This window comes from Aeromicrobium sp. SORGH_AS_0981, from assembly GCF_031453195.1.
GTDB lineage: Bacteria > Actinomycetota > Actinomycetes > Propionibacteriales > Nocardioidaceae > Aeromicrobium.
Genome location: NZ_JAVIZD010000001.1, coordinates 3,621,789 through 3,670,284 on the forward strand (window position 1 = coordinate 3,621,789; position 48,496 = coordinate 3,670,284).

Below are 48,496 nucleotides of genomic sequence, written 5' to 3' on the forward strand. Positions count from 1 at the left end.
GCGTGCCCCAGGTGCGTCCGTACGGCTCGTTCCCGCAGTCGTTCGTCGACTTCCAGCGCAAGACCGGCACCGCTGCCTACTGGTACAGCAGCGGCGGCTCGGCCGACCCCTACAAGAAGGCGTCGCCCATGACGGTCTCCTGGGCCGGCGCCGACGTCACGCCGCCGCCGGCGCCCGGTCCGGCGCCGCTCGACCCCATCGAGAACCCGGTCGTCCAGCCACCCCGGCCGTCCGCCACCACCCCCACGACGTCGTCCGCAGGACGACGGTCCGGTGTGGCCGCCCCCGGCGCGCCCGCCGCGAACCTGGCCCCACCGACCGACGCGGCCCGGGCGGCCGCCCGTGGCGAGCTGGTCCAGACCAGACCGGTCTCCACCCTGCTGCCGCTGCCGGCCGCCCCGTCCGAGCGCACCGGGGACGCGCTCTGGTGGTGGCTCGCCGCCGCGCTGACGGGCCTCGCCGCGCTCGTCGTCACCGGCAGCAGCGTCGCGGCCTCCCGCACGTCCCGCCCCTCCCCCGAAGCAGCCCCCCGGCGGGGCTGACCACCTCCGAAAGGAACACCATGTCCACCACCCCCACCCGCCGCAGGACGCGACTCGTGTCGCTCCTCGGCGCCGGCGCCCTCGCGGCGGCGACCCTCGCGGTCGTCACGCCGTCGGCCGGAGCGGCACCGACCGCGTCGGACACCGTCAGCGAGGCCACCTTCACCTGGGGCCTGAGCGGCTACGCGCAGGACGGCATCTTCGGCCCCTGGACGTTCAAGGACCCGACCGGCGACGCCCGCTACCTCGCCGGCGACGTCAGCACCGTGCCGAACACGTCCCCGCAGCAGGTCTACCGCGTCGACCCCGTCCCCACGACGTCGTTCCCGACGTCGAAGGCGGGCAAGGCCCCGAACGTCGTGCAGTTCACCGGCGGTGACGGCACCGTCGACCGCACCACGGGCGCGGCGGAGCTGAGCTGGAGCGGCAGCTACACCGTCAACGCCTACCCCGCGCAGTACGGCGCCCCCGACGAGATCTACGCCGACCCGCAGCTCGACGTGGAGCCCGACGGCTCCGGCACGCTGACGATGCGCTTCACCATCGGTGCCGGTCAGTCGATGACCGGCGAGGCCTTCCCCGCGAAGGACTTCGGCCGTCTCACGATCGCGACGTTCGACGCCGGCTCCCTGAGCGCCCAGACGTCCACCGGGTACCGGGTGACCCCCGACTACCAGGGCGTCACGTGGGACGCCCCGTCGGGCGCCACCGCCCAAACCCGGACGTGCTCGGCGCAGGACGGCGCCACCGGCTGGTGGGGCGCGTGGCCGACGGACTTCCTCGACGCCCTCGCCACCCACGAGGCGGGCACGTCCGTCCTCGCGCACTTCTACTCCACCGGCTGCGCCGGCAAGCAGGACAACAAGCCGCAGCTCCCCTTCGACGTGACCTTCGCGCAGACCCCGACGGTCACCGTCTCCGACACCCAGGTCACCCGTGGCGCCACCACCTCAATCACGGTCGAGGGTCGCGGCTTCGACCCGTCCCTCGCGACGGGCACGCGGCCTCCGTTCGCCGGCCAGAAGTCCGGCGTGTACGTCGCGTTCGGCCGCTACGCCGACGTCTGGCGTCCGTCGCAGGGCGCGCCGTCGTCGGCGCGGGCCAACGCGGACAGCGGCGACACCTCCGCGCCGGCCGTGAAGTGGGCCGTCCCGCGTGCGTCCTTCGCCGCGAGCAGCCCGGCACAGGACCCGGAGGCGCCGAACTACACCGAGCTGCGCTCCGACGGCACGTTCACCGCGACGATCCCGGTCAACGAGGACTGGCTGAAGGACCGCACCGGCACCTACGGCATCTACACCTACGCCGGCGGCGGCGCGACCGTCGCCGCGTACGAGACCGCGACGCCCCTGACCTTCGTCGACCCGGCACCCGAGCCCCTCACCCCGACGCTCTCGCGCGGCTCGGAGGTCAAGCCGACCCGCACGACGACGGGCTCGACCCGCGTCACCGTGGCGAGCCCCGACGACTCGGTGCCGACGGGCACCGTCCACACGACCCTGGTCAACGGCAGCACCACCCTCACCGGGCCGAAGGCGACGTTGAAGGACGGCGTGGCCACCGTCAAGGTGCCGAAGGCGACCCGCCTCGGGCGCTGGACGTCGACCGTCCACTACTCCGGTGACACGACGCACGCCGCCGCCACGGGCGCGACGACGACGATCGAGGTGACGCGATACGCCGCTACGGTGCGTCGTCCGTCGACCACGCGCCCGACCAAGCGCAAGACCGGTCGAGCGACGGTGGTCGTCACGTCCGGCAGCCCCGCCCAGGCGACGGGCACGGTGCGCGCGGTCCTGAAGAAGGGCCGCACGGTGCGGTACAGCCGACCCGTCACGCTGAGGAACGGCCGCGCCGTCGTCGGCATCCCGGCGGCGGGCTCCACCGGCACGTGGACGTACTTCATCCGCTACTCCGGCGACGCCAACCACCCGGCCAAGGACGGCACCCGCACGGCCCTGCGCATCACGCGCTGACGCCACGCGACGGACGGCCCGGCACCTGCAGGTATCGGGCCGTCCGTCGTCCGTGGCTCAGGCCGTGAGGGTCTCGACGACCGTGGCCACCCACTGCAGCAGCTCACGACCACGCAGCGGCCGCCCGCCGACGGGTGCCGTCTTGGGCGCGGGCACGAGCGCGACGTGCGTCGCCGGCTTGTACAGGCTCTTCGGGTAGACCCGCCGCAGCCGCATCTGGGCCGACTCCGGGAGGTCGACGCCGCCGAAGCGGACCTGCGATCCGGCCGACGTGACCTCCGTCAGGCCGGCGGTACGGACCGCGACGCGCAGACGTGCGACGTCGAGCAGCACCTCCGTGACCTCCGGCGGCTCGCCGTACCGGTCGACCAGCTCCGCGCGCAGCTCCTCGACGTCGGCGTCGGAGCGGACGTCGGCGAGCCGCTTGTACATCTCCAGGCGCAGCCGCTCGCTCGGCACGTAGTCGTGCGGGAGGTGGGCCTCGACGGGGAGCTCGAGCTTCACCTCGCGACCTCCGGGCAGGCCGTCCTCGCCGCCGTCGCCGCGGAACTCCGCCACGGCCTCGCCCACGAGCCGCACGTACAGGTCGAAGCCGACGTCGGCGATGTGACCCGACTGCTCGCCACCCAGCAGGTTGCCCGCGCCGCGGATCTCGAGGTCCTTCATGGCGACCTGCATGCCGCCACCCAGCTCCGAGTGCTGCGCGATGGTCGCGAGCCGGTCGTGGGCGGTCTCGGTGAGCGGCTTGTCGGGCGGGTACAGGAAGTAGGCGTAGGCCCGCTCGCGACCTCGCCCGACCCGGCCGCGCAGCTGGTGCAGCTGCGAGAGGCCGAGGGTGTCGGCCCGCTCGATGATCATCGTGTTGGCGTTGGACACGTCGAGGCCCGACTCGACGATCGTCGTGCAGACGAGCACGTCGTAGCGCTTCTCCCAGAAGTCGACCATGACCTTCTCGAGCGCCTGCTCGCCCATCTGGCCGTGGGCGGCTGCCACGCGCGCCTCGGGGACGAGCTCTCCCAGCCGCTTCACGACCTTGTCGATCGACTGCACGCGGTTGTGGATGAAGAACGCCTGTCCCTCGCGCAGCAGCTCACGGCGGATCGCAGCCGCCACCTGCTTGTCGTCGTACGCGCCGATGAAGGACAGCACCGGGTGGCGCTCCTCCGGCGGCGTCGCGATGGTCGACATCTCACGGATGCCGGTGACCGCCATCTCGAGGGTGCGAGGGATCGGTGTCGCCGACATCGCCAGGACGTCGACCGCGGCCCGCAGGTGCTTCAGCGCCTCCTTGTGCTCGACGCCGAAGCGCTGCTCCTCGTCGACGATCACGAGACCGAGGTCCTTGATCTGGACGCCGGGCTGCAGCAGCCGGTGCGTGCCGACCACGAGGTCGACGCTGCCGTCGGCGAGACCGGCGAGCGTCTCCTGCGACTCCTTCTCGGTCTGGAACCGCGACAGCGGCCGGATGGTGACCGGGAACTGCCCGAAGCGCTCCGCGAACGTCGCGTAGTGCTGCTGGACGAGCAGGGTCGTCGGCACCAGCAGGATGACCTGCTTGCCGTCCTGGATGGCCTTGAAGGCGGCCCGCACCGCGATCTCGGTCTTGCCGTAGCCGACGTCGCCGCAGACCAGGCGGTCCATCGGCACCGACCGCTCCATGTCGCGCTTGACCTCGTCGATGGTCACGAGCTGGTCCGGCGTCTCGACGAAGGCGAACGCGTCCTCGAGCTCGGCCTGCCAGGGGGTGTCGGGACCGAACGCGTGCCCCTTCGTCGACTGACGGGCGGCGTAGAGCTTGATCAGCTCGCCCGCGATCTGTCGGACGGCCTTGCGCGCCTTGTTCTTGCGCGCGGTCCAGTCGGCGCCGCCCAGCTTGTCGAGGCTCGGGCTCTCGCCGCCCACGTAGCGGCTGACCTGGTCGAGCTGGTCCATGGGGACGAACAGCCGGTCGCCGGGCTGCCCGCGCTTGCTCGGCGCGTACTCGATCACGAGGTACTCGCGGGCCGCGCCCTGCACGGTGCGGTTGACGAGCTCGACGTAGCGCCCGACGCCGTGCTGCTCGTGCACGACGTGGTCGCCGGCCTTCAGCTCGAGCGGGTCGACCTGCTTGCGCCGGCGCGCAGGCATGCTGGCGCGGTCCGGACGCTCGGCGGCGCGCTGGCCGACGAGGTCGTCGTGGGTCAGCAGGACGGCACGCGGCGCGACGAGGCCGTGGCTCAGGTCGGCGACGACGACGGCGACCACGCCGCTGCCGGCCGCCGGCACCCCACCGTCGGCCCCTGCTTCACCGGCAGCGTCGACGATCGTCGCGGGCACGTCGTGCTCGGCCAGCCACTCCACCGTGCGCTGGGCCTGGCCGGCCGCGGGCGTCGCGAGCACGACGAGGCGTCCTTCACCGAGCCAGGCGCGGACGTCGGCCACAGCGGCCTCGGTGTCACCGCGGTAGAGGGGGGCCGCCTCGGCCGTGGCGGCGACGGTCTCCTCGTCGTCGAGGCCGAACGGCGACACGCTCCACCAGGACGCCCCTCGGGCGAGCGCGACGTCGCGGACGTCGTCGAGCTCGCGGAAGGCTGCGGAGCCGAGGTCGATCGGCGCCTCGGCACCGGTCGCGGCTGCCGCCCACGACGCCTGCAGGAACTCCTCGTTCGTCGCGTTGAGGTCGGCGGCGCGCGCCTTGACCTTCTCCGGCTCGTGGACCACCACGACGGCGTCGTCCGGGAGCAGCTCGACGAGGAGCTCCATCTCGTCGACCAGGATCGGCGAGAGCGACTCCATGCCCTCGACGGCGTGCCCCTCGGCCAGCTTGCCGAACAGCTCGCCCAGCGACGGGTGCTCGACGGCGAGCGCCCGGGCCCGCTCGCGGACGTCGTCGTTCAGGAGCAGCTCGCGGCACGGGGGTGCCCACAGCCGCTCCACGGGATCGGTCGTGCGCTGGTCGGCGACGGAGAACGAGCGGATCTCCTCCACCTCGTCGCCCCAGAAGTCGACCCGCACGGGGTGCGCCTCGGTCGGCGGGAAGACGTCGACGATGCCGCCGCGCACCGCGAACTCGCCGCGACGCTCGACCAGGTCGACGCGCACGTAGGCGGCGGCTGCCAGGTCGCGGACGACCTCGTCGAGCGGCGCCTGCTGGCCGACCACCAGCTCGACGGGACGCAGGTCGGCGAGGCCCTCGACCTGCGGCTGCAGCACCGAGCGCACGGGCGCCACCACGACCCGCACCGGCGGCGCACCCGGTCCCGGGTGCACGAGACGGCGCAGGACCGCCAGGCGACGACCGACGGTGTCCGAGCGCGGGGAGAGCCGCTCGTGCGGCAGCGTCTCCCAGGCCGGGTACACGGCGACCGCATCGTCACCGAGGAGCACGGCGACGTCGGCCGCGAGCTCGTCGGCCTCGCGCGCGGTGGAGGTGACGGCCAGCACGGTGGAGGCGTCGGCCAGCGCGCGGGTCACGAACGGCTGCACCGCGGCGGGGCCCTGCACCGAGAGAGTGCGCGGACGCTCGGCGAGCGCCTCGACCAGGGGGCCGTTCAGGTGGGGCGAGAGGAGGGCGTGGAGGTCCATCTACCGGTTGAACGCGCTCTGCGTCTCGGATAGTCCGCGGGTGACGAGGCTCTCGATCGCGTCGGCGGCCTCCTCCAGGTACACGGGGAGGTCCTTGCGCTCGGTCGAGGAGTACGGCTTCAGCACGAAGTCGTGCACGCTCTGACGTCCCGGGGGTCGACCGATGCCGACGCGCACCCGGTGGAAGTCGCCGGTGCCGATGGACTGGCGGATCGACTTCAGCCCGTTGTGGCCGTTGTCGCCGCCGCCGAGCTTCAGCCGCAGGGCACCGAAGTCGATGTCGAGCTCGTCGTGGACGACCACCAGGTGCTCGGCGTCGACGTCGAAGTACTTCATGAGCGTCGAGACCGGGCCTCCGCTCTCGTTCATGTACGAGCGCGGACGGCCGAGGACGGCACGCTCACCCGCGAGCCGGCCCTCGACGACCTCGGCGCGCCCGGAGGCGTGCGCCTTGAAGCGGCCGCCCATGCGGTCCGCGAGCACGTCGGCGACCATGTACCCGACGTTGTGCCGGGTGGCGGCGTACGTGGGGCCCGGGTTGCCGAGCCCCACGACCAGCCAGGTCACGACTCGGTGTCGCCCTCGGCGTCAGCCTCGGACTCGCCCTCGGTGCTCTCGCCCTCGGCGTCCTCGGGCTCGTCACGCTCGATGCCGGCCTCGGCCTCGGCCTCCTCGAGCTCGGCCTCGATGTCGGCGGCCGTCGGGGCGGCGGTGACGTTGACGACCAGCAGGTCCTCCTCGACTGCGAGCGCGGCGCCGGAGGGCAGGGCCAGGTCGGAGGCGAGCACCTGGGCGCCGACCTCGAGGCCCTCGATCGAGACCTCGACGGCCTCGGGGATGTGCGTGGCCTCGACCTCGAGCGACACGGTGGCGTTCTCCAGCACGACCAGCGTCTCGGGCTGCGCCTCGCCCTCGAGCTGGACGGCGACGTCGACGACGACCTTCTCGCCGCGCTTGACGATGAGGAGGTCGGCGTGCTCGATGAAGCCCTTCAGCGGGTCGCGCTGGACCTGCTTGGGGATGGCCAGGTGCGACTCGGAGCCGACCTCGATCGAGAGCAGCGCGTTGCTGTTCTTGAGGGCGAGCATGAGCGCGTGGCCCGGCAGCGTCACGTGCACGGGGTCGGTGCCGTGGCCGTAGAGGACGGCGGGGACCTGGTCGGCGCGACGGATGCGGCGGGCAGCGCCCTTGCCGAACTCGGTACGGGGCTCGGCGGGGATGGTGATCTCGGCCACGGGGAAACTCCTGGAGGTGTGGTGCGGGCGAACGAGGTGGGGCGGCCGTGGACCCGGCCGGACGTCGCCCCAGCAGGTCGGACACGACACTCCGCGGAGCGCCCTGTCGATCACGGTCGGACCTGCCGACCCTCGCCGAGGCAACTGCGTCAGCGTACAGGAGCCCTCCGCCGCCAGCGAAATCGGCCACCGCCGAGGGTGCCTGATTGCTAGGGTCGGCTCATGCGGACGCCGACTTCCCCGGGCGGTCCCGGGGACGTCCCCGCGACCCCGGGCGACGGCGTGCCCCGCACGCGCACCCCGGTGGTGCCCAGCGAGGTGTTCGCGGCCCAGTTCCTCTTCCTCACCGGGCTCGCCCTGCCGGTCGTCTCCTCCCTCGTCACCTCGCTGCCCGTCCACCACGGGGCGTTCACCGCGGGCGTCGTGGTCGCGGGCGTGACGGCCCTGCTGACCGCGATGCTCGGGTCGCTCGGCATCGACCGCGCCGGCTCGACCGTGGTGGCGGCCACCCTCATCGCCGTGCTCGACGTGGTTGTGTGCGGCCTGCTCTACTACGCCACCCCCGGGGCGGGGTTCGCCGTGCTCGCCGTCCTCCCCGTCGCGTGGACGTCGATCCAGCTCCCTGCGCTCTCCCGGGCCTGCGTGCTGGGCACGGCGCTCGCCGCGGTCGTCGTCGTGGTGACCGTGCGTGACCTGACCGGCGAGCAGTCGTGGACCACCGCCGTGACCACCCTCCTGAACCTCGCCCTGCTGTTCGCGCTGACGTCGTGGGCGGGCTCGCGCTGGACGGCGCGGAACCGCTCGCAGCGACGGCTGCTGGAGTCCCAGACCCGGCTCGTCGGCTCCGCGCTCGACTCCGCCCGCACGCAGGAGCGCACCCTCGCGGAGGTCCTCGACGTCGTCGACTTCGCCGTCGTCACGCTGGACGCGGACGGGGCGGTGACCGCCAACCGGGCCGCCGAGGCCCTCGCGCGTCTGGTCGGCGCCGCCGACGCGACGGAGGCCGTGCTGCACGCGCCGTTGTACCGGGCCGACGGCACCACGCCGCTCGCGGCGAGCGAGAAGCCGCTCGCCCTCGTCCGGTCGGGCCAGGACGTCGAGGGGCTGCTGGTCCGGCTGGGACCACCGGGCCCGGCCCAGGTGCCGCTCAGCGTCAGCATCCGCCGCGTCACCGGCCCCCGTTCGGACCGCTACGTGTTCGTCGCGCGCGACGTCAGCAAGGAGCTCGCGGACGCCCAGGCCCGCGACGACGCCGTCGCCGCCGTCTCCCACGAGATCAAGACACCCCTGACCGCGGCCCTCGGCTACCTCGAGCTGGCCCTCGCGGAGCCCGACCTGGGCGACGACGCCCGTGAGCTGGTGGAGGTCGCCCTCGACAACACCGAGCGGATGCTGGCGCTGTCGCGCGACTTCCTCTCCGCGCGCAGCCGCACACCCGGGGTGCCCCTGCAGCTCCTCATGGAGCCGTGCCGTCCGAGCGAGCTGGCCCGCAGCGCGGTCGAGGGCGTGCGGCCGCTGGCGACCGAACGGCTCATCACGGTGCGGCTCGACAGCCGCACGGACTCGACCATCCCCGCGGACCCGCTGCGGCTGCGGCAGGTGCTCGACAACCTGCTCACCAACGCCGTCAAGTACAACCGCTACGACGGCACCATCGACGTCGTGGTCCAGGACGCCCACCGCTCCACCGAGGCGGTCGACGTGCCTGCGGAGCGCGGGCCCGTCGCGGTCCCCGGCGTCGAGATCGTCGTCCACGACACCGGCCGCGGCATGACCGAGGACGAGCTGGCCTCGCTGTTCACCCGCTTCTACCGCACCGACCGCGCCCGCAGCTCCGGCGTGCAGGGCACGGGCCTGGGGCTGAGCATCACCCAGGACATCGTCCGCGCCCACGGCGGCTCCGTCGACATCACGAGCCGGCTCGAGGAGGGCACCACGGTCACCGTGTGGCTCCCGGCCGCGGCCGACGAGAGCGTCGCACGGGACGTGGCTTGATGTCCGACCTCGACCTCGTGCTCCTGGGCACGCTCCTGCCCTACCTCGCCGTGGCCGTCACCTTCTCCGTCACCACGGCCATGCGGCACAACGACCCCGCCAACCGGCTCTGGGCGGGCGGCCTCGTCGCCGCCGCCGGCGCGGCACTCGCGAGCCTGCTCTCCGGCGACACCGTCCTGACCTTCGAGACCGACACCGCCGGCTCGGCCTGCGGGGTCGTGGCGATCGGTCTGGTCTGGTCGGGCCTGCGCTGCTTCCGCGGCGCGATCGCCCTGCCGGTCGCCCCGCTCGTCGTCGCCGTCGGCGTGGTCCTGCTGCGCAGCGGGCTCGAGGCGGTCGGCTCGCCGGTCCTGCCCGACGGCTACCTCGCGGCGGCGGGCTTCGCCGTGGCCGGCGTCCTCGAGCTGCGCCGCAGCAGCATGCGCATGAACGTCAACGTCACCCTGCTGCAGGTCGCGCTCGGCGTCTTCGCCGCTGCCGTCGTGGTGAACGTGCTCCTCGGCCGGGTCTACCGCGGGTCGGACCACCTGCCCGCCGTGTTCCTGCTGGTCACCATGCTCGTCCTGCTGCAGCTGCTCGTCGCCATGCGCGCCGAGCGCGAGGGCGCCTGGTGGTCCGAGGACCACGGCACCGGGCGCGTCTTCGGGGTGCACAGCCGGGGCCAGTTCGTCGAGGCCGCCGCCGACCGGCTCAGCCGCATCCAGCTGCGCGGCGGGCACGCCGGCCTGGTCCTCGCCGAGATCACCGACCTCGTCGAGCTCAACGAGGCCTTCGGCCGCCGCGGCGGCGACCTCGCCCTCGCGACCGTGGCCGACACGCTGCGCCGCCACGTGCCCGCCTGGTCCGTCCTCGGCTACCTCGGCGTGGGCCGCTTCGCCGTCCTCGCGCCGGCGGAGACCCCTGAGCGCACGGCCGAGATCGCGGCCGCGGTCGAGCGCGCGGTGTACACCCGCTCGAACGAGGCGCTCGGCGAGCAGGACGTGCCGGTCCCCGTGCTGTTCAGCACCTCCGACACCTTCACGACCGCGCCCGACCTCGATGCCCTGCTCGCCGAGGCCGGCTACGTCCCGCGCGCTTGAGCAGATCTTGAGCAGACCTTGAGGCCGGACCACGGCGTTTCCTGAGGTCGGCACCCCAGGATGGGGTGACGCCCACCGTGCAGGAGCCCCCGTGTCCCACGACGCCCTCGGTCCCATGGACCGACACCCCACCGCCTTCGACCTCAGCGACGAGGCGCTGCACCGCGCCCTCGGCACCGCCGTCGAGGAGGTCGCGGGCAGCATCAAGCCGCGCGCGACGGTCGCGTGCGTCGTGCCGTCGTACAACGAGGCCGAGACCATCGCGTCCGTGCTCGACGCGCTCCTGGTGCAGACCCGGCTGCCGGACGTCATCCACGTCGTGGTCAACAACACCACCGACGAGACCGTCGAGATCGCCAGCCACTACGCCGGCCAGCACCTCATGGAGCGTCCCGAGGGCACCCAGCTGGTCGAGATCTTCGTGCACGACATCGGCGAGAACCCCGACAAGAAGGTCGGCGCCCTGAACTACGGCTTCTTCCTGGCGGAGGGCTGCGACTACATCATCGGCGTCGACGGCGACACCACCCCCGAGCCGACGGCCGTCAAGGACCTGGTCGACGAGATCACCAGCGACGACCGCATCGGCGGCATCTCGGCGATCTACAGCATCGACGACAGCGCCCTGCCGACGACGATGGCGAAGTTCCTGACGGCCGGCCAGCGCGCCCAGTTCGCCGCCTTCAACATGCAGAACCTGCTGCGCGGCCGGAACATGGCCGTCCTCGGCGGCCAGTTCTCGATCTTCGCCACGCAGGCGCTCCGCGACGTCATGACGCAGACGCACCAGCGGGCCCCGTGGGTCAAGGACAGCGAGGTCGAGGACTCGCTGCTGTCGCTGCAGATCAAGAGCGCCGGCTACCTGACGAAGATCAGCGCGACCGCCCGCGCGCACGTGGGCGGCATGAACACGCTGCGCTCCCTCGACGCCCAGCAGGTGAAGTGGAACTTCGGCGCCATCGAGCTCATGTGGCCCGGCCAGCGCGGCGACACGAAGGGCCAGCCCTTCCACCCCAACCTGCGCCTGCGCTGGTTCGAGCACATGTCGATGGTGCTCAACATCATCACGCGGCTCATGTTCTTCAGCCTGCTGCTCGCCTCGCTCTCGATCCACGCCTTCGTCTTCAGCCCCTGGTGGCTCGTGCCGCCGGTCGTGGCGATCCTGCTGAACTACCGGGTCGCGCGGTCGATGCACTACGGGCACCGTCGCGACATCCTGTTCGCGGTGCTGCTCCTCCCGGCCGAGATCTACATGTGGATCCGCATCGGCCACTTCCTCCGCGCCTGGACGAAGTTCGCGAGCCGCAAGCAGACCGACAACTGGGCCGCCCAGGCCAAGGCCGAGCGCGGCTCGGGCAACAGCTACCTCTACCCCTTCGCGATCGCCCTGCTGGGCTTCGTCGCGGCCGCCGCCGTCTGGTTCCAGGTCCCGATCGACCTGCAGTCCTCCATCCTGGCCGTCGGCTGGCCCATCCTCGGTGTCATCACCGTCGCCCAGACCTTCTGGATGGGCATCAAGATCCTGCGCAACTACCGTGGCTACACGGTCTGAGCGCCTCCTCCATCCCCCTCGTCCTCTCGAAGGAAGCACACCCGTGACCAGCGCACCCCGCCGCCCCCTGCCCGTCGCCCGCGTGACGTCGGCCGTCGTCCTCGCCCTCGTGGCGTCGCTGGTCCTCGGCGCGTGCGGCCTCGTCGACCGCGAGCCGGCACCGGCCGCCACCCCGAGCGCCACCGCCTCGCCCACGCCCGCGTTCAACTCCCAGTTCACGCGGGACGGCACGTTCCAGTCGCACGTGAAGGTCGGCACCCTCGACTTCGTCTACACGATCTGGCCGACGAAGTCGACGCCCCGCACGAACGAGTGGTACCCCCTCGGCGACAAGTACTTCTCCTTCACGCTGCAGGCCTACGACCTCTCGCGCAAGCTGCGCGACCCGTTCCGCACGAAGCGACGCGTCTACCTCGGCCGGATCCAGGTCTCGTCGGCCACGACGACGTCCTCGGGCGACGTCGAGAACCCGTACACGCTCGACGCGGACGCGCGACGCATCACCTTCGACCCGGAGCCGGTCGCGTCGCGCTACGGCATGCTCATCACGTCGCCGAAGGGCGCCTTCGAGCTGCGCAACCAGAAGATCGGGCCGCTCGCCATGGACACCAAGGGCGTGACGCTGACCTTCAAGGCGACCGTGTGGATCCAGCGCCGCGCGGGAAGCCGCCAGTACGTGCCCGAGCTGGTGACGCAGGAGGTGCCGATCGCGATCTTCGCCTCGAAGACCCCCACCGAGGCGCAGAAGATCCCGATCAACGCCAACTGACGCCGCACCCCCGGGTGCCGGGCGGTGAGGCCGGACGAGGACGCCGGGCGGGCTCGACCGCTCAGGCGTCCTCGGCCATGCGGTACCCGACGCCGCGGACCGTCTCGATCCACCGCGGCGTGGTGCTGGAGTCGCCGAGCTTGCGCCGCACGTTCGCCATGTGCACCTCGACGGCGCGCTTGTCGGCCTCGTTCACGAAGTAGGTCGTGACGTAGTTCTGCCCCCGCAGCGTCAGGACGAGGTCGGCCTTGCTGCGCACCCGACGACCGGTCGCCATCAGCGAGGCGACGAGGTCGAACTCGGTCCGGGTCAGGTCGACGGTGCGACCGTCGACCGTGACCGTGCGGGTGTCGACGTTGACCGCGAGCCCGTTGCAGCGCATCCAGGCGTCGTTGCCGGTCTGGGCCGGCGGCGGCGCACCGGCGTGGACGGCCGGCGCGTGGCTGACCGCGTGACCGCCCGCCTGGTGGGTCGGGTAGGCCGGACCAGGGTCGACCGGCGGGGCCACGGGCTGGGGCGCGGCCTGGTAGCGCGGACCGGGGTCGGCGTAGGGCGCCTGCTGCTGCGGGACGTCGCCGTAGCGAGCGTCGGGGTACCCCGGCGCGGGAGGCTGCCGCTCGGCGTAGGTCGGCTCGGGATAGCCCGGCTCGGGATAGGCGGGCTCGGGGCGGGCGGGCTGCACGGGGTACGAGGCCGGCGCCTGGTGCCGGGCCACGTCCTGGTGGGGCCGCTCGTACGGCGGTGCCTCGACCGGCGGCGGCACCGGACGTCCCTGCACCTGCTGCGGGAGGTCCTGCGTCGCCGACGGCGGCGTCGACGCGACACCGTTCGGCGAGGGCTCGAAGCCTTCGACGTCGACGTGGTGACGCGGTCGGCGCATGACCGACTCGATCCGCGCTCGCAGCTCGCGGGGCCGGAACGGCTTCACGAGGTAGTCGTCGGCACCGGAGTCCAGACCCTGCACGACGTCGATCTCGTCGTCGAGTCCGGTGAGCATGATGATGTAGGTGGCGCTGAACTCGCGGATCAGCTTGGCGGCGGCGAACCCGTCCATGCCGGGCATGTTCACGTCGAGCGTCGTGAGCACGGGGTCGTACGCCCGCACCGCCTCGACACCCTCTGGACCGTCCTTCGTCAGGACGACCTCGAAACCGCTCCGGACGAGGATCGTCCGGAGCAGATGCCGGACGTCCGCGTCATCCTCGATGACGACGGCGATCGGCGCGCCACTCTCTCCCATGCGGCGAGCGTAGCAACGACCAGGGCCGCCGCAGACCGAACTGTCCCTCGTGCGGGCGAAGTCACCACCCGGCGGCGCGCGCCAGGTCGAGCGCGCGCTCGGCCCACCACTGCCCGGCGGGGGGCCCGCCGTTGCACGATCCGTCGCTCTCGCCGGGCGGCTTGATCCACAGGACGGCGTCGAGCGACCCGTCCCCGGCTGCCGGCGTCCGACCCAGCGCGCGACCCGGCGGGTTGCACCACTCGCCGTCCGAGCCGTTGCCGTTGCGGCCCGTGTCGATCACGTAGTGGCTGCCGCCCAGCGCCTGCGAGACGGCCTCCGCGTAGGCGCGCTCCCGGGCGTCGTCGGCGTAGAAGGAGACGTTGGTCGCGAACCCGCGCGCGTCGCCGACGCCCGCGCGCTCGAGCCGTGAGGCCATCTCCTGGGGGTCCACCCAGTCCGAGTGGCCGCCGTCGACGTAGGTCGTGACGTGCGCGTCGGCGAGCGTGTCGACCGCGTCGTGCAGCAGCGCGAGCCGGCTGTCGGCGTCGGCGCACTGGCCTGCGTCGGCGACGGCGTCGGGCTCGAGCACCGCGACCGTCGTGCCGATGCCCCGCGCACCGTCCGCGACCGCTCCGACCCAGTCGCGGTACGCGTCGGGCGGCAGCCCGCCCGCCGACTCACCGCCCTGGCAGTCGCGGTCGGCGATGCCGTAGACGACGAGCAGGGCCACCCGGTCGGCGTCGCGCGCCGCGGTCGCGATGCGCCGCACGTGCGCCTCCACCTGCTGCTGCGGCCACGCCTCGGGCGTCAGCCAGATCGCCGTAGGCGTGTCGGCCACGCGGCGCAGCACCGTCGCGTCGTCGCCGGACGCGGCGTCGGCCGCCTGGCGCGCCTGCGAGTGCGGGTCGACGTAGACGCGGCCGGAGGAGAACGGGTTCGAGCTCTGCGCCCCTGCCGGCCAGAACGGCAGGGAGACCCCGAGCAGGTGCAGCACGACCGAGACCGCCACGGCGGCAGCGACCACCCCGGCGGCCAGCTCCCAGCGACGCGTGTGCGACGACTGCACCTCGACCCTCCCTCTCGGACCGGCACCCGGTCACGGGCTGAGGATACTGGCCGGTTCCTCATCGCGCGGGCCGACGGTCCCGGCAGATCCAGGACCTTCGGCCCCTGCGAAACCGGGGATCCCGGCGGAGCACCCGCACTAGAATCGCGGTGGGAGACACGAGAGCCGTCCGCCGGCTCCGGAGGGAGATCGTCATGTCCGACGTACGCACGCGGGTGCCCGCACCCCGGCTGCTGCTCGGCATCCTCGCCGTCGTCGCCCTGCTCCTCGGTCTGGTCGCCCCCGTCCAGGCCGACGAGACCGGTCGCGTCCGCGGCGCCATCACCGAGGCGGGTACCGGTCGTCCGGTCAGGGACGTCACCGTCACCGTGTTCGACGCGTCGTGGCGCCAGAAGACGTCGTTCCGCACGAGCGGCGGCTACGCCACCCCGTGGCTGGCTCCCGGCACCTACCACCTGCGCGTGAGCGACCGCCGCCCCCGTTGGGACGTCAACGCCCGCGTCTCCCGCGACGTGAAGGTCGTCGTGCGCGGCGGCAGCACGACCATCGCGAACATCAGCATGGCCCGCGGCGCGAGCATCACTGGTCGCGTCTCGAAGGGCCCGGCCCGGGGTCGGGTCCTGGCCGCCGGAGCCCGCGTCACCGCGGTCACCCGCGACGGCACCGCCTACACCGTCACGGCCGACCGTCGCGGCGGGTTCGCGATCGGGGGCCTGCCGGCCGGCAACTACTCGGTGTTCGTCTGGGACGCCCGCCAGAGGTGGGTGGGCCGCAGCCTCTGGGTCAGCGGGCTGCGCCAGGGCCGCAACCGCGACGTCCGCGTGGCCCTCGGCACGCGCGCCGGCACCATGGTCGGCGACCTCTACGCCGGCCAGTCGGGCGTGCGGTCGGCGGTCACCCTGACCCTCGTCAACCGCACGACCGGACAGTGGTGGGTCGTGCGCGCCCGCGGCGGCGCCTTCACCGCGAAGGGCCTCGCGCCAGGCCGGTACGACGCGATCATCCCCGGCGTGCAGGGCTACGCCGGGGCGCGCGTCCACCTTGCGGGCAGCGTCCGCTCGGGCAGCACCACCGCCACGTCCGCCCGCCTCACCCGGGTCGGCGGACGGCTCGTCGGTCAGGTCAAGGACGCCACGTCGAACGAGCCGCTCGCCGGGGTCAAGGCCCTGCTCTTCGACGACAACGGCACGCGCGTCGGTTCGGCGACCAGCGAGGCCGACGGGGTGTTCCGGCTCGGCGGCACCCTGCCCACGAAGAGCTGCTGGCTGACGCTCGTGCTGCAGGTCGAGCAGCCCATCCACGGCCAGAAGTACCACAAGCTCACCGTCTCCGGCCTCGGCTCGAAGATCGGCACCGTCGTCTCGGCCGCCCAGCCCACGGTGGACGGCGGACCGTGCCGCAGCGTGAACGCACCGTCCGGCGGGGCCTTCGGCCTGGTCCGCGACGGGGCGCCCGTCCCGACGCCGACCCCGACGCCCACGGCGTCGCCGAGCCCGACCGCCACGCCGACGCCGACGCCGACCGCCTCGCCGACCCCGACGGCCTCCCCCACCCCGACCGTCACGCCGACCGCCGGCTGACCCCAGAACGACGACGCAGCACGACGACGCAGCACGACGACGAGGGGCCCCGGCACGTGTGCCGGGGCCCCTCGTCGTGGTGCGGTGGTCAGCTGAACAGGCTGGTGACCGAGCCGTCCTCGAACACGGCGGCGGTGGCCTGGGCCAGCAGCGGCGCGATGGAGAGCACGGTCAGCGAGTCGAAGCGCTGCTCGTCGGAGAGGGGCAGCGTGTTGGTGACGACGACCTCGCGCGCGACCGAGTTCTTCAGCCGGTCGACGGCCGGCCCGGAGAACACGGCATGCGTCGCGGCGATCACCACGTCGGCCGCGCCGTCGGCCTTCAGCGCCTCGGCGGCCTGGACGATGGTGCCGCCGGTGTCGATGAGGTCGTCGACGAGGATGCAGGTGCGACCCTCGACCTCGCCGACCACGCGGTTGGCCTTGGACTCGTTGGGGCGACGCGGGTCGCGGGTCTTGTGGATGAACGCCAGCGGCGCACCGCCGAGGGCGTTGGCCCACGACTCCGCCACCTTGATGCGGCCTGCGTCGGGCGAGACGACCGCGAGCGGCTGGTCGCCGTAGTTGTTCTTGACGTAGCGGGTGAGGATCGGCATGGCCAGCAGGTGGTCGACGGGGCCGTCGAAGTAGCCCTGGATCTGGGCCGTGTGCAGGTCGACGGTCATCAGCCGGTCGGCTCCGGCAGCGGTGAAGAGGTCGGCCATGAGGCGCGCCGAGATCGGCTCGCGACCGAGGTGCTTCTTGTCCTGGCGGGCGTAGCCGTAGAACGGCAGGATCACCGTGATGCGCTTGGCCGACGCACGCTTCAGGGCGTCGATCATGATGAGCTGCTCCATGATCGCCTCGTTGATCGGCGCGGAGTGGCTCTGGATGACGAAGGCGTCGCTGCCGCGGACCGACTCGTCGAAGCGGACGTAGATCTCGCCGTTGGCGAAGTCGTACGCCGTCGTGGGCACCAGCGGCACCTCGAGCAGGTTCGCGACCTCCTCGGCGAGCACGGGGTGAGCACGACCCGAGAAGAGCATGATCTTCTTGGTCGGCGTCTTCTTGAGCAGGTCACTCACCGGCGGTCTCCTCGGCGGGGTCGTCGACAGGGGCAGCGGCGTCGGCGGAGGGGGTGCCCGGCCGCTTGCGCTGCACCCACCCGTCTATGGTCCTCTGTGACCCGGAGCTCACGGCCAGCGCCCCCGGCGGGACGTCCTCGCGGACGATCGTCCCGGCCCCGGTGAAGGCTCCGTCGCCGATCGTCACGGGCGCCACGAAGACGTTGTCCGAGCCGGTCCGGGCGTGCCTGCCGACGACCGTGCGGTGCTTGTGCACGCCGTCGTAGTTCGCCGTGATCGTGCCGGCGCCGATGTTCGTGCCCTCGCCGATCTCCGCGTCGCCGACGTAGCTCAGGTGCGGGACCTTGGCACCCTCGCCGAGGGTCGCGTTCTTGACCTCGACGAACGTGCCGATCTTGCCGCGCGCGCCGAGCTCGGCACCGGGACGCAGGTAGGCGAACGGTCCGACGCTCGCCCCCGCCCCGACGACCGCGTCGGACCCGTGGGTGCGGACGACGCTGGCGCCGTCGCCCACCTCGACGTTGCGCAGGGTGGTGTCGGGCCCGATCGTGGCCCCCTCCCCCACGGTCGTCGCGCCGAGCAGCTGGGTCCCCGGGTGCAGGACGGTGTCGGCGCCGAGGGTCACGTCGGAGTCGATCCAGGTCGTGGCGGGGTCGACGATCGTCACCCCCTGGCGCATCCAGTGCTCCGTGGTGCGCCGGTTGAGCTCGGCGGCCAGCTCGGCCAGCTGCACGCGGTCGTTGACGCCCTTCGTCTGCCAGACGTCCTCCAGCACGTGCGCGCCGACAGGCTGGCACTCGTGGACGGCGCGGTCGACGATGTCGGTGAGATAGAGCTCGCCCTGGGCGTTGTCGGTGTCGAGCGTGCTGGTGGCGTGGTCGAGGAACACGGCGTCGACCACCATGATCCCGCTGTTCACCTCTCGCACCTCACGCTCGGTGTCCGAAGCATCCTTGTGCTCGCGGATCGCGACGACCGCCCCGTCCGCGTCGCGCAGGATCCGGCCGTAGCCGGTGGGATCGTCGATGATCGACGTCAGAACCGTGACACGGCTGCCCGAGCGCTGGTGTCCTTCGAGAAGCTCCACCAGGGTGTCGGGAGACAACAGAGGGACGTCGCCGTAGGTGATGAGCACCGTGTCGTCGAAGTCCTCGAACGAGATGCCCTCGGCCTTCAGCTGCGACGCGAGGGTGTCGAGCGCGACCCGTACGGCGTGGCCCGTGCCGCGCTGCTCCTCCTGGACCGCCTGCACGACGCCCGCGTCGTGCGCGGTGACGGCCGCGGACACCTGCTCGCGGTCGTGGCCGACGACGGCGACGACCCGCGCCGCGCCGACCTGCCGGACGGCCTCCAGCGCGTGGACGAGCATGCTCCGGCCGCCCAGCTCGTGCAGCACCTTGGCGGTGCGCGACTTCATCCGCGTCCCCGCCCCGGCGGCGAGGACGATCGCGGTCACGGGCGACGAGGAGGTCTCAGGCACGCCCGCCAGTGTACGGAGCCACCCGGCCCACCCGCCCCCGTCCACCACCCCGCCCTTGAACGGCAGGACCTGCTGGTCGAGGAGCGCGAGATACCGCTGGTCGAGTAGTCAGGACGAGCTTGCGAAGTCCTGACGTATCGAGACCACCCGGCAACGGCTCAGCGCGAGCCACCCCGCAGCGACAGCTTGGAGTGGTCTCGATACGTCGGACCCAGGCTCGTACCTCGCCAGGCCCGACTACTCGACCAGCGAATCGTTCCGCTGGTCGAGTAGGCCGACCGGCGACGAAGGAGCCCGGTCGGACGTATCGAGACCACCCGGCAACAGCCCCGCGCGAGCCACCCCGCAGCGACAGCTTGGAGTGGTCTCGATACGTCGGCCCCAGGCTCGTACCTCGCCAGGCCCGACTACTCGACCAGCGAATCGTTCCGCTGGTCGAGTAGTCAGGACGGCGAGCGCCAGCGAGCTCGTCCTGACGTATCGAGACCACCCGGCAACGGCCCAGCGCGAACCAGCAGAAACTCCACTGTCCACAGGAGTTTTCCGGGCTGGAGGGGGGTGTCGGAGGGGGTGCCTAGGTTGGAGACATGAGCCCCACCGACACCCTCCTGGCTGACGCGGCGACCGCGTCGCGTCGGGTGTGGGCGGGTGAGGCGGAGCAGGCTCGGGCGGTGCTGCGGTTCGTGGAGACCCGCCGCACCGACGCCCTCGCCCAAGGCCTGTCGGCTCGTCAGGTCGAGGACGCCCGGCAGGTCGCGATCCTGGAGGCCGCCCTCGAGCTGCACGTCGCGCAGGGGTTCGTGGCGAACCTGGTCTCGGCCACCCGCACCCTGGTGGTGGACCTGCCCACCGTGTGGGCTGGCCACCTGCGCGGTGAGGTCGATCGGGCCAAGGCCCGCGAGATCGCCTCGACCGCCTGGAAGCTGCATGCGCCGGAGAACGTGACCCGGTTGGACGAGACCGTGCTCGCCTACGCCACCAGCCACACGTTGGGTCAGCTGAAGGGGTGGCTGCGTCGGTTCCTCGTCCGGGTCGAGCCCGACCAGGCGATCGAGCGCCGCCAGGCCGCCCAACAGGACCGCAACGTCACGATCACGGCCCTGGATGACGGGATGAGTCTGCTGCAGGCCCTCATCCCCACGGCTGACGCGGTGTTGATCGACCGGGACCTGACCCTGGCCGCGAAGGCGTCCCGCAGCCAGAGCGCCGACGATGAGCGGACCCTGGCCCAGGCCCGCGCCGACGCCCTCGTCGACACCCCCCTCCAGAAGGGCGAGACCGACACCGCTGGCCGCACGCCGGTCGGCACGTCAGGGCGTGGCCGGTTCCACGTCGGGATCACCGTCTCCCTGGCCACCCTGCTCGGCCTCTCCAGCGAGCCGGGCGTCTCTGCCGACGGGCAGCACGTCCTCGACCCCGCCCTGCTCGCCGAGCTCGCCACCGCCGAAGGCACGTTGTTCTCGCGGTTGTTGACCGACGAGAACAGCGGGATCCTCGACGTGACCGAGCTGGGCCGCTTCCCGACCCAGCCCCTGCGTCGCGCGTTGGACCTCATCGACGGGACCTGTGACGTTCCCGGCTGCACCCGACCCGCCACCGGCTGCGACGTCGACCACCAGATCCCCCACGACCCCGACCCACCACCCGACGGACGACAACCCGGCCAGCAGCGCGGACCCACCACCGCAAGCAACCTGCACCACCGGTGCCCACCCCACCACGGCCTCAAGACCCGAGGAGCCCTCACCGTCACCCACGACGAGGACGGCAACGCCCGCTGGCACCTACCCACCCGCACCATCGAGGCCGAGACCGCGTTCACCCGCGCCTGGACCCGACGCCCCCGCACCATCCAGTTCGTCGAGATCCACCACACCCACCCCGACCACATCCAGTACCGACCCCGATGAGACGGGGCGCGCTCACCCAGCGCGACGCCCGGGTCCGCGTCACCATGGACGTATGAGCGACCCCATCGAGGAGACCACCGACGTGCGGACGCAGGAGGCTCTGCGTTCCCTGGAGAAGGCCCTGGAAGATCCCGAGATCGCGGACGCCTTCCGCGGCGTGCAGGAGCACCTCGGATCCTTCACCTTCGACCCGGTCGGCACCCTCGACGAGGACTGACCGTACGGCTCCCCGGGTAGGAGTCGAACCTACGTCGCTTGTCCTGATTCAAAGTCAGGCGGGCCCTGCCGGCAGACCAACCGGGGATCGTCGCGACGCAGAGCCACGACGGCCGTCCCAGGCTACCCGAGCGGACGGACGGCGACCGCGAACGTCCGACGGAACGGGAGCACCGTCCCGTACGGCCGACGCGGGTACGCCTCGCGCAGCTCCGCCTTGTAGTCCGCCACGAACCGCTCCCGCAGGTCGTCCGGCAGGGCATGCAGGACCGGGCGCGCTCCCGTGCCCTTGACCCACTCGAAGACCGGGTCGTCGCCTGGCAGCACGTGCAGGTACGTCGTCTCCCAGGCGTCGCACGACCAGCCCAGCGACGCGAACAGGTCGAGGTACGTCTGCGGACCGGTGCCACGCACCGAGAGCACCCCCGCCGTGTGGTCCGCGTAGGCGGGACGGTCCGCGACCTCCCGCATCAGTGCATGGCTCGGTGCGTCGGCGTTGTTCGGCACCTGCACGGCGATCGCGCCACCCGGCGTCACGTGCTTCGCCAGACGCCGCAGGACCTCCTCCTGCTCGGGCACCCACTGGAACATCGCGTTCGACGTGATCACGTCCACCGGTCCGTCGGGCGCCCACGTCGTCACGTCCGAGACGACGTACGACGCCTCGGGATCCTCGTTCGTCGCCGTCGCGCGCGCGACCATCTCGGGCGACGAGTCGACGCCCAGCACGCGGGCACCGGGCCAGCGGCCACGCAGCACGGTCGTGAGGTTGCCGGCTCCGCAGCCGAGGTCGACCACGACGCCGGCGTCCGACGGCACCCGGGCGACCAGGTCGATGAACGGACGCCCCCGGTCGTCGGCGAAGCGTAGGTACTGCTCCGGGTCCCACCTCATGCGGGACCTCGCAGCGCTGCCTCGACCTGGGACGCCACCGACATCAGGAGCGGGTCCTGCTCGCGACGTGCGACGAGCTGGACGGCCAACGGGAGCCCCCGCTTGCGCGACCGGCCGACTGGCAGGGAGACGGCCGGCAGCCCGGCGTGGTTCCACTGCGCCGTGTACGGGTAGAACGCGTTCATGCCGAGCACCGTGCGCAGACCGCCCTTGCCGGCGAAGTGCCCGACGGGCAGCGCGGGACCGCTCATCACGGGTGACAGGAGCACGTCGACGCCGAGCCGGTCGAGCACCGTCGAGCCGAACCGGTGCCCGGCGCGCTGCGCCCACGCCACCGCCGACGGGCCGAAGGGGCGGCCGAGGCGCACCACCTGACGGGTGCGCGGCTCGAGCAGCGACGGGTCGTCGACGCGCGACGCCGACTCGGCGATGCCGGCGAGGTAGCGCACGGTGAGCGCCTTCGCGTCGAGACCGTACGGCACCTTGACGGTCGTGACCTCGTGCCCGAGCCCGTCGAGCAGGCCCGCCACGTGGTCGACGGCCGACTTCACGTCGCGGTGCAGCGGCTCGGGACGCCCCGCGGCGGCGGCGCTCGTCGTCACACCGATCCTGAGCGTCCGTGGAGCCGTGTCAGCCGCGTGCGCGAGCGCGCCGGGAGCACCGTGCCCCACCGCGTCGAGGTAGACGGCGGTGTCGCGCACCGTCGGGGTCACGCAGCCCTGCGTCGAGAGACCGTGCCAGCCCCCCGAGCCGGGCACGAACCCGTGGGTCGTCTTGAACCCGACGAGACCACAGCTCGCCGCGGGGATGCGGATCGAGCCGGCACCGTCGGAGGCCGTCGCCACCCCGACCGCGCCCGCGGCGACGAGCGCGGCCGACCCCCCGGACGACCCACCGGGCGTGCGGTCGAGGTCGTGCGGGTTGCGCGTCACGCCCCGGGCCGCCGACTCGGTGAACCCGTAGATCGCGAGCTCGGGGAGCGTCGTCGTGGCCACGGGCACGGCACCCGCCGCGAGCAGCGCCTCGACGAGCGGGCCGTCCTGGCGCGCCACCTGGGAGACAGCCCGCGACCCGAGCCCGGTCACCCGGCCGGCGAGGTCGGCGTCGTTCTTGATGGCGACGGGCACGCCGAGCAGCGGCCCGGTCTCGCCGCGGGCGATCCTCGCGTCCGCCTCCGTCGAGGCGTCGAACGCCTCGTCGGCGAGCAGCTCGACGACGGCGTTCACGCGGGCGTCCTCACGCTCGATCGCGTCGAGCGTGGCGATGGTCAGCTCGCGCGCGGACACCGTGCGGTCGCGCAGCAACGGAACGAGGGTGGCCGGGCCACGGCCCACGAGGTCGTCGACGTCCATGGGCGACACCGTAGGCCCCCACCGGCTCGACAACAATCTCGACATCAAGATTCTTGACGAACTACAGTGTCGCCATGGGTGCCGACGAGCTCGACGAGGTCGACGAGGTCGACGGCATCGTCGCGGCCTGGCAGCGCGAGCGCCCCGACCTCGACACCCGCCCCATGCAGGTGCTCAGCCGGGTCACGCGCCTCGCCCGTCACCTCGACCGCGCGCGCCGGGCGGCGTTCGCGGCCCACGCGCTCGAGCCGTGGGAGTTCGACGTGCTGTCCGCCCTGCGGCGGTCGGGTCCGCCCTACCAGCTCTCCCCCGGCCGGCTCGTCACCGAGACCATGGTCACGAGCGGCACGATGACGAACCGCGTCGACCGGCTCGCGGGACGCGGCCTCGTCGCCCGCGAGGCCGACCCGGGCGACCGCCGCGGCGTGCTCGTCACCCTCACGGCCGCGGGTCGCGCGGCCGTCGACGCCGCCCTCGACGAGCTCCTCGAGCAGGAGAGGTCGCTGCTGTCCAGCCTCGACCCGGACGACGCCGAGACGCTGGCCGCGTCGTTGCGCACGCTGGCCCGCCACGTCTGACCCGACGTCGGGTCAGTCGGCCACCTCGAGCCACCGCTCCTCCAGGCGCTCGCGCTCGGCCACGACCTCCGCGTGCTCCGCGGAGAGCGGCACGAGCCGGGCCGGCTCCGTGGCCGCCTCCACCATCCGACGCTCGAGGTCGGCCTCCTGCGCGCTGAGCCGCTCGATCTGCCGCTCCAGGCGGGCCGCCTCCTTCCGCGCCTGACGGTCCTGGGCCGAGCCGCTGCCGGGCGACCCTGCCGGAACGGCGGGCGACGCGGCCGCCGCGGGAGCGGGGACGTCGGGCCCGGCGGGGTCCGCGGACCGGCGCAGCCGCAGGTACTCGTCGACCCCGCCCGGCAGGTGCCGCAGCCGGCCGTCCAGCACGGCGTACTGGTGGTCGGTCACGCGCTCCAGCAGGTAGCGGTCGTGGCTGACGACGAGCAGCGTGCCCGGCCACGTGTCGAGGAGGTCCTCGATCGCCGCCAGCATGTCGGTGTCCATGTCGTTGGTCGGCTCGTCGAGGATCAGCACGTTCGGCTCGTCGAGCAGGGTGAGCAGCAGCTGCAGGCGACGACGCTGACCGCCCGACAGGTCCTTGACCCGGTTCGACAGCTGGGCGCTGGAGAACCCGAGCCGCTCGAGCATCTGCGACGGGGTCACCTCCGCCCCGTCGGCCTGGTAGCTGGCGCGGCGCGCCGCCACGACGTCGCGGACCCGGTCGTCGGCGATCGCGTCGAGCTCCGTCAGCGCCTGTGTCAGGGTCGCCACCCGGACCGTGGTGCCGCGCTTGACCCGGCCCCGCGTCGGCTGCAGCCGACCGGCGACGAGCGAGAGCAGCGTGCTCTTGCCGGCGCCGTTGGGGCCCAGGATGCCGGTCCGCTCGCCCGGCGCGATCCGCCACTCGACGTGGGAGAGCACCTCGCGGTCGCCGAAGGAGACCGACACGTCGAGCAGGTCGACGACGTCCTTGCCGAGCCGCGCCGTCGCGACCCGTCTCAGCTCGACGCTGTCGCGCACGGGCGGCTCGCGCTCGATCAGCTCGTTGGCCGCGTCGATGCGGAACTTCGGCTTCGACGTGCGGGCCGGCGCGCCCCGCCGCAGCCACGCCAGCTCCTTGCGCAGGAGGTTCTGTCGGCGCGACTCGGCCGCAGCAGCCTGGCGGTCCCGCTCGACGCGCTGCAGGACGTAGGCGGCGTACCCGCCCTCGAACGGCTCCACGACCGCGTCGTGGACCTCCCAGGTGTCGGTGCACACCTCGTCGAGGAACCAGCGGTCGTGCGTGACCACCACGAAGGCGCCCTGGCCCGACGCGAAGCGCGCGTTCAGGTGGGCGGCCAACCAGGTGACCCCCTCGACGTCGAGGTGGTTGGTGGGCTCGTCGAGGAACAGCACGTCGTGCTCGCCGACGAGGACGGCCGCGAGCGACACGCGACGACGCTGGCCGCCGCTGAGGCCGGCGACGGGACCGTCCCAGTCGACGTCGGCGAGCAGCCCGGCGACGACGTCGCGCACCCGCGGGTCCCCCGCCCACACGTGCTCGGCGGTGTCGCCGACGACGGTCTGCGCGACCGTGAGCCCGGGGTCGAGCCTGTCGGACTGGTCGACGTAGCCGACGCGCAGGTCGCGGCGCCAGGTGACCCGGCCCTCGTCAGGCTCGAGCCGACGCGCCAGCACCCGCATCAACGTCGACTTGCCGTCGCCGTTGCGGCCGACGATGCCGACCCGCTGCCCCTCGGCCAGGCCGAGGGTGACGTCGTCGAGGACGTCCTTCGTCGGGAACGACAGCTGCAGCCCCTCGCCGCCGATGAGCGGGGTGCGACGGCCGGCCGGTGCGGCCACCTCAGACCACCCGCACGCCGGGCACGGGCCCGATCGACTGGACGACGTCGGCGCAACGCCCCGTGCCGGCGAGCGCGATCGCGATGTCGAGGCTCTGCTGCTCGTCGGCGGCGAGGAACACGCACGTGGGGCCGGAGCCGGAGACCAGCGCACCGAGCGCTCCGGCCTCCACCCCCACCTCGAGGGTCTGGGCCAGGTCGGGCCGCAGCGAGAGCGCGGCCTCCGTGAGGTCGTTGGAGAGCGCGGCCCCGAGCGCGACGGCGTCGCCCGAACGCAGGGCCGCGAGCAGCGCGTCGGGGACCTCGGGCGTCGCCAGCTCCCGGTCGGCGTTCAGCCGGTCGAACTCGGCGTACACCGACGCCGTCGACAGTCCGATGCCGGACACCGCGACGACCCAGTGGTAGGAGCCACGCGCCAGGACCGGGCTGACCAGCTCGCCGCGTCCACCGCCGATCGCGTTGCCGCCGTGCAGGAGGAACGGCACGTCGCTGCCGAGACCGGCCGCGACCGGCTCGAGCTCGTGCCGCGACCACCCGAGCCCCCACACGTCGTTGCACGCGACGAGGGTCGCCGCGGCGTCGGCCGAGCCGCCGGCCATGCCGCCGGCCACCGGGATCGCCTTGCGGATCACGAGATCCACACCGGCCTCGACGCCTGTCTGCTCACGCAGCGCGAGCGCGGCGCGCACGGCGAGGTTGTCCCGACCGCGCGGAACCAGGGACGCCTCGGTCTCGGCGCCCGGGACGTCGCTGGTCGTCTCGACCGTCACCTCGCCGGTCTCGTTCGCGGTGGCTCGGACCTCGTCGTACAGGTCGACGGCCTGGTAGACCGTCGCGAGCGGGTGGAAGCCGTCCTCACGGACGCCGCCGACGCCGAGGGCCAGGTTGATCTTGGCTGGCACGCGCACGCTGACGGTTCTCACCGCACCAACCTACCGATCCGCTCAGCCGAGGGCAGCGGCGATGCGCGCGAACGCCACGACGTCGAGCTGCTCACCCCTGGCCTGCGGGTCGACGTCGGCCGCGCGCAGAGCCGTCTCGGCCGCCGCGCCGGAGCCCGCGAGGCCCGAGAGCGCGGCCCTCAGCGTCTTGCGACGCTGCGCGAAGGCGGCGTCGACGACGCGGAAGGTGGCCCGACGCAGGTCGTCGTCGCCGGGCGTGCCACGTCGACGCAGCGACACGAGCGCGGAGTCGACGTTCGGCACGGGCCAGAACACCTGCCGTCCGACCGTGCCCGCGAGGGCGACGTCGCAGTACCAGGCCGCCTTCACGCTCGGGACGCCGTAGGTGCGGGAGCCGGGCGGCGCCGCGAGCCGGTGGGCGACCTCGGCCTGCACCATGACGAGCACCGACGCGAGCGTCCCGAAGCGCTCCAGCAGGTGCAGCAGCACCGGGACGGACACGTTGTAGGGCAGGTTGGCGACCAGCGCGGTGGGCGTGGGCCCGGGCAGCTCCTCGACGCGCATCGCGTCGGCCAGGACGAGGTCGAGACGCTCGACGTGGCCCGGCGCCTGCTCGGCGACGGTCGTCGGCAGACGCTGGGCGAGGACCGGGTCGACCTCGACGGCCACGACGTGGCGGGCGACCTCGAGCAGCGCCAGGGTCAGGGAACCGAGACCGGGACCGACCTCGACGACGACGTCGTCGGGGCCGATCCCGGAGTCGCGGACGATACGGCGCACGGTGTTGCCGTCGACCACGAAGTTCTGGCCACGCTGCTTGGTGGGCCGCAGTCCGATCGCGTCAGCGATGCGTCGGACGTCGGCCGCACCCAGCAGCGAGACCGGGGTGGGCGGGGTGCCGCTCAGTGCACACCGACCTTCGCGGCGCAGGACCACTGGCCCCAGCCGGAGCGCTGCTGCAGGATCTTGGCGTACTTGATCTGCACCTCGCGGCTGTTCTCGTGCGGGAGACCGGGGCCGCCGACGCTGTGCCACGTGGCGGCGCTGAACTGCAGGCCGCCGTAGTAGCCGTTGCCGGTGTTGATGCTCCAGTTGCCGCCGGACTCGCACTGCGCGATGCGGTCCCAGACGCTGTCGTCGCCGACCGCGGGGGCCGACTCGGTGGCCGGGGCCGCCAGCGTCGTCTCCTCCGGCTCGGGCTCCTTCGTGCCGCGGAGCACGACGCGCTTGCTGCCCCGGTCGGTGACCTTCTCGGTCAGCACGAGGGTCGAGCGGACCTTGCCGTTGGCCCGGGTGACGAGCACCTTCTGCTGCACGACGCGCGGCGCGCCGGCGCGCAGCACCTTCTCCGTGCCCTTCTCGAGGGTGTCGTCCTCGCGGACCTCCGTCTGCGGGGCGGTGCGCAGCGTGCGGGCCGTGTCGACCATGCGCACCCGCACGACCTCGACGCGCTCGCCCGGCTTGACCAGGGCGGCCTCGCCGAGGGCGTCGCCGGCGCGGACCTCGTCGGCGGCACCGAGCCGCACGCCGGCCTCCTCGAGCACCTCGCCCGCGGTGGGGGCAGCGCTCGTGACGGTCTTCTTGCGGCCGTCGGCGCGGACGGTGAGCTTCTTGGGGTTGGAGACGACGACCGTGGAGGCGGTGTCGTCCAGGCGCGTGTCCTTCGCCGCGTTCACCTCGGCGCCCTTGCGGGGCGAGACGTCGAGCTCGTCGAGGACGTCGCCGACGGTGGCGGCGTGCAGCCGCTCACGACGCACGGTGCCGTCGACGGCGACCGTGACGTCCTTGGCGTAGCGGACCTTGATCGTGTCGCCGTCGGAGACCGACGCGGTCGGCTCGGCGTCGACGGCGGCGTCCTTCGTGCGGACGTCGTGGCTCTTCAGCAGCGACCCGACGGACGTGCCGAAGGTGCGGACGGTGTCCTTGCGGCCGTCGACGTCGAGGGTCACGGTCTTGGAGAGCGTGCCGTAGGCGGCGACGCCGGCTCCGAGGACGAGGAGGACGGCCAGGTTGAGGGCGATGACGACGCGCTTCGTGGTCTGGCGGTGGCGGCGCCGAGCGGCGTCCGCGGGGTCCTGAGGGGTGGTCTGGGGGGTGTTCTGTCGAGGGTGGTGCACTGCTTTCCTCTGGTCGGGGACAAGGTCAGCTGGAGATGGGCAGCCCGTCCACCCTGCGCGAGGACGGCGCTGACGTCAAACAGCCGGGGTGTGCCGAGGCCAGGAGCCGCCGAACGCGCGGTCGGTGTTCTCGTCGATCGCCCGGCACAGGTCGTCGACGGATCGGCCCAGGAACTCGGCCATGAACCGCACCGTGTGGGGCACGAGGAACGAGGCGTTCGGCCGTCCGCGGTGCGGCGTCGGTGTGAGGAAGGGCGCATCGGTCTCGACGAGGATCCGGTCGGTCGGCGTGACGGCCAGCGCCTCCCGCAGCGGCTCGGCGTTCTTGAACGTGACCGTCCCGGAGAACGAGAGGTAGGCGCCGCGGTCGAGGCAGCGTCGGGCGACGTCGGCGTCGCCGGAGAAGCAGTGCATGACGGTGCGCTCGGGGACGCCCTGGTCGTCGAGGATCGCCAGGACGTCGTCGTGCGCGTCGCGGTCGTGGATGACGAGGGTGCGGTCGTGACGTCGGGCGACGTCGATGTGCGCCCGGAAGGAGCGGTGCTGCGCCGCGCGTCCGTCGACCCCGGTGCGGAAGTAGTCGAGACCGGTCTCCCCCACCGCGCGGACCGCGGGGTCCTGCGCGAGCGCCTCGATCTCGGCGAGCGCGGCGTCGAGCGTGCCGGCCTCCTCCAGGAGCGGCGCCTCGTTGGGGTGCAGCGCGACGGCGGCGACGATCGCCTCGTGCTGCCGTGCCGTCTCGACCGCCCAGCGCGACCCTTCGAGGTCGCAGCCGACCTGCACGATCCGGTCGACGTTGACGGCCGCGGCCCGGTCGAGGGCGTCCTCGACGTCGATCAGCAGTCCGCCCTTGATCCGGTGGTCGAGGTGGCAGTGGTTGTCGACGACGGGCGACGGGAGCGGCTCGGGTGCGTCGGGCCAGGGCCAGTCGGCGTCGCTCACGCGTCGTCCTCGAGGCGCGGGAACAGGCTGGGCACCTTCGTGACGACCGAGCCCTCCGGCAGACGCCCCCACTGCGCGACGGTCCCGATCGGCTGGTCGGCGAGCGCGCCGAGCGCCGGCTCGGCGCCCAACGACTCCCACAGCGACGCGGTGGCGCGCGGCATGACCGGGTGCAGCAGCACCGCGAGCACGCGCAGTCCTTCGGCCGCGGTCACGAGGATGGTGGCGAGACGCTCCCGCTGTGCCGCATCGTCCGCCTGCTTCGCCACCTGCCAGGGCGCCTGCTCGGTGAGGTAGCCGTTCAGCGCCTCGACGATCCGCCAGACCTGCGCCAGCGCGTCCTGCGGCGCGATCCGGTCGATGGCCCGGTCGGCCTCGACCGAGGCCTCCGCGACGAGCGCGACGAGCGCCTCCTCGGCGGCGGTGTGCTCGCCTGCGGCCGGCAGCGTGCCGTCGAAGTACTTGCCGATCATGGCCGCCACCCGCGACGCCAGGTTTCCGAACCCGTTGGCGAGCTCGGCGTGGTAGCGGGCGCGCATGTCCTCCCACGAGATCGAGCCGTCGGAGCCGAACGTGAGCGCGCGCGAGAAGTAGTAGCGGTAGGCGTCGGAGCCGAACACCTCGACGATCTCGTCGGGGCGGATGCCGTTGGCCTTGCTCTTGCTCATCTTCTGCCCGCCCACCAGCAGCCAGCCGTGCGCGAACACGCGGTGCGGCACGGGGCGTCCGGCGGCCATCAGCATCGCCGGCCAGATGACGGCGTGGAAGCGGGCGATGTCCTTGCCGACGAGGTGCACGTCGGCGGGCCACAGCTCGCCGAAGCGCTCGTCGTCGACGCCGTAGCCGGCAGCGGTGACGTAGTTGAGCAGCGCCTCGATCCACACGTACATGACGTGCGAGGGGTCCCACGGGACCTGGATGCCCCAGTCGAACGTGGAACGGCTGATCGAGAGGTCCTTCAGACCGCGCCGCACGAACGAGACGACCTCGTTGCGCGCCGACTCGGGCTGGATGAAGTCGGGGTTGTCCTCGTAGAGCTCGAGCAGCCGGTCGGCGTACTTGCTGAGCGGGAAGAAGTAGTTCTCCTCCGTCACGTGCTCCACGCGCGACCCGTCGAGCGCGGAGACCTTGTGGCCCTCGTCGTCGCCCTCGCCGTCGACGACGTCGTCCTCGGCCACGAACTCCTCCGAGCCGACCGAGTACCAGCCGCTGAACTCGCCCTTGTAGACCTCGCCGCGGTCGTACAGGTCCTGCCAGAACGCCTGGGCGCTCTTCTCGTGACGCTCCTCGCTGGTGCGGATGAAGTCGTCGTTGGCGATGTCGAGCAGCTCCAGCAGCGGCTTCCACTCCGTCTCGACCAGCCGGTCGGTCCACTCCTGCGGCGTGACGCCGTTCTGCTGCGCCTTGCGCAGCACCTTCAAGCCGTGCTCGTCGGTGCCCGTGAGGTACCAGACGTCCTCGCCGCGCTGACGGTGCCAGCGGGTCAGGACGTCGCCGATGACCGTCGTGTAGCCGTGGCCGATGTGCGGGGCGTCGTTGACGTAGTAGATCGGCGTGGTGACGTAGTAGGACACACCACGATCCTAGTGACCCGGTGGGACGCCCTCAGCGGGCGTGCGCGGCGTCGTAGACGACCCGCTTGCGCACGCCGGTGTCGGCGACGACCTTCGCGACCGCGTCCTTGCGGCTGAGTCCGGTCGCCTCGGCGTCGGCCACGAGGTCGCGGAGCGCGTCGGCGTCGAGGTCGGCGACGACGGGGACGTGGCCGGCGACGACCAGGGTCACCTCGCCGCGCACCCCGTGCTCCTGCGCGTCGGCCCAGGCGACGAGCTCGGCGAGGCTGCCACGCGCGACCTCCTCGTACGTCTTCGTCAGCTCGCGGCACACGGCGGCGGCACGGTCGGCCCCGAGCGCGTCGGCGAGCGCGGCGAGGGTCGCGCGGGTGCGGTGCGGCGACTCGAAGAAGACCATCGTGCGCTGTTCCGTGGCGAGCGCCGCGAACGCCCGGTCGCGTTCGCCGGCCTTGCGGGCCGGGAAGCCCTCGAAGCAGAAGCGGTCGACCGGCAGCCCGCTGACGGCGAGCGCCGTCAGGACGGCCGACGGGCCGGGGATGGCGCGCACGTGGACGTCGGCCTCGAGCGCCGCGGCCACGAGCCGGTAGCCGGGGTCGGACACGCTCGGCATCCCGGCGTCGGTGACGAGCAGGACGTCGAGCCCGGCGAGGAGGTGCTCGACGAGCTCGGGCGTCCGCTCCCGCTCGTTGCCCTCGAAGTAGGACACGACGCGTCCGCCCACCTGCGCGCCCAGGTCGCCCGCGAGCCGCCGCAGCCGGCGTGTGTCCTCCGCGGCCACCACGTCGGCCGCCCCGAGCGCCGCCACCAGCCTCGGCGACGCGTCGTCGGGCCGGCCGATGGGCGTCGCAGCGAGGATCAGCACCCACCCATCCTCCCACCCGCACCGATCGCCCTCCGAGCGGTGGATCCTCCACCGAATGCGCAGGAGAGGCGCCGGCGGTGGATCGTCCACCTTCTCGACCCTCACAGGGGGGAGGATCCACCGCTGAGCGGGTGTCCACAGCCCGTCGCCGGACGGCGGCGACGTCGTCCACAGGCTCGAGGCGACAGGTCCCACGACACGCGCCGAGCGAGTCGGATGGCTCCATGCGCCGTCCCACCCCTCTCCCGTCCGTGCTCGCCGGTCGGGCGTTCCACCGCTCGGAGGCGATCGCCGCCGGGATCAGCCCCAGGATGCTCGAGCACCCCCGGTTCGTCCAGGTCTTCCCCCGCGTATATCGCTCCCACGACACGCACCTCACCGCGCTCGAGCTGGTCGAGGCAGCGCGCCTGGCGCTGCCGCCCGACGCCCAGCTCAGCCACCTCACGAGGCTGCTCCCCTTGGGCCTCGACTTCGGCCCGCTCCTGCCGCTGCGATTCACCCTTCCCCGCGACCACCACCTCGCCTTCGACCGGATCTTCGTGCACAGGACGGTCGCGATGCCCCCGCACCGAGAGGGCTCCGTCGACGTCGAGGGCGCGTTCGTCATGGCCGCCGCCGAGCTCCTGCCGATCGAGGTGGTGATGGTCGGCGACTGGCTCCTGCACCGCGGGCACCTCCGCCTCGACCGCCTGCAACGTCTTTTGGACGACCAGCCCTGGCGGGTCGCCGCCCCGCTCGTGCGGCGCATGCTCCCTTGGATGGACCCGGCGGCAGCGAGCCTGCAGGAGAGTCGGCTCCGCTGCCTGGTCGTCGCCTCGGGGCTGCCCCGGCCCGCCGTCAACGTCGACCTCCACGACAGGGCGGGGCGGTTCCTCGCTCGCGGCGACCTCGTCTACGTGGTGTGGCGGCTCCTCCTCGAGTTCGAGGGCCGTCAGCATGCACTCGACGTCCGCCAGTTCCAGCACGACGTCCACCGCTACGGACGATTGCGCGAGGAGGCGTGGGCGTACGTCCAGGTGACGTCGGAGATGCTCGCCCACCCGCGGACCACGGTGCTGGAGGTCCACCGAGCACTCGTGCGCGCCGGCTACGACGGACCGGCACCACACTTCGGCCGGACGTGGCACGCCCTCCTGGCTGCTCCCCTGGTCAGCGCCCCCGGATCCGGCGGTGCTCTCGCCACCTTCTGAGGCCTGTTCGGGTGGTCGATCCACCGCTCGGCACGAGGACACACCATTCGGTGGAGGAGTCACCGCTCGGGTGGATGACAGGATGTGCCCGTGGAGGCACGCGATCGGGTGGTGGGCTGGTTGGGGCCGGCGGCAGTGGCGCTGCTGGCGCTCGGGCTGCGGGTGTGGCACCTGGGCCGGCCGAACCTGCTCGTCTTCGACGAGACGTACTACGCCAAGGACGCCTACTCCCTGCTGCAGCACGGCTACGTCCAGGACTTCGTGTCCGACGCGAACGAGAAGATCGTCGACGGCGTCCTGACCGGACTGACGAACGGCCAGCCGGCCTACATCGCGCACCCGGACGGCGGGAAGTGGCTGATCGCCGTCGGCGAGGCGATCTTCGGGATGAACTCCTTCGGCTGGCGGATCAGCGCCGCGGTCGTGGGCGCGCTCACGGTGCTCGTGCTCGCCCGCCTGGTGCTCCGCCTGACCGGCTCCGTATGGGTGGGGTGCCTCGCGGGGCTCCTGCTCTGCCTCGACGGGCTGCACTTCGTCATGTCGCGCACGGCGCTGCTCGACGTCTTCCTGACGTTCTGGGTCGTCGCCGGGGTGGCCTGTCTCGTGGCCGACCGCGACGCCGTGCGCGCTCGGCTGGACGCCTACGTCCGCTGGCGACCGTGGCAGCTGGCCGCCGGCGTGTGCTTCGGCATGGCCGTGGGCACCAAGTGGAGCGGTCTGTACGTCCTCGCGGCGTTCGGCGTGGTCGTCGTCGGGTGGGAGGTGCTGGCCCGCCGCACCCACGCCCGGACGCACGCCGCAGACCGCGCGAACGACGAGGGCGCGTCGCCTGCCCCGCGGTTCGGCTGGGTCCGCACGACCCTCGCGACGGGCCTGCCCGCGTTCGGCTACCTCGTCCTCGTCGCCCTCGTCGTGTACCTGCTCACCTGGACCGGGTTCCTGCTGCACCAGGAGGCGTACGCCGTCCGGTACGGGCTCGGCGACCCGTCGTGGGGGTCGTACGTCAGCTCGCCGACCCCGGGCTTCCTCGGCGGGGTCCTCGACGCGTTCCGCTCCCTGTGGCACTTCCACGTCATGGTCTTCGACTTCCACACGGGCTCCTACCTCGCGGGCAAGACCCACCCGTACGCGTCGAACCCCGCCGGCTGGCTGCTGCTCGAGCGACCCGTCGCGTTCGACGCCCAGTTCAAGCTCCCCGCCACCGCGTGCGGGGCCCCCGAGGGCTCGACGTGCATCCGCGAGGTCACCGCGCTCGGCAACCCGGCGGTGTGGTGGCCGGCCGCCGTCGCCGTCGTGGCCGCGGTCGTCGCATGGGTCCGGACGCGCGACGGTCGCTGGGCGGTGCCGGTCGTCGGTGTCGCGGCTGGCTGGCTGCCGTGGTTCGGCAGCACCGACCGACCGATCTTCAGCTTCTACGCCGTGCTCGTGGTGCCGTTCATGATCGTGGCGCTGTGCCTGCTCGTCGACGAGGCCCGACGCTGGGCCGACACCGCCCAGCGCCGCTACGCGGTCGGCCTCGGCGTCGGGCTGCTGGTCGTCGCCGTCGTCGCGTGCTTCTGGTACTTCCTGCCGATCTGGACCGACCGGACCATCCCCTACGACGCGTGGCTCGACCGGATGTGGTTCCGCCGCTGGATCTGAGGCCCTAGGGCCAGGACGTCGCTCAGCGCGCGGCGGCCCGGGTCGCGGTCCGACCCTCGAGCGCCAGGCCGAGGATCCAGGCGATCTCCTGCGCGGCGACGGCCGCAGGCTTCGACGGTCGCGTGATCGAGGAGAGCACGAGCCGCACCACCGCCTCGACGGCCACGACGAGCTCGGCGTCGTCGAACGGCAGCGGCGCGAAGCGGTCCAGCAGCTCCTGCCGCACGACGAGCGACGCGGCCTCGACGATCTCGCCCGACTCGGTGGTGAGGACGCTGAGGAGGTCGCCGTCCTGCTCCGACGGCACCGACGTGACGATCGTGCGGACGAGCAGGCTGCGCTCGCCGAGCTCGAGCGCGCCCTCGCACGCGGACCGGACGGCCTCGACGACGTCGTCGGCGGCCCGCAGCCGGTCCCGCACCACGGCGAGGAACCGGTCGAGCTCCCGCAGGGCCAGCGCCTGGGCGAGCGCGTGCTTCGTGCCCAGCTCGTTGTGCACCGTCTGACGACTCACCCCGGCGAGCCGCGCGATGCGCGCCATGGTGACGGCCGCCCACCCGTCGTCCTCCACCACGTGCTGGGCGGCGTCGAGCAGGCGTTCGCGGGTCGAGGGCACACCCGCACGGTACGCCCCCGCGCCCAGCGCGACCCCGGTCATGTCGCCCGCAGCGCGGAGGCCAGGTCGTCCGTCGAGGCCAGGACGGACACGTCGGGACGGGTCGCCACGCCGATGGCCTGACGAGCGACCCGCACCTCTGCGGGGCGGCCGATCGAGACGGCGCCGCGCAGGACCCCGTCGTCGAGCAGGAAGGCGGTGAAGTCCCGCTCCTCGAGCGAGCCCCGCACGACGAGCTCGTGGGCGGCCGTGGGCCAGCCCGTCACCTGGAGCGTGTGCCCGTACTGGTCGGACCAGCACCACGGCACCTCGTCGAAGGCGGCGTCCTGGCCGGCGACGTTGCGGCCGACGGCCGTGCCGTGGTTCTGCGCGCCCTGCCAGTGCTCGACCCGCTCGGGACCGCCGCGCAGCGCGCTGGGACGCAGCACGACGTCACCCGCGGCGTAGACGTCGGGGGCGCTCGTGCGACCGCGGTCGTCGACGACCACGGCGCCGCGCTCGACGGCGAGGCCTGCGGCGGCGGCGAGCTCGCCGTTCGGTGCCATCCCGACCGCCACGACGACCACGGACGCCGACCAGCGCCGACCGTCCGCCGCCTCCACGACCGTCTCACCGTCGTCGCCGGCGACGATCGCGGTGACCTCGACGCCGAGCTGCAGGTCCGTGCCGTGCGTCGTGTGCAGCTCCGCGCACAGGGCACCGAGGTCGGGCGGCAGGAGGTGCTGCAGCGGCGCCGCGGCCGCCTCGAGGAGGGTCACCTCGGCGCCGAGCTCCCGCGCGCTGGCGGCGATCTCGGACCCGATCAACCCCGCCCCGACGACCACGAGCCGCCCGCCGGGACGCAGCACCTCGAGCACGCCCTCGACGTCGGCCAGGTCGCGCAGGGTCCGGACCCCGGGTGCGTCGGGTGCGGTGATCGCGTCGAGCGTCCGGGCCCGACCGCCGGTGGCCAGCACCAGGCTGCCGTAGTCGAGCTCCTCCCCCGACGCCAGCGCGACGCGGTGCGCCTCCACGTCGACGGCGGCGACCCGCTCGCCCGTGCGCAGGTGCACCCGCTGGGCCTCGTACCAGTCGGCCTTGCGGATCCGGATGTCGTCCGCGCCCTTCTCCCCGCGCACGACCTCCTTCGACACCGGCGGGCGGCGGTAGGGCAGCTCGGGCTCCTCGCCCAGCAGCACGACCTCGCCCTCGAACCCGGCGAGCCGCGCGGCACCGACGACGCTCACGCCCGCGATACCCGCGCCGACGACGACCAGGCGGTCGGTGTCACGACCCACGCCTCAGCCCACCTGCGTCATCGTGAAGTCGGCCTTGGCCGCACCGCAGTCGGGGCAGGTCCAGTCGTCGGGGATGTCCTCCCAGCGGGTGCCGGGCGGGAACCCCTCCTCCTCCCAGCCCTGCGCCTCGTCGTAGATGAACCCGCACTGCTGGCACTCCCAGACCTTCACTGCTGCGCTCCCTGCTCCGCCTGCCGGGCCCGGGCGGCCCGGGTCTCGGCACTGATGATGTCGCCATCCTGGTCGTTGTGCGTGAACTCCGCCTCCGGCACGAAGTCGACCTGCTCACGCACGCCGCAGTCGGGGCAGGTCCAGTCGGGGTCGACGTCGGAGAACGCCGTGCCGGCGGGCCAGCCCTCCCGGGGGTCGCCGACGGCCTCGTCGTAGACGTACTCGCAGTTGGGACAGATGAACCGCGCCATCAGGCCGCCGCCTCGTGCGCGCCGCGGCGACGGTCGCCGTAGCGGGCGCGGTAGGCCTCGGCCATCCGCGGGTGCAGGTTGGCACGCTCGACGTCGCCGTCGTAGTGAGCCAGCACCCGCTCGTCCATGACCTTGCGCCAGACGGCGGGGATCCAGGTCGCGACGATCATGCCGGCGTAGCCGGTGGGAAGCACCGGCGCCTCCTTGAAGTCGCGCAGGGCCTGGTAGCGACGCGTCGGGTTCGCGTGGTGGTCGCTGTGCCGCTGCAGGTGGTAGAGCAGCACGTTGGTGCCGATGTTGTTGCTGTTCCAGCTGTGGGAGGGGTTGACGCGCTCGTACCGGCCCGACTCGAGCTTCTGGCGCTTCATGCCGTAGTGCTCGAGGAAGTTCACCGACTCCAGGAGCCAGATGCCGAGCACCGCCTGCACGAGCAGGTAGGGCAGCAGCTGCCAGCCGAAGGCGGCGAGGGCGAACCCCCAGAGCAGCACGCTGAACATCCAGGCGTTGACGAGGTCGTTCTTGAGGCTGAGCGGGCTCTTGCCGAGCCGTCCGAAGCGCTTCTTCTCCAGCTCCCACGCGCTGCGCAGGCTGCCGACGACGGTGCGCGGCATGAACTCCCACACGTTCTCGCCGAGCCGGCTGCTCGCGGGGTCCTCGGGCGTGGCGACGCGGACGTGGTGGCCGCGGTTGTGCTCGATGTAGAAGTGGCCGTAGAAGGTCTGGGCGAGGGCGACGCGGGCGAACCAGCGCTCGTGCTCCTCCTTCTTGTGGCCGAGCTCGTGCGCGGTGTTGATGCCGATGCCGGCGACCATGCCCATGCCGGTGGCCAGGCCGAGCTTGTCGTACCAGGTGAGCGGCTCGGTGATCCCGGGGAGCACGCTGGCCGAGAACGGGTCCCAGCCGAAGATCGTGCCGTCGCCGAGCAGGAAGCAGCCCCACAGGAAGCCGGCGAGCTGCAGCGGGATGAACGCGTAGGTGACCCAGCGGTAGTAGCGGTCCTCCTCGAGGGACTCGATGAGCTCGTCCGGCGGGTTGTTCGGGTCGAGCCCGGCGACGAGGTCGACCAGCGGGACCACGACGAACAGGAAGAACGGTCCGAAGTACCACCACACGTGCCAGCCGGTGGCGGCGACGGCGCCCCAGATGACCAGCGGGATCAGCGGGACGATCGCGCCGATGAGCCACAGGTAGCGCTTCTTGTCGGTCCATTCGACGGTGCGGCCGTCGACCGTGGTCGAGAGCGTCATGGGTACCTCCTGGTGCCGGTCACGCCGCGGCGGGGTGCGGCGTGGATCACTTGACAGGACGGTACAGAATGTCAAGCGACTTGACAACCCCCCGATGAGTGTCAAGTGACGGGCGTCACCTCGACGCCGAGACATGCGGGCACAGGGGCGAGCCGCCCCCGACTGGGAGATCGGGGACGGCCCGCTGAGGGCCCCGGACCGGGGCAACAGGGAAACCGCGGTCCGGGGTGTCTGGGGACCGGACGAGCCGGTGTCTTCGGTTGTGGTCGGGCGCGGTGTCAGTTGATGGCGTAGGCGTAGACGACGGCGGGGCCCATCACGATCGCGAACAGCACCGGCAGGATGCAGGTCATCAACGGGACGAGGATCTTCACCGGCACCTGCTGGGCCTTGGCCTCCGCCCGACGGCGACGGCTGAGCCGCATCTCCTGCGCCTGGCTGCGGACGACGGACGCCACGGAGACGCCGAACTCCTCGGCCTGCACGACGGCCTTGCAGAACGTCCTGAGCTCCTCCACCGACGTACGCTCCGCGAGGGCCAGGTAGGCCTCGCGACGCGCCATGCCGAGGCTCATGTCCTGCATGAGCCGCGACGCCTCCTCGGCGAGTGGTCCGGTCCCCCGCTCCGCCGCCTTCGACAGCGCGGCCTCGAACCCGACGCCGGCCTCGAGCGAGATGACGATCTGGTCGAGCATGTCCGGCAGCCGCTTCTGGATCTCGTCCTGGCGCTTCGTGGCCTGGTTGTAGACCAGCAGGTCCGGGACCATGTAGCTGAAGCCGATGATGCCGAGGGCGACGAGCGGCATGAGCGGGTTGCTGGTCTTGCTCACGAGCAGCGCGCCGAAGAGCAGGCCGAGCGCCGCGGCGGCCGGTTTCATCAGCACCACGCGCTCACGCGTCCACCCCTCGGGGTGCCCCGCCAGCACCAGGTTCCGCTCGAGTCGGCGCAGGGTGGAGCTGGGCGTGAGCCGCTCCCAGAGGTCCGCGCGGGTGCGGTCGACCTTCACCACGCCGGTGTCGGAAGCCGCGTCGGCCGCCGCCGACAGGCTGCGTGCGCGCTTGCGTACACCACTCCCGCCAGGCGTGGCGACGGCGCCGGTGCCCATGAGGACGAGCAGGAGGGAGCAGACGAGCAGGAAGGCTGCGAGCATCACCATGTCAGAACTCGATCCTCACGACGGAACGCATCCAGAAGCCGCCGAGCACGTACATGAGCCCGCAAACCACCATGATCACCTTGCCGATCCCGGAGTCGACGAAGACGCCCATCTGCGTCGACGCGACCATCGAGTAGTAGATGCCCACACCCACGGGCAGCGCCATCAGGATGTAGGCCGACAGTCGACCCTCGGCCGAGAGCGCCATCACCTGCTCGCGCACGTGGTGGCGCTCGCGGATGGTCTCGGCCACCTGGTCGAGGATCTCGTTGAGGTTGCCGCCGGTCTCGCGCTGGGACTCGATGGCCTGCGCGATCCACCGGAAGTCCTCGGACTGCATGCGATCGGCCACGTCCTCCATCGCGTCGACGAGGTCGCGCCCGATCCGGTACTCGTTGACGACCCGGGTCAGCTCCTCCGACATCGGGACCTCGGCGTCGTGGGACGCGGCGTCCATGGCACGCGGCAGGCTCTGGCCGGCGCGCAGCGACGACGCCATCATCTGCAGCAGCGGCGCCAGCTGGCCGGCGAACCGCTTGCGACGTCGTGCGACCTTCACGCGCACGGCGACCTTGGCCACCAGCGGGACCAGCAGCGACAGCAGGAAGGCCGCGACGACCGGCAGCTGCAGGACCAGCAGGCCGAGGAAGGTGGCCCCGCCGAGCACCAGGACCGTGACGACGAGGGAGGCGACCGACCGCCGGATGCCGGCGAGCTCGAGCTCCTCGGCCGAGAACGGTCGCCAGCCGCGTCGGCTGAGCACCTTCTCGACGGCCTCGACCGCTCCGTCGTTGGCGCGTCGGAGCAGCGGCTTCTGCTCCGTCACGGCGTAGGCGGCCACGCGGCCGCGCGTCCCACGTGTCTCGGGCACCCCGACGACGGCCAGGTAGGCGCACACGAGCGACCCGATCACCAGCACCGCACCGATCACCAGCATCGCGCTCACCCCACCCTTCCCTGGCGGACCAGGTTGTCCAGGTCGAACGCGATGCCGTGGTCGGCGAAGCGCTCGCTGAACCGCGGTCGGATGCCGGTCGGCACCGCGTTGCCGCGGAACCGTCCGTGCTCGTCCACGCCGGCGGCGAAGTCGAAGGTGAAGATGTCCTGCAGCACCACCGTGTCGCCCTCCAGGCCCATCACCTCGGTCACGTTCACGACACGTCGCGACCCGTCGCGGAGCCGCTGGATCTGCACGATCAGGTCGACCGCGCTGGCCGCCTGCTCGCGGATGGCGCGCAGGGGCAGGTCCATGCCGGCCATCAGCACGAGCGTCTCCAGGCGCGACATCGCGTCGCGCGGGGAGTTCGCGTGCAGGGTCGACAACGAGCCGTCGTGGCCCGTGTTCATGGCCTGCAGCATGTCGAGGGCCTCGCCGCCACGACACTCACCGACCACGATGCGGTCGGGTCGCATGCGCAACGAGTTGCGCACGAGGTCGCGGATGGTCACCTCGCCCTGGCCCTCGATGTTCGCCGGCCGGGCCTCCATGCGCACCACGTGCGGCTGCTGCAGGTTGAGCTCGACGGCGTCCTCGATGGTGACGATCCGCTCGCCGGCCGGGATGAAGCGGCTCAGCACGTTGAGCAGCGTCGTCTTGCCGGTGCCGGTACCGCCGCTGACCAGGATGTTCAGCTTGGCCTGGACACAGGCCTGCAGGAGGTGGGCCATCTGCTCGGTCATGCTGCCGAACCCGATGAGGTCGGTGACCGTGAACGGGTCCTTGCTGAACTTGCGGATGGTCAGCGACGACCCGTCGACCGCCAGCGGCGGGATCACGGCGTTCACGCGGGACCCGTCGGCCAGCCGGGCGTCCACGAGCGGCGACGACTCGTCGATGCGACGGCCGACCTTGCTGACGATGCGCTCGATGACCCGACGCAGGTGGTCCTCGGAGGCGAAGCGCGCCGTCACCTGCGTGAGCCGCCCGCGCCGCTCGACGTACACCTGGTCGTACCGGTTCACCATGATCTCGCTGATGCTGTCGTCCTCGAGCATCCGCTCCAGCGGGCCGAGGCCCAGCGCGTCGTCCTCGACGTCGCGCACCAGCCGACGCCGCTCGTCGGAGGTGAGCAGCAGCTGCTGGTCGCCCTCGATGACCGACGTGAGCTCCTCCCGCACGAAGGCGTGCAGCTGGTCCTCGGTGAGGCTCGGGTCGTTGATGCGGGCGCCGATGCGCCCCATGAGGGCCTCGGACGCCCGCGCCTTCATCGACGCGTACGCGTCGCCGAGCGCACCCGAGCCGTCGACGTCCTCCAGCTCCTCCGTCTCCACGACGGCGCTGGTGAACGTGCTGGCCTCCCGGGCGCTGGCGAGCCGGTCGCTCAACCGCATGTCAGGCCACCTCCAGCCGCTTGTGGCCCGGCTTGCCCTCGGCGGCGCGGGCCCGGTCGTAGACCTTCTTGGCCAGAGCCTTGACCGACTTCACGAACGGGTTCGACCGGCTGCTGACGACCAGCGGGACACCCTTGTTGGAGGCGACCGGCACCTCCTTCGCGCGCGGCATGACCACGTCGACCGGGATGCCGAGCATCGCCTCGACGTCCTTGACCTTGAGCCCGGACTGCTTGTCCGCGAAGTTCAGCACCACGTGACGCGACGCCGGCAGGATCGCCAGCTCGCTCAGCAGCTCGATCTCCTTGCGCACGCTCCGCAGGCAGGCGATGTCCATCGTGCTGACCAGGACCGCGTCGTCGCTCGCCTCGAGCGCCCCGAGGGTCGCCTCGTCGAGCCCGGCCGCGGTGTCGACGACGACGTAGCGGAACTGCTCCTGCAGCTGCCGCACCAGGGCGGCGACCTGCTCGGAGGTCACGTGGTCGTTCGCGGCCGGCGACTCCGCGCCGCACAGCACGAAGAACCCGGCCGTGTGCACCGTCAGGTAGGTCTTGAGCAGTAGGTTGTCGCGGGCGCCCGGCCCGAAGGCGTCCTCGAGCGTGTGGCTCGGCCGCAGGTCGAGCACCGTCGACACGTCGCCGAACTGCAGGTCGAGGTCGACGAGCACGACCTCCATGGGCGACTGCTGCGCCAGCGCGACGGCCAGGTTGGTGGCGATGCTGGTCTTGCCGACCCCGCCCTTGGGCGACAGCACGGTCAGCGTGCGCGACCGGAAGTCGACGGGCGTCGTGGGCCTGGCCAGCTTGAGCGGGTCGCCCGCCGTCGCCGGCGTGCGCGCGTCGAGCCGTGCTCGCAGACCCGCGAGCAGGTTGGGGTCGTCGATGCTCGGTGCGACGTCGCGGATGCCCGAGCGCATCGCCTCGAGCATGACCTCCTTCTCGGTGGCCGCGACGAGCACGAGGTCGACGTCGGGTCGGACCGCAGCGACCTCGCGCGCCAGGGCCATCGAGGCCTGCAGCGGCACGGCCGCCGTGAGGATCATCGCGTCGGGGATCACGGTCGGGTCGAGCCCGCGCAGGAAGCTGGAGGAGTCGCCCTGCATGGCGTCAGCCCCGAGCGCGACGCACTGGTGACCGATGGTCGCCTCGACCCGCCCGGCGAGCTCGTCGTCGCCGCCGACGATCAGCACGAGACTCATGGCGCCACCACCCGGCTGTCGACCGTCCGGCCTCCGCCGGTGTCGGTGTCGGTGGTCTGCTTCGTCAGCCAGACCTTGCCGAACTCCATGGCGTTGACGATCTTCTCGGCGTCGATCGTCCGCACGGCGACCGTCACGGTGGCGCCGGACGCTACCTGCGCGTCGCCGACGCCCGCGGAGACGGCGAGGACGCGGACGCGGTTGGCCGCGTTGGCCGTCCGTCCCTCGTAGCTGGCCATGACGCCCACCAGGTCACCCGGGGCCAGTGCACCTCCCACGATGCGCTGACCCTCGAGCTGGATGGCGAGCTCCTGCATGCCCTTCGGCACGGCGGTGTCGCCCTTCACGTCGTCGGGCGACGCGAACTTGGCCGCCGTGAGCTGGTCACCGGGGACGAGCACGCCCTGGGTCACCTCGCCCTCGACGTCCGAGAGGTCGGTGAGTGCACCGGGCACCACCGCAGCCTTCGGCAGGTCGACGGTCTCGACGCTCTTCGCGAGCTCGCTCGCCGGCGTCTTGGTGGCCACCTCCTGGGTGACCCGCAGCACCGTGGTGCGCCCGGTGCCCTCGAAGGCGCGGTCGTCGGCGCCCTGCGCGTAGACGACGAGCGCGGCGAAGCCGAGCACCGCCAGCAGCACCGCAGCGCCGATGGCCAGTCGTTGCTTGTTCACGACAATCTCCCTGTTCCCGTGAAGCGTGCGTCCCTTGACCCCGGGACGCGGGGGCGGTGGGGATCACGACAGGACGCCCCGAGATGCTGCTGCACCCCGTCGCGGGACGGTCCCTCACCCTGTTGCCTGATGTGCCGCCCTCCGGGCTCCCTCTCCGGTGGGTGGCGGGGACGAGACGAGGACTCAGATCCCTCGAGTCGTCCGTTGCGTGAGCCGGCGGCGCCGCGAGCCCGAGCTACGCGGCGCCGCCGTTCCCGATCACGTGTTCGGCAGCGCGTTCGCGACCTTGTTGAAGCCGGTCAGGACGTCCTGGCCGATCGTCGTCACGACGCCGATGATGATGGCGGCGATCAGGGCGACCAGCAGGCCGTACTCGACGGCGGTCGCACCCTTCTCGTCACGGCGGTCCTTGGCGGTGGCGATGTAGGCCAGGATGGTCGACAGTGCGTACATGATGTAACTCCCTCAGATGTTTCGAGCCCCGGTTCCCCGATTGCTCCGTCACCCCTGTTGGTGACGCTCCCTGAGAAAAAGTTAAGTCCGAAAGTCCTGTTTGTCATGCGAGTGACGGGCCATCTTTTATTAGTCCGGTCGGACTATGGCGTTCGTCACATCGATGGTGTGGCGCGGGTCTCAGAACGGGGGAACGCGCTCGAACAGCTCGAGCACGTCCTGGCCGAAGATCCCCACAGCCACAGCGATCACCGCGGCGATGGACGCCGCCAGCAACGCGTACTCCACAGCGGTCGCGCCGCGCTCGTCATGGGTCATCGTGCCCTCCTCCGGACATCGCCACCGTAGGCGAACTAGTCCGGCAAGGGTGCCCAAACCTGCAAGAAAGTACGCTCAGACGTCCTGTCCGGGGACCTTCGTCAGGGCCACGAGCACCAGCTGGGTCTGCGACACGCAGGTCTGCAGGACGACGTCGGCACTCGGTCGCAGGTCGCGCACGAACACGTCGCGACGCTGGTGCCGGTCGACGACATCGACCCGGTAGAGACCGGCGTCGACGCCGGGGCCGTCCAGCTCGACGACGTCACCGCGACCCAGCCCCGGGATCCACGCCGCTCCCCCGCAGTAGTCGTGCTCGGAGACGAGCAGGGGACGCCCGGCCTCCCCCACGTCGATCGCCACCGGTCCGCGGCAGGCGTCCAGCGGTGCCTCGAAGGTGGTGAGCGTGGCGGCGGCCGACATCGTCCGCCGCACGTCCGGACGCGGAGGCGGCGACACTGACGGCGCGTCGAGCGTCGGCAGCGTCGCGGCGGAGAACGACTCCCCGCCGCCAGGCTCCACGGTGCTGGTGCAGCCCGCCACCAGGGCAGCGGTCACCGCGCCGGCGGCAAGGAGAGCACGAGGAGCCATGCCTCGATCGTAGGCGGACCTCGCGCCTCGAGGCACCCTCCGAGCAGCACGACGCATGACTCGGACCGCCTCGGGTACCGGGACGACACGGGCCTGTCCCCCCTGGCGGGCCCCGAACGGTGCGGGCCCGCTTCCGGGCGGGTCCGCACCCTCACGTCTGGAGGTCCTGTGCCATCACCCCGTCTCCGCTGGAACCTGGGCGTCTCGGCGACCTTGGTGCTCGCCGTCGCGGGCCTCGTCGGCTCCGCCGTCGTCCGCTACGGCCCGCTGACCCAGCCATGGGGCTACCTGTTCCTCGCCCTCGCCGCGCTCGGCACGGTGGGCACGACGCTGCTGTTCGTCATGCGCGCCCACGGCGTCGACGACTGAGGCGGTCGCCCGCACGTCCCAGCCCCGCCGGGGTACGCACCAGGCGACCCCGACCGAGGAGGATCCCATGGACGACCGGCCCGACGACGACTGGAGCGGGAGCACCCGTCGGCCCTGGTACAACCCCCCGATGCGAGCAGGTGGCTCCGAGACCGGCGTCGGCGCGTGGCGCTGGGCCGTGCTGGGCATCGCGGTGCTCGTCGTGGCGGCGATCGTCGTGATCGTGCTCGTCGACCAGGACGTGCTGCCCCGAGCCTGGGCCTACGCGGTGCTCCCGGTCGCGATCGTCGCGGCGGCGGCCTCACGCGTCGTCACGACCCTGAAGGCCAAGGCCGCGACGGACCGTCGCACCTCACGTAACCCCGACGGACCCGACGTCGACGAGTCCTAGCCGGCGCGTCACCGCGCGGGACGAGGAGCCGACGCAGGGCCGAGCCCGCGCGTCGCCGGACCCTCGAGGAGCGTCCCATCGGGCTCGAACCGCGACCCGTGGAGGGGGCAGTCCCACGTCCGCTCGACATCGTTCCATCGCACGACCCCGCCCAGGTGCGGACAGACGCCCGACACCGAGCGGACGCACCCGTCCACCGTCGAGGTCGCCACCGGAGGGCGACCCCGTGTGACCACGCCCTGGCTCTCCCCCGGCACATCGCCCGGGCGCGCGAGGGCGCCGAGCCAGCCCGACGCGAGATGCCCGCCGACCGCGGCGTTCCACTGGGCCAGCGACGTCATGGAGCGTGGTCCCGTGAGCCGGCCGGGCGGGACGAGCGGGAGCCGACGACCGTGGGCGACGGCGGTGGCGACCGCCCGCGCTCCCGCCACCCCGGCCAGGAGGCCCCACCCTCCGAGACCCGTGACCACGTGCACCGGGGCCCGTCCAGGGGCCCGTCCGGCGATGGGCACCTCGTCGGGCGTCAGGTAGTCCTGCGCCGACCACGCGGCGACCTCGGCGCCGACGTCGAGGTGCTCGCGGGCCCACCGGCGCACCGCCTCGAGGTGGCGCCCTGCGGGACCGGACCTGCCGACCACGTGGCCGTGTCCGCCGACGAGCGCGAGCGGCGCTCGACCCGGTCGCGGTACCCCGCGCACCGTCCACGACGGCGACCCGACCGACACCGCCATCGGCAGCACCTCCTGACCGGTCTCGAAGGCGACGACGTACGAGCGGTGCGGCTTGACCGTCGCGAAGGCGGCCGTCCGGTCGAGCACGGGGATGCCCGTGGCGACCAGCACGTGGCCAGCCCTCAGCTCCTCACCGTCCTCGAGCGTGACGCAAGGGTGCGCGCCGCCGCCGACCTGGCGGACGCGCCGCCCGAGCCGGACGTCGACTCCGGCGGCGACGGCCTCGGCGCCGAGCGCCGCCACGTACGCGAGCGCGTCGACCTGCGGCTGGTCGTCGAGCACCACGGCCCCGTAGCCCGGGAGGCCCGCAGGCACCTCGCGCTGCCAGCGAGTGGGCAGCCCGGCCCGGCGGGCGGCCGCGTCCTCGGCTCGCGTGTCGGCCGTGCGGTCGCCGTCCGACGCCCAGGTGACCGCCGGGCGGTGCTGCACGTCGACGTCCCAGCGGTCGAGCAGCTGCTCGACCCACCCCTGCGCGTCCCGGCAGGCCTCGACGTACCGCGCGCTCGTCGCAGGCCCGTGGTGGGACTCGATGGTCGCCAGCCGTGTGCCCTGGAGCAGACTGAGCTTGCCCGTCGACCGACCGGACGTGCCGCTGCCCAGCGTGGGGTGCGCCTCGACCAGCACCACCCGCCGTCCCTGGCGGGCGAGCTCGACGGCCGCGCTCAGGCCGACGACACCACCACCGACGACGACGTCGTCGACGATGCCGCCAAGGGTGGTCCGTGTCGTCGGCGCGAGGCTCGCCTCGGCGTGCCAGCTCGTCCGTGCCGCCATGCCTGCTCCGTCCGTCGGGTGTCGCGACCCTCCTCGTACCCGGCGACGTCCGTGGCATGCAGGCGGGCGACGTGGGTACGACGACGACGTGACCACCCCCACGACCCCCGACGCCGACCGCACCGCCACCGACCGCAGCACGACCGCCCTCGTCCTCATCGACCTCCAGGAGGACTTCCTCGCCACGCCCGGCCTCGCGCGACGTCGCGCCGGCCTGCTCGCCGCCGTGCACTGGTGGGTCGGCCAGGCGCGTCGACACGGTGCGCCGGTCGTCGAGGTGCGCACGGTGCTGCCACAGGACCCGGCCACGTGGGCACTCAACATGCTCGACGACGACAGTCCCGTCGCCCTGGAGGGCACGGACGGTGCGGGACCGGTGTCCGAGCTGGCGGACGTCGACACGGTCCTCGTCACGAAACGTCGCGACGACGCCTTCCTCGGCACCGATCTGCTCGACGTGCTGCGCGCGCACGACGTGGACCACCTCCTGCTCGCCGGCGTCGCGACGCAGGCCTGCGTCGCGATGACCGCCGCGAGCGCCTACGCGCACGACTACCGCGTCAGCCTCGCCGGCGGCGCAGTGGCCTCCGACGACGACCACGCCCACCAGGAGGCGCTGCGCTGGCTGGCCGAGGAGTACCGCCAGCACGTCCGGGAGCCTCGCGAGGGCTGGCCGACGGCCTAGCGGCGCCGCCCTCCTCCTGGATCTCCGGCGGCCGCGACTGACCTCCCCGGCCCACGACCCGGGAGCGCTCCCGGCTCCCCAAGCCCGAACAGGCAGGCCAGCATCACTCGGGCCGCGTCAGTCCTGCTGGTCCCCGCTGATACC

45 protein-coding genes and 1 tRNA gene (1 of these 46 running past the window's edge) are annotated in these 48,496 nt (G+C 72.5%); 15 read left to right on the forward strand and 31 right to left on the reverse strand.

The features are described 5' to 3' along the window. Both QE370_RS17885 and QE370_RS17890 read left to right on the forward strand, forming a co-directional pair. Positions 1 to 542: the 3' portion of a hypothetical protein gene (locus QE370_RS17885; protein ID WP_309635194.1), read on the forward strand. Its footprint begins 232 nt before the window's first position; only the last 542 of its 774 coding nucleotides appear in the window; its start codon lies beyond the left edge, outside the window; its stop codon occupies positions 540 to 542. Positions 543 to 562: 20 nt separating this feature from the next. Continuing rightward, complete coding sequence (locus QE370_RS17890) at positions 563 to 2,518, forward strand: hypothetical protein (RefSeq protein ID WP_309635195.1); 1,956 nt, start codon at positions 563 to 565, stop codon at positions 2,516 to 2,518. A gap of 57 nt (positions 2,519 to 2,575) precedes the next feature. Here QE370_RS17890 and mfd read toward each other — a convergent pair whose 3' ends face one another. The 3 genes from mfd to QE370_RS17905 are packed head-to-tail and all read right to left on the reverse strand — an operon-like array spanning position 2,576 to position 7,317. Next, on the reverse strand, positions 2,576 to 6,082 hold the full coding sequence (gene mfd / locus QE370_RS17895) for a transcription-repair coupling factor (protein WP_309635196.1): 3,507 nt from the start codon (positions 6,080 to 6,082) through the stop codon (positions 2,576 to 2,578). Continuing rightward, a complete protein-coding gene (gene pth, locus QE370_RS17900) occupies positions 6,083 to 6,649 on the reverse strand; it encodes an aminoacyl-tRNA hydrolase (RefSeq protein ID WP_067855368.1) in 567 nt (188 codons plus the stop codon). Then, positions 6,646 to 7,317 (reverse strand): 50S ribosomal protein L25/general stress protein Ctc, encoded by a 672-nt coding sequence (locus QE370_RS17905; protein ID WP_253026341.1) that lies wholly within the window; start codon positions 7,315 to 7,317, stop codon positions 6,646 to 6,648. Before QE370_RS17905 ends, pth begins: the two co-directional genes overlap by 4 nt. A 222-nt stretch (positions 7,318 to 7,539) precedes the next feature. Between QE370_RS17905 and QE370_RS17910 the strand changes: the two genes are divergently transcribed. From QE370_RS17910 to QE370_RS17925, 4 genes are all read left to right on the forward strand, one after another. Continuing rightward, positions 7,540 to 9,312, forward strand: coding sequence for a HAMP domain-containing sensor histidine kinase (locus QE370_RS17910; protein WP_309635197.1), 1,773 nt, complete (start codon positions 7,540 to 7,542; stop codon positions 9,310 to 9,312). Then, the gene (locus QE370_RS17915) at positions 9,312 to 10,391 is read left to right on the forward strand and encodes a diguanylate cyclase domain-containing protein (RefSeq protein WP_309635198.1); all 1,080 of its coding nucleotides are present in this window, start codon (positions 9,312 to 9,314) and stop codon (positions 10,389 to 10,391) included. The genes QE370_RS17910 and QE370_RS17915 overlap by 1 nt, the downstream gene beginning before the upstream one ends. 91 nt (positions 10,392 to 10,482) lie before the next feature. After that, complete coding sequence (locus tag QE370_RS17920) at positions 10,483 to 11,943, forward strand: glycosyltransferase (protein ID WP_253026367.1); 1,461 nt, start codon at positions 10,483 to 10,485, stop codon at positions 11,941 to 11,943. A gap of 43 nt (positions 11,944 to 11,986) precedes the next feature. Further along, entirely contained in the window at positions 11,987 to 12,712 is a 726-nt protein-coding gene (locus QE370_RS17925) for a hypothetical protein (protein ID WP_253026369.1), read from the forward strand. Between the two features lie 61 nt (positions 12,713 to 12,773). Here QE370_RS17925 and QE370_RS17930 read toward each other — a convergent pair whose 3' ends face one another. Together QE370_RS17930 and QE370_RS17935 are read right to left on the reverse strand one after the other, a co-directional pair. Next, a complete protein-coding gene (locus tag QE370_RS17930; RefSeq protein ID WP_253026371.1) occupies positions 12,774 to 13,952 on the reverse strand; it encodes a response regulator transcription factor in 1,179 nt (392 codons plus the stop codon). 61 nt (positions 13,953 to 14,013) lie between these two features. Beyond that, positions 14,014 to 15,000, reverse strand: coding sequence for a glycoside hydrolase family 6 protein (locus QE370_RS17935; protein ID WP_309635199.1), 987 nt, complete (start codon positions 14,998 to 15,000; stop codon positions 14,014 to 14,016). Between the two features lie 194 nt (positions 15,001 to 15,194). Here QE370_RS17935 and QE370_RS17940 point away from each other — a divergent pair, with 194 nt between their 5' ends. Next, positions 15,195 to 16,580 carry a carboxypeptidase-like regulatory domain-containing protein gene (locus QE370_RS17940; protein WP_309635200.1) on the forward strand — a complete coding sequence of 462 codons (1,386 nt, stop codon included), beginning with the start codon at positions 15,195 to 15,197 and terminating at the stop codon, positions 16,578 to 16,580. Between the two features lie 88 nt (positions 16,581 to 16,668). Here QE370_RS17940 and QE370_RS17945 read toward each other — a convergent pair whose 3' ends face one another. Further along, entirely contained in the window at positions 16,669 to 17,634 is a 966-nt protein-coding gene (locus QE370_RS17945; protein ID WP_256475112.1) for a ribose-phosphate diphosphokinase, read from the reverse strand. Position 17,635: 1 nt separating this feature from the next. Then, positions 17,636 to 19,123 carry a bifunctional UDP-N-acetylglucosamine diphosphorylase/glucosamine-1-phosphate N-acetyltransferase GlmU gene (gene glmU, locus QE370_RS17950; RefSeq protein ID WP_309635201.1) on the reverse strand — a complete coding sequence of 496 codons (1,488 nt, stop codon included), beginning with the start codon at positions 19,121 to 19,123 and terminating at the stop codon, positions 17,636 to 17,638. A 587-nt stretch (positions 19,124 to 19,710) separates the two neighbouring features. Between glmU and QE370_RS17955 the strand changes: the two genes are divergently transcribed. Both QE370_RS17955 and QE370_RS17960 read left to right on the forward strand, forming a co-directional pair. Next, entirely contained in the window at positions 19,711 to 21,033 is a 1,323-nt protein-coding gene (locus QE370_RS17955; protein ID WP_309635202.1) for a DUF222 domain-containing protein, read from the forward strand. Between the two features lie 52 nt (positions 21,034 to 21,085). After that, positions 21,086 to 21,250, forward strand: a complete 165-nt coding sequence (locus QE370_RS17960; RefSeq protein WP_158509177.1) for a hypothetical protein — start codon at positions 21,086 to 21,088, stop codon at positions 21,248 to 21,250. Positions 21,251 to 21,258: 8 nt separating this feature from the next. Here QE370_RS17960 and QE370_RS17965 read toward each other — a convergent pair. The 3 genes from QE370_RS17965 to QE370_RS17975 form a co-directional block, all read right to left on the reverse strand. Continuing rightward, positions 21,259 to 21,337: transfer RNA gene (locus tag QE370_RS17965), tRNA-Gln, on the reverse strand. Between the two features lie 35 nt (positions 21,338 to 21,372). Further along, positions 21,373 to 22,143: a methyltransferase domain-containing protein gene (locus QE370_RS17970; RefSeq protein WP_309635203.1), complete on the reverse strand. Its 771-nt coding sequence runs from the start codon at positions 22,141 to 22,143 to the stop codon at positions 21,373 to 21,375. Continuing rightward, positions 22,140 to 23,495 carry an amidase family protein gene (locus QE370_RS17975; RefSeq protein ID WP_309635204.1) on the reverse strand — a complete coding sequence of 452 codons (1,356 nt, stop codon included), beginning with the start codon at positions 23,493 to 23,495 and terminating at the stop codon, positions 22,140 to 22,142. Before QE370_RS17975 ends, QE370_RS17970 begins: the two co-directional genes overlap by 4 nt. Positions 23,496 to 23,569: 74 nt before the next feature. On the opposite strand from QE370_RS17975, the gene QE370_RS17980 reads away from it, so the two are divergent. After that, entirely contained in the window at positions 23,570 to 24,073 is a 504-nt protein-coding gene (locus tag QE370_RS17980) for a MarR family transcriptional regulator (protein ID WP_309635205.1), read from the forward strand. A gap of 12 nt (positions 24,074 to 24,085) precedes the next feature. Here QE370_RS17980 and QE370_RS17985 read toward each other — a convergent pair whose 3' ends face one another. From QE370_RS17985 to rsmI, 7 genes are all read right to left on the reverse strand, one after another. Continuing rightward, complete coding sequence (locus tag QE370_RS17985) at positions 24,086 to 25,894, reverse strand: ABC-F family ATP-binding cassette domain-containing protein (protein WP_309635206.1); 1,809 nt, start codon at positions 25,892 to 25,894, stop codon at positions 24,086 to 24,088. Between the two features lies 1 nt (position 25,895). Continuing rightward, a complete protein-coding gene (locus QE370_RS17990) occupies positions 25,896 to 26,816 on the reverse strand; it encodes a 4-(cytidine 5'-diphospho)-2-C-methyl-D-erythritol kinase (RefSeq protein ID WP_309635207.1) in 921 nt (306 codons plus the stop codon). Positions 26,817 to 26,837: 21 nt separating this feature from the next. Further along, positions 26,838 to 27,725, reverse strand: coding sequence for a 16S rRNA (adenine(1518)-N(6)/adenine(1519)-N(6))-dimethyltransferase RsmA (rsmA, locus tag QE370_RS17995; protein WP_396127841.1), 888 nt, complete (start codon positions 27,723 to 27,725; stop codon positions 26,838 to 26,840). Then, complete coding sequence (locus QE370_RS18000; RefSeq protein ID WP_308207045.1) at positions 27,698 to 28,912, reverse strand: transglycosylase family protein; 1,215 nt, start codon at positions 28,910 to 28,912, stop codon at positions 27,698 to 27,700. The genes rsmA and QE370_RS18000 overlap by 28 nt, the downstream gene beginning before the upstream one ends. A 75-nt stretch (positions 28,913 to 28,987) precedes the next feature. After that, positions 28,988 to 29,854, reverse strand: coding sequence for a TatD family hydrolase (locus QE370_RS18005; RefSeq protein WP_253023976.1), 867 nt, complete (start codon positions 29,852 to 29,854; stop codon positions 28,988 to 28,990). Then, on the reverse strand, positions 29,851 to 31,428 hold the full coding sequence (gene metG, locus QE370_RS18010) for a methionine--tRNA ligase (protein ID WP_309635209.1): 1,578 nt from the start codon (positions 31,426 to 31,428) through the stop codon (positions 29,851 to 29,853). Before metG ends, QE370_RS18005 begins: the two co-directional genes overlap by 4 nt. A gap of 31 nt (positions 31,429 to 31,459) precedes the next feature. After that, positions 31,460 to 32,290, reverse strand: a complete 831-nt coding sequence (gene rsmI / locus QE370_RS18015; RefSeq protein WP_253023972.1) for a 16S rRNA (cytidine(1402)-2'-O)-methyltransferase — start codon at positions 32,288 to 32,290, stop codon at positions 31,460 to 31,462. 224 nt (positions 32,291 to 32,514) lie between these two features. On the opposite strand from rsmI, the gene QE370_RS18020 reads away from it, so the two are divergent. Next, complete coding sequence (locus QE370_RS18020) at positions 32,515 to 33,480, forward strand: hypothetical protein (RefSeq protein WP_253023970.1); 966 nt, start codon at positions 32,515 to 32,517, stop codon at positions 33,478 to 33,480. 90 nt (positions 33,481 to 33,570) lie between these two features. Further along, a complete protein-coding gene (locus tag QE370_RS18025; RefSeq protein WP_309635210.1) occupies positions 33,571 to 35,121 on the forward strand; it encodes a phospholipid carrier-dependent glycosyltransferase in 1,551 nt (516 codons plus the stop codon). Between the two features lie 22 nt (positions 35,122 to 35,143). Here QE370_RS18025 and QE370_RS18030 read toward each other — a convergent pair whose 3' ends face one another. The 13 genes from QE370_RS18030 to QE370_RS18090 form a co-directional block, all read right to left on the reverse strand. Continuing rightward, the gene (locus QE370_RS18030) at positions 35,144 to 35,737 is read right to left on the reverse strand and encodes a TetR/AcrR family transcriptional regulator (protein ID WP_253023966.1); all 594 of its coding nucleotides are present in this window, start codon (positions 35,735 to 35,737) and stop codon (positions 35,144 to 35,146) included. A gap of 38 nt (positions 35,738 to 35,775) precedes the next feature. Continuing rightward, on the reverse strand, positions 35,776 to 37,014 hold the full coding sequence (locus QE370_RS18035; RefSeq protein ID WP_309635211.1) for an FAD-dependent oxidoreductase: 1,239 nt from the start codon (positions 37,012 to 37,014) through the stop codon (positions 35,776 to 35,778). Positions 37,015 to 37,017: 3 nt separating this feature from the next. Further along, entirely contained in the window at positions 37,018 to 37,185 is a 168-nt protein-coding gene (locus QE370_RS18040; protein ID WP_067855302.1) for a rubredoxin, read from the reverse strand. Beyond that, the gene (locus tag QE370_RS18045; protein ID WP_305883273.1) at positions 37,182 to 37,436 is read right to left on the reverse strand and encodes a rubredoxin; all 255 of its coding nucleotides are present in this window, start codon (positions 37,434 to 37,436) and stop codon (positions 37,182 to 37,184) included. Before QE370_RS18045 ends, QE370_RS18040 begins: the two co-directional genes overlap by 4 nt. Beyond that, positions 37,436 to 38,683 carry an alkane 1-monooxygenase gene (locus QE370_RS18050; protein WP_253023961.1) on the reverse strand — a complete coding sequence of 416 codons (1,248 nt, stop codon included), beginning with the start codon at positions 38,681 to 38,683 and terminating at the stop codon, positions 37,436 to 37,438. Before QE370_RS18050 ends, QE370_RS18045 begins: the two co-directional genes overlap by 1 nt. Before the next feature lie 278 nt (positions 38,684 to 38,961). Further along, entirely contained in the window at positions 38,962 to 39,840 is an 879-nt protein-coding gene (locus QE370_RS18055; protein ID WP_253023959.1) for a type II secretion system F family protein, read from the reverse strand. Between the two features lies 1 nt (position 39,841). Next, positions 39,842 to 40,777 (reverse strand): type II secretion system F family protein, encoded by a 936-nt coding sequence (locus QE370_RS18060; RefSeq protein ID WP_253023997.1) that lies wholly within the window; start codon positions 40,775 to 40,777, stop codon positions 39,842 to 39,844. Between the two features lie 5 nt (positions 40,778 to 40,782). Next, on the reverse strand, positions 40,783 to 42,171 hold the full coding sequence (locus tag QE370_RS18065) for a CpaF family protein (RefSeq protein ID WP_253023957.1): 1,389 nt from the start codon (positions 42,169 to 42,171) through the stop codon (positions 40,783 to 40,785). Position 42,172: 1 nt separating this feature from the next. Beyond that, entirely contained in the window at positions 42,173 to 43,369 is a 1,197-nt protein-coding gene (locus tag QE370_RS18070) for a P-loop NTPase (RefSeq protein WP_309635212.1), read from the reverse strand. Next, positions 43,366 to 44,040, reverse strand: coding sequence for an RcpC/CpaB family pilus assembly protein (locus tag QE370_RS18075; RefSeq protein ID WP_309635213.1), 675 nt, complete (start codon positions 44,038 to 44,040; stop codon positions 43,366 to 43,368). The genes QE370_RS18070 and QE370_RS18075 overlap by 4 nt, the downstream gene beginning before the upstream one ends. A gap of 258 nt (positions 44,041 to 44,298) precedes the next feature. Then, on the reverse strand, positions 44,299 to 44,493 hold the full coding sequence (locus QE370_RS18080; RefSeq protein ID WP_253023951.1) for a Flp family type IVb pilin: 195 nt from the start codon (positions 44,491 to 44,493) through the stop codon (positions 44,299 to 44,301). 180 nt (positions 44,494 to 44,673) lie between these two features. After that, positions 44,674 to 44,811, reverse strand: coding sequence for a Flp family type IVb pilin (locus tag QE370_RS18085; protein WP_309635214.1), 138 nt, complete (start codon positions 44,809 to 44,811; stop codon positions 44,674 to 44,676). Positions 44,812 to 44,886: 75 nt separating this feature from the next. After that, the gene (locus QE370_RS18090; protein WP_309635215.1) at positions 44,887 to 45,402 is read right to left on the reverse strand and encodes a hypothetical protein; all 516 of its coding nucleotides are present in this window, start codon (positions 45,400 to 45,402) and stop codon (positions 44,887 to 44,889) included. A gap of 168 nt (positions 45,403 to 45,570) precedes the next feature. On the opposite strand from QE370_RS18090, the gene QE370_RS18095 reads away from it, so the two are divergent. Both QE370_RS18095 and QE370_RS18100 read left to right on the forward strand, forming a co-directional pair. Beyond that, entirely contained in the window at positions 45,571 to 45,771 is a 201-nt protein-coding gene (locus QE370_RS18095; protein WP_253023945.1) for a hypothetical protein, read from the forward strand. A 67-nt stretch (positions 45,772 to 45,838) separates the two neighbouring features. Further along, positions 45,839 to 46,162 (forward strand): hypothetical protein, encoded by a 324-nt coding sequence (locus QE370_RS18100; protein WP_309635216.1) that lies wholly within the window; start codon positions 45,839 to 45,841, stop codon positions 46,160 to 46,162. Positions 46,163 to 46,170: 8 nt separating this feature from the next. Here the strand turns inward: QE370_RS18100 and QE370_RS18105 are convergent, their stop codons facing one another. After that, positions 46,171 to 47,667, reverse strand: coding sequence for an FAD-dependent oxidoreductase (locus tag QE370_RS18105; RefSeq protein ID WP_309635217.1), 1,497 nt, complete (start codon positions 47,665 to 47,667; stop codon positions 46,171 to 46,173). Between the two features lie 88 nt (positions 47,668 to 47,755). Here QE370_RS18105 and QE370_RS18110 point away from each other — a divergent pair, with 88 nt between their 5' ends. Then, positions 47,756 to 48,352, forward strand: a complete 597-nt coding sequence (locus QE370_RS18110) for an isochorismatase family cysteine hydrolase (protein ID WP_309635218.1) — start codon at positions 47,756 to 47,758, stop codon at positions 48,350 to 48,352. Positions 48,353 to 48,496 lie beyond the last annotated feature (144 nt).

Bases quoted from the DNA above. Each gene is read 5' to 3' on its own strand.
- QE370_RS18055 (WP_253023959.1), bottom strand. From the start codon at position 39,840: ATGGTGATGCTCGCAGCCTTCCTGCTCGTCTGCTCCCTCCTGCTCGTC.
- QE370_RS17890 (WP_309635195.1), top strand. From the start codon at position 563: ATGTCCACCACCCCCACCCGCCGCAGGACGCGACTCGTGTCGCTCCTC.
- QE370_RS18060 (WP_253023997.1), bottom strand. From the start codon at position 40,777: ATGCTGGTGATCGGTGCGGTGCTGGTGATCGGGTCGCTCGTGTGCGCC.
- QE370_RS17910 (WP_309635197.1), top strand. From the start codon at position 7,540: ATGCGGACGCCGACTTCCCCGGGCGGTCCCGGGGACGTCCCCGCGACC.
- QE370_RS18105 (WP_309635217.1), bottom strand. From the start codon at position 47,667: ATGGCGGCACGGACGAGCTGGCACGCCGAGGCGAGCCTCGCGCCGACG.
- QE370_RS17955 (WP_309635202.1), top strand. From the start codon at position 19,711: ATGAGCCCCACCGACACCCTCCTGGCTGACGCGGCGACCGCGTCGCGT.
- QE370_RS17940 (WP_309635200.1), top strand. From the start codon at position 15,195: ATGTCCGACGTACGCACGCGGGTGCCCGCACCCCGGCTGCTGCTCGGC.
- QE370_RS17975 (WP_309635204.1), bottom strand. From the start codon at position 23,495: ATGGACGTCGACGACCTCGTGGGCCGTGGCCCGGCCACCCTCGTTCCG.
- QE370_RS18090 (WP_309635215.1), bottom strand. From the start codon at position 45,402: ATGGCTCCTCGTGCTCTCCTTGCCGCCGGCGCGGTGACCGCTGCCCTG.
- QE370_RS17960 (WP_158509177.1), top strand. From the start codon at position 21,086: ATGAGCGACCCCATCGAGGAGACCACCGACGTGCGGACGCAGGAGGCT.
- QE370_RS18100 (WP_309635216.1), top strand. From the start codon at position 45,839: ATGGACGACCGGCCCGACGACGACTGGAGCGGGAGCACCCGTCGGCCC.
- QE370_RS18080 (WP_253023951.1), bottom strand. From the start codon at position 44,493: ATGTACGCACTGTCGACCATCCTGGCCTACATCGCCACCGCCAAGGAC.
- QE370_RS18070 (WP_309635212.1), bottom strand. From the start codon at position 43,369: ATGAGTCTCGTGCTGATCGTCGGCGGCGACGACGAGCTCGCCGGGCGG.
- QE370_RS17980 (WP_309635205.1), top strand. From the start codon at position 23,570: ATGGGTGCCGACGAGCTCGACGAGGTCGACGAGGTCGACGGCATCGTC.
- QE370_RS18020 (WP_253023970.1), top strand. From the start codon at position 32,515: ATGCGCCGTCCCACCCCTCTCCCGTCCGTGCTCGCCGGTCGGGCGTTC.
- QE370_RS17970 (WP_309635203.1), bottom strand. From the start codon at position 22,143: ATGAGGTGGGACCCGGAGCAGTACCTACGCTTCGCCGACGACCGGGGG.
- QE370_RS17915 (WP_309635198.1), top strand. From the start codon at position 9,312: ATGTCCGACCTCGACCTCGTGCTCCTGGGCACGCTCCTGCCCTACCTC.
- mfd (WP_309635196.1), bottom strand. From the start codon at position 6,082: ATGGACCTCCACGCCCTCCTCTCGCCCCACCTGAACGGCCCCCTGGTC.
- QE370_RS17930 (WP_253026371.1), bottom strand. From the start codon at position 13,952: ATGGGAGAGAGTGGCGCGCCGATCGCCGTCGTCATCGAGGATGACGCG.
- QE370_RS18085 (WP_309635214.1), bottom strand. From the start codon at position 44,811: ATGACCCATGACGAGCGCGGCGCGACCGCTGTGGAGTACGCGTTGCTG.
- QE370_RS18065 (WP_253023957.1), bottom strand. From the start codon at position 42,171: ATGCGGTTGAGCGACCGGCTCGCCAGCGCCCGGGAGGCCAGCACGTTC.
- QE370_RS18050 (WP_253023961.1), bottom strand. From the start codon at position 38,683: ATGACGCTCTCGACCACGGTCGACGGCCGCACCGTCGAATGGACCGAC.
- QE370_RS18045 (WP_305883273.1), bottom strand. From the start codon at position 37,436: ATGGCGCGGTTCATCTGTCCCAACTGCGAGTACGTCTACGACGAGGCC.